This window comes from Wenyingzhuangia sp. 2_MG-2023, from assembly GCF_030548295.1.
Taxonomy (GTDB): Bacteria; Bacteroidota; Bacteroidia; order Flavobacteriales; family Flavobacteriaceae; genus Wenyingzhuangia.
The window spans coordinates 1-57,671 of sequence record NZ_JAUOSB010000015.1 but is presented as its reverse complement, the minus strand read 5'-3'; the positions used below and the strand labels follow the sequence as shown (position 1 = coordinate 57,671).

Genomic DNA, 57,671 nt, shown 5'->3' with positions numbered 1-57,671 from the left:
CACCAATGTATTTTGGTAAAGTTATTTTATGTGTGTTGCTTTTGTTGGCATCCAAACTAAAAGGCCCTTTAAAAATGACGACGGGTTTGAAACGATTGGCTTTTTGAGTTTTGGCAGCTCCTAAATCTTGATCTCCACCAATGCTAAATACTTGATTTAATTTTCCTCCAAAAGCACCAATTACATCATCATACATATCCCAAGTCTTTACACCCAACGCTTCTTTGGCATTGAAATAATTCCAAGGGTTAGGGGTTTTGAATCGGGTCAAATCTAACAAACCTTCATCTACAATTGCTACCGTATAGGTAAACGGTTTTCCGTTTTGTTCGGCTACTTTTAAAGTGAATTCCTTTTCCGGTTCTACTTCTTTAGGAGCGGTTAAAATAGGAGTTAGGTGAGTGCTAGCATCTTCTACAGAAATGTTTTTAACGCCATACATTCTAATAGGTAAATCATTTTTAGTATTGTGATGAGGTTGCAATGTAGTAATGCTAATGTACACATTGGGAGTCATGCTTTTGTCTACAGAAAATTTAAATTGAGTACTTCCTTTGCTGGTTTTAATTCGATGGTATTTCAATACTTTTGCATTGTTTTCAATGGTGATCAACGCATTTCCATTTTCAGAAGAAGGAAAATTAACTACAACCTCATCGTTTACTTGATAAGTTTCTTTGTCAGTTGTAAAAACCAACATAGCGGCTTCTTTCTGATTTCCTTTTTTTGCTTTTCCAGCCCATCCTGGCCAATCTATAAATACAGTTTCACCCGTACTATGTCCTGATTTTTGATGGGTGATTTTCACAAAATAACGTCCCCATTCTGGATATTTGATTTCAAAATTAAAATTGGTTTTTCCATTGTTCTGTGTTTTTAATATTTTGTTAAAAACGGGAGTTTTAAAGTTGGATGAACTGAATTGGGAATAGTTATTATTGTTGTTCCACCACCAACTATTTTGCATTTTATAAATGGTTACTGCTACCGTTTGATTGGCAACAGGTTTTCCGTCAACATCAACACAAACTACTTCAAAATTATGTTGTTTGTCTGTCAACAACATGTTTCTTGCCTTGTCTCCTTCTGGTCTTTTTACTCCAACATATGTATCAAAAGGAGCGTAGGTTTTACTGTATACATCGGTGCTAAAATCTCCACCATTTTCATAGACTCGGGTGGTCAAATACGCTTTTAACATTCCTGGAGCATTGTTGTTTGTGGTCGGTTTTAAGGCAAAGTTTATTTTTCCATCTGCATTCAATTTACCAGTCAATACATTGATTTGTTCTGATTCAAATTTTTTGCTTGGATCGTCAAAAACATAGCTTGGATATGTTTCAAAATGTGTGTCTTGTGGTTTTAGAGTCAAATCTGTTTCCACTTTCAATTCTTTGGCAATTGCTCCGTGCAACCATTTGGCAGCAATGTAAATTTGATTGTGATTGCTCAAAACCTCGTTTTCGGTTGTTACGTTTATTTTTAATCGGTTGGGTTTGATGGTTTCTACTTTCAAGCTTTTTAGAAAACTAGCCCCACCAATCTGGATGGTTGCATTCCATCTACCAGTAGGATCGGTATCTTGTGTTGGAATTTTAAAAGTGTAGAGGTGGTTGAGGTGTTGATTTTCTACTTTTCGGTATTTTAGCACACCGTTAGGATCTTTTACTTCTAAGGTAATAGGGTGATTTTCTGGTAATTTGTTTTTCAAATCATTCAACATAAAACCTGTAAAAATAGTATCTCCAGGTCTCCAAACTCCTCTTTCGTTGTATATAAATCCTTTGATACCTTTCAGAGGTTGTACTCCGTTGGTGTTAAAATTACTCATAGAAAGTACATTTCCATCGTTAACTTTGGTGTACGTGGTTTGTCCTTCTTTTTTAGCGGTAACAAAAAACGGAACACTTTTTAATTCCAAAAGACAAATTCCTTCTTCATTGGTAGTGGTGCTGGTTAAAAGTTGTTGTTGAAAGTTGTAAAACTGAATGTTTACATTAGCCATGGGTTCTGAACTTACCAAATTGCTCGTGGCAACAAAATAAGAATTGTCATTTCCTTTTTTAACGGTCAATCCAATGTCTGTAGCTAATATGTTTTTGCTTACTGTTTTGTTTCTGTAGTAGGAATCGGTACAAGGATCGTCTCTTTCACGCCAGTTGTAATTTCCGTAATAATTGTATTCGTTGTAGTAATTTTCATAACCGTCCCAATTGCTGTCTTCTATAGCATCATCAAAAGTTTCTTCTTCTATAGGAGTACTGTTTGTGGCAGTGTTGTTTTCGCATTTATAGGTTGCATAGCTTTTGTTAAAGTTGATTTTTATTTTATAAATGGCTCCTTTTTCTACATTGATGAGTTTGTCCAAAGCAACTCCGTAGGTTTGCCATTTGGATGTTTCGTTATTGATAGGGTGTAAGGGAATCGTCTTTTTTACCACAGGTCTTGCCACCATTTTAATATTTTGGTCTCCTTGCAAATTGTTTTGTTGTAAAAACTGCAATACGTTGGATTCAAATATTTTATAAATGGTAACGTCTACTGCCTTTAGGCTAATAGCTTCAAACTGAATGTTTAGTCCTTGTGAGTTGGGTAAAATATTTCCAGATTTAGAGAATTTCACCAAAGGTTTGGGTTCGTCAAAAGATAAAGTTCTACTTATGGTATTGTCAAATTTATAACCGTACGTATTTTTAATTCCTCTATAGATAGACACGTTGTACTCTCCTTTTAGCGTATTTGGAGGATATACTTTCACCACATTTCCTGCAATGGTGTAGGTGAGTTTGGGTTGGTTTTGAATGCTAATCAATCCTTTTAAATTTTGATTGCTAGCAAGAGGATCTGAAAAGTTGATTTCTACATACTGATCGGCATCATTTACAACTTTTACATCAATAACTTTAAAGTTGTTTTTACCAATTATGTCGATTGTTCTGGTTTCTTTTTTGTCAATGTTTAATGCAGCTCCATTGTAATTTAGGTGAATTTTAGAATCGTCTAATTCTCTGTAAATACTGTCTATTTTAAATAAGAACGTATTGGTTTCTATGTTGATTTCTTCAAACTTTATGGAGAGTTCTTTTTTGTTTTGAGTAGCGCTTAAAACCTGTTTGATTCTATCCAAAGAAGTTATATCGTTGGTTTTAACAACTCCTTCTACATATTGCCAATCTTGACTGTAAGATTGCAAGGCTTGTGTTTTTATTTCAAAGTCTTGCTTTTTGGTTTTAAAGGTAAATCCGTAGTCTTTTACGTTTTCTTTTTGATTTGGGAAAAGTTGATTCAAATGAACCGTAACGGTGTAAGTAGTATTGCTTTTTAGTTTTTCTTTTGGAGAAAAGACCAACTCTTTCTGATTGAGCAATTGTAATTCTCCATCTATTTTAGGAGAAAAAGTCAGTACTTTTTCTAAAGATGATGTATCAATTTCACTGATTTGCGCAAGCACAACGCTAATGTCTGATTTTACAGATTTTATTCCATTGGTGTGATGAAATATATAGGTACTGTAGTTAAAGCTCGCATCGTTTTTTACGGACGACTTTTTTTCAGAACAACTAGAGAAGAAAAAAAGCGTGACAATTGATAATATACTATAGACTAGTACTGACTTTTTCATTTTCATTTATTTTTTCCTAAAATAAATAAAAATGAAGTCCAAATTTACAATTCTGTGATAATTTCTTCATCTGATTTTTCTTTTACAATGTATTCAATGTAAATATATTCGTTCATAGAAAAATAACCAAAAGCTCTATTTTCTTCCTCAGTTTCATTCAGTAGATTTCCTCTGATAGTTGCAGGAGCGGTAGAAAAAGGACCGTTGCTACCACCTGCTGTTAACAATATTTTATTCAAAAAATCATTGTAACGACTGCTGATACCATAAGTACTAATTTTTAGCAAGTCTCCAGGTTCAAGTTCTTCCTCAAAATAAGTAAAATCATAGTTGTTTTCTCCTGGAACTTCACTAAACAAAGAATCATCAGCATTAGAATATTCTGGTAAAACGCTTACAATTGTTGGTGGCTCTACTTTTAGCAAAAAGAAATTGTCTACACCAATTTCATTGTCAATATTCAAATCAACTTGAATAATTCCTTCTGAATCTATATCTCTGTTCAATCCTTGTTTTATGTAATTTGGGTTTTCAATAGAAGTATAGGTGTCTTGGGCAGTATATGTTTGTCCTTCAACTTCTATTTTTAGAGTATAAGTTTCTCCTACAGTAGGTTTGTTAAAATCTGTAGCAACATAAAGTTGTTGGTTGGTGTTGTAGGCAAATGTTCCCATAGATTCATTGCTGCTATTGGTTACTGTGATGATAGCATCTGTTACTATTGGGTAATCTTGACTGTAATATGGAGTTGATTTAGTCAACTTGATGGTTTGCGTTTTGGAAGCTTCGTCATCATTTTTGTTCCAATCAATACTAGCTTCTACCACCAATCTAGGAGTAGCGTCTAAAATGTCGTCTAGAACAACTTCTTTGGTACATGAGATTGTACAAAAAGCAAAGAATATAATGTATATGTATTTTTTCATGATTGTTAGAATTTAAAGTTGAAAGTTACTGAAGGAATTATTCCGAACATGGTCAAACGTTCTGTGATGTTTCTTGTGGTTCCAGTTTCGTTATTTTCATCTTGACCAAAGCTGATAGAAGAAGCATTTTGTCTGTTGTACAAGTTGTAAACACTAAAGACCCATTCTCCTTTCCATTTTTTAGATTCGTATTTTTCAGGAACATAAGTTGCAGAAACATCTACTCTGTGATACAATGGCAATCTTTTTGAGTTTCTAGGACCGTAATTAGGAATGTTTAGACCTAAATAACCATAACTACCATCTGCATAGGTAACAGGCTGTCCTGTTTGTAGGTTGAAACTAGAGTTGAACTTCCATTTTTTAGATGCTTTGTAGTTGGCAATCACGGTTAAATCATGTGTTTTATCGTAACCTGTTGCATACCAGTTTCCGTTGTTAATTCCCACTTCATCCGCAGTTCTTCCTGTGGTTTGTTGCTCAGATCTAGACAAAGTATAACTAATCCATCCGTTAAATTTTCCTTCTTCTTTTTTAAACATTAATTCCAAACCATAAGCTCTAGCTTTACCGTTTAAGATCACAGATTCTATAGCCTCTTGTGCAACCAATTCGGCACCATCTATATAATCGATTCTGTTTTTAACGGTTTTTCCAAAAATTTCAGCAGTCAAACTATACATGTTGTTAAAATCTCTACTGTATCCAAAGGCAATTTGATCTGACAATTGAGGTTTGATGTACTCTCCACTAGGAGTCCAAATGTCTAAAGGGGTAGGAGATTGTGTGTTGGATAAAATATGAATGTATTGTGCCATTCTTTGGTAACTAGCTTTGAAAGAACTTTTGTTGTTTAGAGCGTAAGCAATGGAGAATCTAGGCTCTAAATTGTTGAATGTTTTTCTGACTTTACTTTTATCCATATCTACTTGACCAATAGGTGTTGCTTGTTCGTAAAGTTTTGTATCTTCATTATATAAGACAGGAGAACCGTTATAAACGTTGATTTCAGATTCACCCAATCTTAGAAAGTTACTCCAACGGACACCGTATCTTAAGTCTATGTTTTCGTTTAGCTGATGCTCTACATCTACATAAATAGCGTTTTCTATAGCATATTTTTTAGCTATTTGGTTGGTTTCAATTCCAGTTCCAGGTTCACTAGGTTGTATTTTTCCAGGATTGAAAACGTAATTGATGGCTTGAACTCCATAGTTGATGGCAATGTCATCATTAAAATATTGTTTTAAATCGTACTTAAGATTGTAGTTCTCCAATCCAGAATCCCATTGAAAACCAGCAACACTAATTTCCAATCCGTAATAATAGTTGCTATAAATAAGAGATAGGTTGGAAAATAATTGACTGTTAAAAATGTGATTCCAACGTAGATTGGCTACAGCATTTCCATATTCGTTTACAAAAGTAGTTCCCAAAGAAAAAATATCACGACCAAAATATCCTGACAAATACAATTTGTTTTTAGAATCTACTTCCCAGTTTACTTTGGTGTTTAAATCGTAAAAATAAGCTTTACTTTTGTTGTCTGGTTGAACAATAGGTAAGAACAAATCTGCATAAGATCTACGTCCACTAACAAAGAAAGAAGCTTTTTTCTTTTGAATAGGTCCCTCTAAAGTCAATCGAGAAGACAACAGTCCAATTCCTCCATTTCCGTGAAATTCATATTTGTTTCCGTCTTTTTGATGGATGTCTAACACCGAAGAAATTCTACCTCCAAACTTAGAAGGAATTCCACCTTTGTATAGCTTTAAATCTTTGATAGCATCTGCATTGATTACAGAAAAGAAACCAAATAGGTGAGAGGAATTGAATAGCGTAGCTTCATCTAGCAAAACCAAGTTCTGATCGGCAGCTCCTCCACGAACGTTGAATCCAGATTGTCCTTCTCCTGCATTGGTAACTCCAGGTAAGGTTACAATAGATTTTAAAACATCTACTTCTCCTAATACTGCTGGAATTTCTTTAATAGTTTGCACTTTCATTTTGTTGACACTCATTTCTGCCTTTTTTATACTGATTTTTTCAGTATATGCAGAAATAACAACTTCTTCCAAGCTTTCTGTACTTTCTTGCAAATCTATATTCAATTCTTTGTTTTCGGTCAACTGAACTTTCGTTTTGTAAAGATCGTATCCCATGTAAGAAATTTCAATAGTGTGTACTCCTTTTGTTAATGTAAACGAATAAAAACCGTATTCGTTGGTAACAGTTCCTTGACTGGAGTTTTTTTCAATGATGCTCACTCCAATCAGAGTTTCTCCAGAGTTGGCATCTTTAACAGTTCCTGTAATGGTAAACTTTTCTTGGGAAAAACTTCCAAGAGTAGTCAGAAGAAAAATAATTAGATAAATTTTTTTCATGTTGTTTTTTGTTACTTGTTTTGATATAATTTGATGGTATTTATAGATATTTAAATTGAGGCAACGTTTAGATTGTGATTACAAAGTTACAAATGAGTGTTCTGATAGAAGTATTTTTGTTATAATTTAGGACGTATGAATTTTCATTTTAAATAAAGACGTGTGATTTCTATTTTTGTTGCGTTGATTTTTGATAGGGTAAAAGTACTAGATAAAGAATGGTCAGGTCATTGATTTTTGGTAAGAAATTCATCTAATTTTTTGAGCTGTTTTTAATAGAATTATTTAATGTTTCGTAACAAATAAGATGTGATTTATATAGAAGCTATTATATTCAAATTATGTAATAAGCATCTGTTTTCTGGAGCAAAATAAAAGTAAAGTAAAGAATAAAAAAGTTGTTTTTTGACAAGTGTCGAATATCTGTTGATGAACGTTTATAAAAATATTTGTCCAAAAAAATATATGTTTCTTTGTGTTATAATTTTAAAATGAATGGAAAATAAAGCGATTACTATTCTTGGGCACACCTTATTCTGGCTTTTTAATTATTGGCTTGTTGCTATAGGTTCTGATTTTAATTGGAACGGTTTTACTGTTGCTGATGGCAGTTTAACTTATGCCTATATATATGGTCTTTTTTTCAATGCTTTCATGTTTTACATTCAAGTATTTTGGTTGTATCCTAAGTTTTATAAACCTAAAAAGAAACGCGTATTTTATGTGTTAACCATTACAAGTATAATTGGTATCAGTTTTTTAGAGTCTTATGTAGATACGATTGCTTATAAATATTTTTCCATTGACAAACCTTTTTCGTGTGGCTTAATCAGTAGTTTCTTAGTTCATATAACGTACACCACAGCAGGTTTTTATTATGCTCTTAAAATTGCATTTAAAAAATCTGAAATATTAAAACGAAAATTGATTGAAGAAACGTACAAAACGGAATTAAAATATTTAAAAGCACAACTAAACCCTCATTTTTTGTTTAACGGTATTAATAATGTATATCATTTAATTGGCAAAGATGATGATTTGGCAAAAGAGACTTTACATCAATTTTCAGATTTGCTACGTTATCAATTATACGAAAGTAATGCGCATACATTCTTGGAAAAGGAATTGGATTATATATCAAAGTATATTAAAATTGAAGAAACAAGAAGAGGAGCTGACATTCAATTAGATTATGAAATAAAATTAGAAAACCCAAAATTAAAAATAGCTCCATTGCTATTGATCCCTTTTGTAGAAAATGCTTTTAAGCATTGTAGTAATCATATGGATAGTGCAGATAATAAAATTTGTATTATACTTAAAGAAGTAGAAAAAGTAGTAACTCTAAACATTATTAATGATTTTGATAGCGACGATACTAGCATTAAAGCAGGAGGGATAGGGTTGAAAAATGTGAAAAAAAGACTATCCATATTGTACAAAGATTTATACCAACTGGAGATTCAAAAAAAAGAAAATAAGCATATCATAAACCTTTCTATAAATTTACAATAACCTGTGATGAAAAAGTTAAATTGTTTAATTGTTGATGACGAACCTATTGCCAGACAAGGTATTGCAGATTATTGTGCTAAAGTCTCTTTTTTAGAAGTGATAGCAACCTGTAAAAACGCTTTACAAGCAAATCAATATTTAAAGACTCATCAAATTGATTTGATCTTTTTAGATATCAATATGCCTCTAAAATCGGGTATAGATTGGTTAAAAGAATTAAAAAACTCACCTTCTGTGATTATGACAACAGCTTATGAAGAATATGCTTTGGAAAGCTTTACTTATAACGTTTTAGATTATTTAGTGAAACCAATTTCATTTCAACGTTTTCAGAAAGCAGTGAATAAAGTAAACGGCTATTTTTTAGATGAAGAAGAGAAAAAAGTAGTATTCTTAAAAAGTGAAAAACAACTAAATAAAATAAATGTGAATGATATTTTATTTGTGGAAGCTATGCAAAATTATGTAAAAGTAGTTACCGTTCATAAACCAATAATTGCACATATGTCATTAAAAAGTTTCATAGAACTATTACCTGAAAATGATTTTATTCAAACACATAAATCATATGTTGTTTCAAAATATAAAGTAGATAAAATTATCGAAAATCAAATTATAATTAACGATTACGTGATTCCGATAAGTGTTAGACTGAAAAGTAAAATCATGAAAATATTTTAAGAATAGGTTAAACTTAAAAAAAAATGATTTTTCACCTTATTCTGATTTAAATAAAAAAAACGCTAACGATGAGGTTAGCGTTTTTTGTTTTATAGAATTATGATAAATCAATTTCAATTTGATTTTTTAAAATATCTTCAAAGGTTTCTCGCTGTCTAATCAAATAGTCTTTTCCTTTCACAACCAAAACTTCTGCGGGTCTAAAACGTGAGTTGTAGTTGGATGCCATAGAGAAACAGTATGCTCCAGCATTGTCCATACAAATAATATCTCCTTCATTTACTTCTCCCAAGGTTCTGCTACTTGCAAACGTATCTGTTTCACAAATATATCCTACTACATTGTATTCTTTTTCTATTCCGTTTGGATTAGAAATATTAGTTACTCTGTGGTATGCATCGTACATCATAGGTCTCATTAAGTGATTCAATCCACTATCAACTCCTACAAAGTTGATGTTAGGTGTTTGTTTGATCACGTTTACTTTGGCTAAGAATTTTCCAGATTCACTCACTAAGAATTTTCCAGGTTCAAAAATCAATTTCAATTCTTTACCATATTTTTTGCAGAAAGCATTGAAACTAGCACCCAAAATAGGTCCTAATTCTTCTAAATTGGTTTCGTGATCATTGTCTTTGTAAGGAACTTTAAATCCACTACCCAAATCTACAAACTCAATAGTGTCAAAATGTTCTGCAATTCCTAACAATACTTCCATTGCTTCTACAAAAGCATCAGGATTGTAAATGTCAGAACCTGTATGCATGTGTACTCCATTTACAGGAGTTCCATTTGCTTTTATAATGGTTTTTATTTCTTCTATTTGTGTGTGAGAAATTCCAAATTTAGAATCTACGTGTCCAACAGAAATTTTAGCGTTTCCACCCGCCATAATATGTGGGTTGATACGTAAAGAAACGGGAGCATTTGGAAATGTTTTTCCAAATTTATCTAAACTAGACAAGTTGTCTAAAGTGATTTTTACACCTAGCTTGTGTGCTTCCGTAATTTCTTCAAAAGACACACCGTTAGGAGTGTAAGAAATATCAGCAACTTTGAATCCTGCGGCTAAACATAATTTAATTTCTTGTACAGACACACAATCTCCACCAGAACCTAAGTTCTTCAAAAATTTAAGAACATTGATATTGGTGTTAGACTTTACAGCATAATTCAATTTTACGTTTTTAACGGATGAAAATGCATTCATCATACGTGTGTATTGACGTTCTATTACATCAGCATTGTATACATACAACGGTGCTCCGTATTTTTCGGTTAACGAAATTAAAAATTGATTGTCCATTATTTTTTATTTTTAAATCTACTTTTATTAATATTCAAAGTCATCTTAATGACCATTGTCTGGTAACTACATCTCGACTCTGCTCGATAACCTACGGTGTTCGAGCGGAGTCGAGAACTTCTTGTCTTAAATGAATTTACAGATTCGTTTAAACTTGTTTATACTTATTAGCTGTAATTTCAGCAATGTTTACAATTACTTTTGTTGCTCGTTTCATAGATTCCAAAGGAACGTATTCATATTTACCGTGGAAGTTGTGTCCCCCTGCAAAAATATTTGGACAAGGCAATCCCATATATGACAATTGAGAACCATCGGTACCACCACGAATGGCTTTGATCAGAGGTTTTATGTTTTCTTTTTTCATAGCTTCTGCAGCAATGTCTACAATGTGCATAACAGGAGCTATTTTTTCTTTCATATTAAAATACTGATCTTTGATTTCAATAGAAAAAACAGTTTCCTTATAATTTTGGTTGAGTGAAGAGACTAAAGACTCCATACATTTTTTTCGATCTTCAAATTTTTCTAAATCATGATCTCTTACAATGTATTCAAGCGTTGTTTTTTCTACATCTCCATGAATGTCATGCAAATGGTAGAATCCTTGATAGTCTGTTGTTTTTTCAGGGATTTCATCTGCAGGCAATCCTTTTATAAAATCTTGAGCCAATAAAATAGCATTCACCATTTTATTTTTAGCATATCCAGGATGTACGTTTTTTCCCTGAACGGTAACTACTGCACTGGCAGCGTTAAAATTTTCATATTCCAATTCTCCTATCTGACTTCCGTCCAACGTATAAGCCCATTCCGCACCAAAAGCAGCCACATCAAATTTATGAGCTCCTTTACCTACTTCCTCATCGGGTGTAAAACAGATACGAATTTCTCCGTGTTCTATTTCCGGATGCTGGATCAAATATTCCATAGCGGTTACAATCTCTGTTACACCAGCTTTGTCATCGGCACCTAATAACGTAGTCCCGTCTGTGGTAATAATGGTTTGCCCTTTGTATTGTTGAATGTCATCAAAATAAGTTGCATCCAAAAGAATGTTTAACTCTTTGTTTAGTACAATATCACCACCATTGTAATTGTAATGAATTTGTGGGTTGACATTTTTTCCGCTAAAATCAGGACTGGTATCTATATGGGCTACAAATCCAATGGTAGGAACTTTGTGCATTACATTGCTTGGTAAGGTGGCGGTTAGGTAACAGTTGTTGTCTAACATCACATCACTTAGTCCTATTTCTTGTAATTCTTGTTCTAATAAACGTGCTAGTACCCATTGCTTTTCTGTACTCGGAAAAGCAGGATTGTTTGGATCTGATTGAGTATCTACAGTTATGTAGCTGATAAATCTATCTAAAATGTTTTGCATGGTATTTTTACATTTTGAAGCAAAAATAATCAAGTGTTTCCAACGAAACAGTATCAATAGAGAAAATAAACCGATTTATTAGCTATTGTTTAAGGAATCAAGTTTAATGAATTGAAAATAGATATACTTTCACATAGATTGTTGCTTAAGTTTTGATTGCCATGAATGTTAGAACTAAGTAGAAAGTAATGATCTTGAGCGGCTACATAGCATTGAATTTGGTACAATACCGCAGTGTCTGTTTTTTGAAAACTGAAGACGCTGTAGGCGGGTTGCTCTTGAAACTCAATAAATCCTTCTTTGATAACATAAGATCTTGGAAGCGATTTTATTTGTGAAATTATGTTTTTTTGAAAAGTAGAATCCAAAACAATTCTACCATCAAAACGAGTGACATCTATAAGAAAGGATGCGCTATAATTTTTAGTGGTGTCTGCAGCGTATATTCTAGATTGCTGTTGATCTACAAACAATTCTCTTTTCCAATCTTTACCAATGGATATTTCGTAATAATTTTTAGCATCTCGAATGATTTTATCGTGCTGAAACACTACATTACCATCACATTCAACAATATCTTTAAGTGTCAATTTTTGTTGACAAGCCACAAGTACGATTGTGATTGCTAACAGTAAGGCACATCGAATTCCTTTTTTCATTTTATAGCGTTTAAATATGTATATTTAATCTGAAAACGAAAATAAGTTTAATATTTCAATCATACCTATTTATTTTTTATGCGAGCATTGGTCATTTCAGGAGGAGGAAGCAAAGGAGCTTTTGCAGGAGGTGTAGCAGAGTTTTTAATGACTCAAAAAAGCAAAGAGTACGATATGCTTTTGGGAACTTCAACAGGTAGTTTGATGATTTCTCATTTGGCTTTGGGTAGAATTAAGCGTTTAAAAGATTTGTATACTTCTGTAGATCAGAATACTATTTTTAGCAATTGCCCATTTGTGGTAAAAGGTAAGAGAGGTGCCAAAACAGTTTCTATAAATCACTTAAAGGTCTTGTGGAATTTGATTAGAAAACGAAAAACATTTGGAGAAAGTAAAAACTTAAGAAAATTACTCTACACAACAATTGACGATGAGTTTTTTGCAGAATTACAAGCAACGGAAAAAGAATTGGTAGTGGCCGTTTCTAACTTGACATTAGGAAAAATTGAATACAAATCCATCAAAGAATGTGATAGAAAACAATATTGTGATTGGATTTGGGCATCTTGCAATTATGTGCCATTTATGAGTTTGTATGAAAAAGATAGTTTTCAGTATGCAGATGGAGGCTTTGGAGCTTTGGTACCCATCAAAGAAGCTATAAACAGAGGAGCTTCAGAAGTGGATGTTATTATTTTAGATACCGAGGTAAGAATGATTGCTAACATTGCTGCTAAAAACCCTTTTTCATTGATTTCGGATGTGATAGATTTTACTTTAGAACAGGTTTCTAAACACAATGTGACTATTGGTAAACTTGCAGCTCAATACAAAAATGTACAATTAAATTTGTACTATACGCCCACAATTCTTACCTCTAATTCTTTAGTTTTTGACAAAGAATTGATGACAGAGTGGTGGCAACAAGGGTATCACTATGCAAAAGAAAAGCACGAAACTACGGAAATGAGTACCTTAAAATTTGCAGATAAATAAAATTTAGAACTTACTTAAAACAATAGACACACGGGTCTTGGAGTTTTTATTTGTTCTATATATGTTAGTTTTCCTGTTTTTGTATTTCGTTGAAAAGAAACCAAATTGTTAGTATCTCTATTGGCAACAATTAAAAAACGATTGTCTGGACTTAGAGTAAAGTTTCTAGGATGCTCTCCGTGCACACCAACTTGTTCTACAAATTCTAAAGTTCCATCTTCTTTAATATGAAATACGGTAATGCTCTCATGACCGCGATTGGTCATGTATAAAAATTGTGCATCTTGGCTAATTAGTATATGAGCAGCTGTATTTTGCCCCTTAAAATTGGCTGGAAGTGTAGGGATTGTTTCTACAATTTGATAGGTGTTATTCTTGGTGTTTTTTTGAATTACGGTTACTGTTGCACTCAACTCATTTACCACATATAGAATTGCTTTTTTAGGATGAAAAGCTAAGTGCCTAGGACCGCTATTGGCAGGCATTTCTAGTTCGCTAAAAACATTAGGAACTAAGTGATTGTTTTTTATGTGAGAAAATAAAAGTTTGTTTGCTCCCAAATCAATTGCAATAATATTGTCTGAACTTGGTTCAAAATAACAAGAATGTGCAAAAGGTTTTTTTTGTCTTTTGTGTTTGCTAGGTGTAGATATTTGGTGTTTTTGACGATCTAAAAGTGAACTTAAATTTCCAGAATCATCAATTTTAAATAAGTTGATACTTCCTGAACTGTAGTTGGCAGATAGCACAAATCCATTTTGAGTATTTACATAGCAAGGACCAGCATCTGTAGTAGTACTACTAATTTCAGTAATGTTTTTTGAGTCTATTTTGTAACTTTTTAATGCTCCTTGACTCGTTGAATTGGTAGCAATTAAATATTTTTGATTTTCAGTTTTTGTTAAAAAAGTCGGACTGTCCGTTTTAGCAATGAGTGTAACCTCTCCAAATTTTCCATCAGAATCTATGGAAGATTGATAAATACCTTCGCTCGTAGGGGCTTCTTTACTAGGCATCGTCCCAATATAAAAACTAGAAATTTCTTTATGCTTGTTAAAATTGGTCGTTTTGCAAGACATTAATAATAAAGTTAAGCAACTTATCAAGATAAATTCTTTTTTCATTCTATGTTATTTGTGTGTGAAGATACGTAAGATTCATAAGAATTATTAAAAAAATATCTTTTAACAAACGCAACAATGTTGCGTTTGTTAAAATGTCCTATATTTGTAGACATAAAACAATCAAAAATGAATTTAACAACAAAATCAACCAAAATGAAATTAGAAAAACTAATTATTGCATTTGTACTTGTATTAGGAGTTTCTTGTAGTAAAAACGATCCTATCATTCCTAATGAGGAAGAGTTGATTACGACTTTAACATACACTTTAACACCAACAGATGGTGGAGATGATGTTGTTTTGATATATAAAGACTTAGATGCAGAAGGAACAAGTTTCGATGCTGAAATTACAAACGGTACTTTAGAAGCAAACAAAACATACAGTGGTGTGATTACTTTGTCAAATGAATCTGAAGACCCTGCAGAAAATATGACAGAAGAAGTGGAGGAAGAAGCAAATGATCACCAATTTTTCTTTATAGATATTCCAACAGGTTTTACAATAAGATATGATGATAGTGATAGTGATGGAAACCCAATAGGATTGAGTACAATAGTAGAAACTAAAGATACTTATGTAGGGGGGGATCTAACAATTATTTTAAAGCACGAACCTAATAAATTTGCTGAGGATATAACAATATATGATGCAACCAATGCGGGGGGAGAAACAGATATTGAAGTAACTTTTGAAATGAATTAATGCCGAAATATTTATTTTTTATCACAATTGCATTTCTGTGTACGAATCTTTTCGGTCAGAAATGCAATTTTGCACTTAGTGGTATTGTTGTAGAAAAATCTAAGGGAGAAGTTGTACCCAATACTTATGTATACATTGAAGAATTATCAATTGGAGTGATGACTAATGAGAAGGGAGAATTTAAATTTCCTTTTCTTTGTGCTGGAGATTATCACTTAAATATTGACCATGTTGGTTGTGAAACTAAACATGTATTTCTGCATTTTACAGCTTCTGAACAAATAGATGTTGTTATAGAACACTATGTACAAATGTTGGATGGTGTTCATTTGTTAGGTCATAAATCAGAGGTTACCACACAGTCTGTACAAAGTATAGGTTATCAAAACATCCAAAAAAATGCCAACGAAAACTTAGGAAATCTTTTAGAAGGATTGACAGGTGTAAGTACTTTAAAAAATGGTAGTGGTATAGCCAAACCTGTAGTACATGGTATGTACGGGAATAGGGTGATGGTTTTGAATAACGGAGTGGTACAAAGTGGTCAACAATGGGGAAATGATCATAGTCCTGAAATTGATCCCATGGTGGCAAGTAACATCAAAGTAATTAAGGGGGTAGGAGCATTAGAATATCAAGGAAGTTCTTTGGGAAGCTTTGTGTCTGTTGAGCCCAAAGAAATAAGTGATGATCCTCATTTACATGGAGCTTCAAATTCTTTTTATGAGAGTAATGGAAATGGAGTAGGACTAAACTTTACGTTAGAAAAATCTGACAAGTATTTTGATTGGAGATTGGTGGGAACGTTAAAAAAGTTTGGAGACAGAAGTGCTTCAAATTACTATTTAACCAATACCGGATCTGGAGAGGCTAATTTGGCACTACAGTTAAAAAAACAATGGAATTCAGATTGGTTGACAAAAGCATACTTAAGTTCTTTTAATACCGAATTAGGAGTGTTAAAAGGTTCTCATATAAGTACAGAAAGTGATTTGGAAAGTGCTTTAATTCAAGATATACCTTTTAATACAAAAGGTACTTTTTCTTATGAAATAGAATCACCTAGACAATTGGTCAATCACCATTTGTTAAAAGTTTTTAACCAATACAGAGTATCAGCAAACGAAACTTATGAATTTATCTATTCAGGGCAGTTAAATTTAAGACAAGAGTTTGATATAAGAACACAAGGCAAGTCGGATGTACCTGCTATGAAAATCAATCAGAACACTCATAATGTAGAAGTAAAACACCAGCACATTGTTGATCAATGGAAACTAAAACAAGGAGTACAATATACATTTACAAACAATACCAATTCTAATGGAGAGACAGGTTTAAAACCATTGATTCCAGATTATTTGTCTCATCAGTTAGGTGTTTTTGGATTGGCTACATTAAAAAAGAATAGCTGGATGTATGAACTAGGTGCTAGGTATAATTTCACCTATCAGAATTCGGCAGTTATCAAACAGATTTTAAAAACTAGTGCCACAACAGGTAATGAATATTTGCAAGATACTATTTCTAAATACAATAATTATTTTCATACAATAGGCTTATCATCTGGTATTCGTTATAGAACACAAAAAGATTTGCATTGGGCTTTTAATGTAGGGATAACCTCTAGAAATCCAGCTATCAATGAGCTGTATAGTAACGGTTTACATCAAGGAGTTGCTGCTATAGAGATAGGGAATTCAGAGTTGAAACAAGAGACTGGAGCAAAAGCAACCTTAGGTTTGGAGGGAGATGTAGCTCAAAAATTATTTTTTGAGAGTTTGGTTTACTATCAATATATAAACGATTATATTTTTTTAAACCCATTAACGGGTGATGATGGAATAGATAGTACAACAAGGGGAGTTTATAGAGTTTATGAATACGACCAGACAAATGCAGAAATTTTCGGTTTGGATGTAGCGGTAACCTATCAGTTTACAGATAATATAAAAACAAAAATGAAGTATAGTTTTTTAAGAGGAAACAATCTTTCAGAAAACATACCATTAATTAACATGCCCGCAAATAATTTACTTGCCAACATAGATTATAACCTTCCAAAATTTGGTTATTTTACAAACAATTATGTTGGTGTAGATTATAAATATGTTTGGCAACAGACACATTATAAGGATGGTCAGGATTTTATAGATCCTCCTAATGCGTATCAATTGATGGGGTTAAAAATTGGTACAACTACAAAATGGAAAAACACAAAAATTGATATTTATTCCAAAGCAACAAATGTATTGAATATAAGTTACAGAGATTATCTTAATAGATTGCGTTATTTTGCTGACGAAAATGGTAGAAGTATCACTATTGGTGTTAAGTTTTCATTTTAAATTTTAAAGGATGGATACAGAATTTGCAGAATTACTTAGAGATAGAAACTTAAAAGCAACTCCTAAAAGATTGGAATTGCTTAGTGTAGTTGCAAAATACAATTCAGCTATTCCGTATAGTGAATTACAAAAATCATTGCATCATTTTGATAGAGTTACTTTGTACAGAACCTTAAATGCGTTGCTAGATGGAGGAATTGTACATAAGGCTTCGGTTAGTAATGAAGAAGTGTATTATGCTATGTGTAAACATTATTGTTCATCAGAGGGGCACCATCACAAACACGTTCATCTCAAATGTAAAGAGTGTTTGGAAGTATCTTGTGTTGAGGCAAAAAATACAATTGTAATAGATATTCCCAATGTGGAGATTGACAATGTAGAAATAGAAGTTCAGGGAACTTGTAGCAAATGTCTATAAGAAGGTTGAATGGCAATTTACCAAAAGGAGGGAGAGTTAATATTTATAATAATACTTGTATAACTCTGAATAGATATACGATTCTTAAAAGCAAAAAACTGCCCATTTAGGGCAGTTTTAATATTGTTAAAGTTGTGAATATTTGGTGAGAAATATTAGTTCAACGCTACCAATTCAATATCAAAAATTAAATCTTGACCAGCCAATGGATGGTTAGCATCTAAGACAACTTCTTCTTCTTCTATACCTACAATCAATAACATTTGTTTTTGTCCGTCTTCACGGTTTGCTTCTAGTTGCATTCCTACTTGTGGCTCTAATTCTTCTGGAAGTTGCGTTTTTGGAATTTTAAAAACTGCTTCTTCGTTTCTAGGCCCATATGCTTCTTCAGCAGGAATTGTAATTTGTTTGTTGTCACCAATTACCATTCCGTCTACAGCTTTGTCGAATCCTGGAATCATTTGTCCAGCTCCAACTGTAAATTCTAAAGGTTCTCTTTCTCTTGAGCTATCAAATATTTGATCGTTTGTTAATTTCCCTGTGTAATGTACCTTTACAGTACTTCCTTGTTTTGCTTGAGACATCTCTCTTTTTTTTAAATTAAAGGTACAAACATAAGAATTAATAAATCACTCAAAGTATACAGCTGCCTTAATTTTTAAATTGTTATTTTAATTTTCAGTAGCTTATATAAGAAAGGGGAATCATTAAAAACAATTCCCCTTTCTCTATTAAATTAAGCTTTTTAGTTATTCTACTACAAAAGTATCAGTGGCATGTATCGGAATTCCAGAATCTGAAATTCCCTGAATTTCTATCAAATAATCACTTTTTATGTCACTGGTAAAAAATGATATTTCAGCATCACCTTTCTCTGTAATTCGGATAGTTGGTTCCCAGTGTAGTGTGGTTCTTAAATCTATTCTATTCATTTCTTCAAAACCGTTGATATGGTCGGGTTTGTAAAACTGTCTGGCAGTATAAAATCCTTCAGCTTGAAAATCTATAATTCCAGGTTTTCTTTTGATATTTCTACTTCCTACATTTCCTGAGTTGGAATATAAGGCAACTACACCACCACCTGCATTGGAAAAAGTAGCAGCATCAGAACCTGATAAAATATCAATAAACGAAATTTCATCACCATTAATGACTCTTAAAAAACTACCGTCTACTTCCAAGCCATCCAAAACTATTTTGGCAGGATTGTTACCTCTTCTCATGTAAATACTATCTCCATATGCAGAAATACCGTTCATTCTACTTACAATATCAAAGGCTGAGTAACTTCCTGGAGCTATATAGTCGTTTAAAACATCTAAACGTTGTCCCATTACGGGTTCTCCATAATCAGTAAGACTATTCATTTCATCTTCTCTTTTTTCTTGCTCAGTTTTTCTTTTGGCAACCAGTGTAACTTCGCTCAATTGAAGAATTTCTTGATCGTATTTGAATTGTTCTTCTTTGATGTATTTGGTAACTTTGATAAAGTTTTCAATTCTTCTCTCTTTTTCAATAGTATTATTGGCAGGATTAAAGAAAACATCACTTTTTAAAGTAGATTTTCTTCGTTCTTTGTCTACTAAAATAACAATGTTTCTGGATTTTCTTTTTGTAGATTTAAAATGATCCATTCGGGCTTCTAATAATACAGGAATGGAATCAAAGAAAATATATGGGCCAAATTTAAATTTACCTAAAGAGTCAGATTGTTGAATAGGTTCTTGTATAATCGTTTTTCCAAAAAATGTCAATCGAGTAGGAGAGGAATGCTCTGCGTATGGTTTTTTCAATTCTTTGGTAACACCAGAAATGTACAATCCTTTTTCAGGTGAAAATTCTAGAGTATCGGTGTTTGATTCCATAAGTTCCTGCCAAGTAAAACGTCTCCATCCTTTGGTCATCATCACCAAGTCTAACAGGTATCTTCTTTTTAACTCTTCTTTCTTTTCAAAAAAGTAGCCAGGGTTTTTGATGGTTCCTTTCAGATCAGAGTTTAGTAACAACCATGATTCAATGTTACCAGTCCGATGATTGTATGGGTACGCTTTTAAATCTCTAATTGCCATAGACAAACTACTAGGAACGCTTATTCCGTTGTTGTCTTGTACTTTTAATTTAAGAGTTACTTGTTTACGACTGTTGAATTTATTAGATGGTTTAGAAACGGTAACGTTCAAGTTTTTTTCAGGATTGTCTATAAAAACAAGCCTTTGGGCTACAGGTTTAGCATTTTTATCAAACAAAGTAATGTTGATGATTCCATTGTTCAATTCTTTGGTTGCAATTTTAATTATATGGTTGCTTTTTGTTGTTTCTTCATAATAGTTGTGTAACAATCTACCTCTTTCGTGTGCAATAAGATACGTTCCTTGCAGACCTGTTTCCATAGTAGAACCAATATTGATAATGATGTGTTGTCCGGTATTCGTTGTATTTAAAACATACCCTTTGTCTAAAGTTTTAGGCAGGGGGTAACGTACTTCATTACCATCTATTTGAATACTTGCATAATATGTTTTTCCTTTTTCAGGAATTAATAAGAAGCTACCCAACCCCATTTCTAAGGTTTTAAAAGTCAATATTTCTTGACCAGTATTGTCTTTTATAGTTCCAGTCAAACTAATTTCATGTTCATTGTCCTTTATTTCAAAAGCAACTTTGTTTTGGGTATCGTTGATCAAATAACCTCCTTCAGGATAAAAGTTTAGAGTTGGTTTTGCTAACTTTTTAGGTTTTTCATAAATCTCAGGTGTTTTTACGGGTTGTTGAGGTAAGGTTTCTGAAATACTATCTTGAATTGCTACAGCATATATTGGTATTTGTTGTTGGAAAAAATAATCATTTTCATGATTTTTCATGTATTTTGTATAAGCTCTTAAGGTATAGGTTCCCGATTTCCAATCCTTTCCAATTTTAAAATCTCCAGCAACACTTGTGTTCTGAACATATAATTTTCTATTAGCAACAATACTATCTTTATTATCTATAAGTTCTACATGAACTATTTTACTTTTTTCACTTTTTTGATGAGAAATACCGTTGACCAAGTAAGCAGTGTACCATAAATTATCTTCTGTAGAATAAAAGGGTTTGTCTGTGTGTACAAATATTTTTTCAGGATAATTATTGGTGTAATTTTCTAATTTTTTCTCCAGTACGTTCATAAAGTCTGTTTGAGAAATCACGGTAAAAGATGCTAAACATAAGAAAGCACAGAGTAAAAATGGCAGCAATTTTTTCATAGAAGTTCAGTTGTTGTGGTAATAAAATGTTAGACACTCAAAACGCTTGATAGTTTGAATTGGTGTGTAAAAAAAGAGATTTTTTTAATGTTTAGCTATTTATTATGTGAATATTTTAATAAAAATCAGTTTAATTTTTATATTAAAGAAATGAGTTTGTGATAATGTTAGACTGTTGAAGTAAATGAAAAGAATAAATTTTTGAAAAATGAGCACAAAAAAAAGAGACTGTCTTTTAAGACAGTCTCTTTTTTTTAGATAATAGAAAGTATTTTACAAATGTATCACCTCATCATAAGCAGCAGCAACAGCTTCCATTACAGCCTCAGACATTGTAGGGTGAGGATGAACTGTTTTTAAAACTTCGTGACCAGTAGTTTCTAATTTACGACCTAAAACAGCTTCAGCAATCATATCAGTAACACCTGCACCAATCATATGACATCCTAACCATTCACCATATTTAGCATCAAAAATCACTTTTACAAATCCTTCTTTGTTTCCTGCAGCAGATGCTTTTCCAGAAGCAGAGAAAGGGAATTTCCCAATTTTTAATTCGTAACCAGCTTCTTTAGCAGCTTTCTCTGTCATACCAACAGAAGCAATTTCAGGAGACGCATAGGTACATCCAGGAATGTTTCCGTAATCGATAGGTTCAGTATGTAGACCAGCAATTTTTTCAACACAAGTAATTCCTTCAGCAGAAGCAACGTGAGCCAATGCTTGACCAGGAACTACATCTCCAATTGCATAATAACCAGGAATATTTGTTTGGTAAAAATCATTTACGATGATTTTATCTCTATCCACTACAATTCCAACCTCTTCCAAACCAATATTTTCAATGTTGGTTTTAATTCCAACAGCAGATAATAAAACGTCTGCTTCTAATTTTTCTTCTCCCTTAGCTGTTTTTACAGTAGCAACAACTCCATCACCAGAAGTATCTACAGATTCTACAGCAGAATTTAACATTACTTTTATTCCAGATTTTTTTAGAGCGTTTCCAAAAGCTTTAGAAACATCTTCGTCTTCTACAGGAACTACGTTTGGCATAAATTCTACAATAGTTACATCCGTACCCATTGAGTTGTAAAAATGTGCAAATTCAACTCCAATAGCACCAGAACCAACAACAATCATTTTTTTAGGTTGCTCAGGCAAAGTCATTGCTTGTCTGTATCCAATTACCTTTTTACCATCTTGAGGTAAATTTGGCAATTCTCTAGAACGAGCACCTGTAGCTATAATAATGTGATCTGCACTGTATTCAGTTACATTTCCATCAGCATCTGTTACATCAACTTTTTTTCCAGTTTTAATTTTTCCAGAACCATTAATGATATCAATCTTGTTCTTTTTCATTAAGAATTGAACTCCCTTGCTCATTCCTTCTGCTACACCACGAGAACGTTTGATTACTGCTTCAAAATCTTTATCGATAGCTTCTGCTTTCAAACCGTAATCATCTACATGTTTTAAGTAATCATATACTTGAGCACTTTTTAACAAAGCTTTGGTCGGAATACATCCCCAGTTCAAGCAGATACCACCTAAAGATTCTCTTTCAACAACAGCGGTTTTAAAACCTAATTGTGAAGCTCTAATAGCAGTAACATAACCTCCAGGTCCACTTCCGATAACAATAATGTCGTATTTCATGTGTATATTTTTAAATCTATTGATTGTTATTTATAATATAAGCAAATGTAACAATTACAAACTATTTTACATAGCTTACAAAGTGTGAATTTTCACGTATTTATGTGGGTTTAAATCCCAAAGTTCTTTATTTTGTAAATTAAAATAATAAGAACTGTATATTGTTTTAAAGAATACAAATTGATTGATTTTCAAGGAGATCCCAAATTTCAAAATAAAAATATGACGAAGCTATTTTTTAAGTCTTTATGTTTACAAGATAAGAGAGAAACTATTTTACCTATTCATACAGATATGTTAATAATATGGTAATTAATATTCTATTGTTTTTTATTATTTATAAAGCAAATTTGCATACTGTATAACCCCTGTATAAATGATTAATATTGATAAGGATACTACAACTTTAATTGAAAAGCTTATTGATGGAGATGAAAAGGCATACTTGTCTTTGATAGAGATTTATTATAAAAAACTTTATGTATATGCTTACAGTCTAACAAATGATTATGCTTTAGCTGAAGACATTGTTCAAAATGTTTTTATGAAAATATGGGAGAACAGAAAAAAATTAAACATCAAAGAGTCTCTAAAGAGTTTTTTATACAAAGCTGTTTATAATGATTTTGTCAACAGTTTTAGAAAAAAACAATCTTCATTACTGTTGGATAAAATATATTGGGAAACAATAAACGAAATGACAGATGAAGAATATTTTCAGGAAACAGCATCTAAAATTGAATTGCTAAAAAAGGAAATTGAAAGTTTACCTAACAAGTGCAAACAAATCTTTTTATTAAGTAAAGAAGAAGGGTTGACTAATGTTGAAATCGCTTCGTATTTAGATGTTTCTATAAAATCAGTAGAAGCTCACATAACTAATGCTTACCACATACTAAGAAAAAAAATAGAAATTAAAAAAGAGGGTGGTGGTTATTAAGCTTTGTTGCAAAAGACCTAAACAAAAACCCCAACAAATATTTTAATTTGTTGGGGTTTTTATATTTAAGTAACAGAAAGTTTAGTGCAATGCAACTAAATCTCCAGCTTCATTTTTAGATGGTAAATCAGATTTTCCCATTAAGAAAATATCAACTTGACGAGCAGCTTCTCTACCTTCAGAAATAGCCCAAACAATCAAAGACTGTCCTCTACGCATATCTCCAGCAGTAAATACATTCGGAATGTTTGTTTGGTAGTTACCATATTCTGCTTTGTAGTTAGAGCGAGCATCTAATTCTATACCTAATTGTTCAGCAATAGTTGCTTCAGGACCTGTAAATCCTAATGCTAACAAAGCCAAATCACAAGGCCAAGTTTTTTCAGTACCTTCAATTTCTATCAATTGAGGACGTTGACCTGGAACCATTTTCCATTCAACATTTACTGTTTTTAAAGCAATTAGTTTACCGTTTTCGTCTTTTATAAATTCCTTTGTATTGATTAGCCAATTACGATCACATCCTTCTTTGTGAGAAGTAGATGTTTTCAATTGTAAAGGCCAGTAAGGCCAAGGAGTAGAAGGAGATCTATGTCCTGGTGGTTTAGGCATAATTTCAAAGTTAGCCACAGATTTAGCTCCTTGACGGTTAGAGGTACCCACACAGTCAGAACCAGTATCTCCACCACCAATAACAATCACATCCTTTCCTGTTGCTAAAACTTGATCTTTTACTTCTTTTCCAAAGACAACTTTTGTTTGTTGTGTTAAGAAATCCATTGCTTGTACTACACCATCAGCATCTGCACCAGGTGTTGGTAAACTTCTACGTTGTGTAGCACCACCACACAATACAATAGCATCAAAAGCTTTCAATTCATCAACAGAAACATTGACACCTACGTTGGCATTTACTTTAAAAGTAATTCCTTCGGCTTTTAAGATAGCTACACGACGGTCAATAATTCCTTTCTCCATTTTAAAGTTAGGAATACCGTAACGTAACAACCCTCCAACTTCATCATCTCTTTCAAAAACAGTTACCAAATGTCCAGCTCTGTTCAATTGTTGAGCAGTTGCCAATCCAGAAGGTCCAGAACCTACAACAGCAATCGTCTTTCCTGTTCTATTTTTAGGCTCTTGTGGTTTGATCCATCCTTCTTTAAAAGCACGTTCCACAATGTTTTTTTCAATATTCTCAATAGAGATAGGATCTTCTATGATACCTAATACACAAGATTTTTCACAAGGTGCTGGACACAAACGTCCAGTAAACTCAGGAAAATTGTTAGTAGAGTGTAATATCAAAGAAGCTTTTTGCCATTCTCCTTGGTGTACCATGTGGTTAAAATCAGGAATTAAGTTTCCTAATGGACAACCACTGTGACAAAAAGGAATACCACAATCCATACAACGTGATCCTTGCTCAGTAATTTCAGCCTCACTTAACGGGACTGTAAATTCATTATAATTATGTACACGCTCTTCAACAGCTTTGTACGATTCGTCTTTTCTTTCGAATTCTTTAAATCCAGTTACTTTTCCCATATTATGATACTGTTAATTCTTCAAACATTGGTTCTTCGTTAGCAATACGTTCTAAAGCTACTTTGTATTCTTTAGGCATTACTTTTACAAATTTAGCTAAGGTGTTTTCCCAGTCTGCTAAAATTTCTTTTCCTCTATTACTATCCGTGTAAGTAACGTGTCTTTCAATCAATCCTTTCAATTCAGCTGCATCTTCTGCCGTAATTGGATCAAAATCAACTGTTTCTTCGTTACACAAACCGTTTACAAATTTACCCTTAAGGTCATAAATATAAGCATAACCACCACTCATACCAGCAGCAAAGTTACGTCCTGTTTTTCCTAATACAACAACTCTACCTCCGGTCATGTATTCACATCCGTGATCTCCAACACCTTCTACTACTGCAGTAGCTCCAGAGTTACGAACAGCAAAACGTTCTCCTGCAATACCATTGATATAAGCTTGTCCTTGAACTGCTCCAAACAAACAAACGTTACCTACAATAATGTTTTCTTCAGCTATAAAGTCAGCTTTGGCAGGTTTTTTTACAATAATCTTACCTCCAGACAATCCTTTTCCTAGGTAATCATTTGTATTTCCTTCTACGGTATAAGTAATACCATGAGCTCCAAACACTCCCAAACTTTGTCCAGCAGAACCAGTGAAGTTTAAGTTTAAGGTATCTTCTGGCAATCCTAAATGTCCGTAAATCTTAGATATTTCATGAGATGTTATGGCACCAACTGAACGATCTGTGTTGTGAATAGGATAATTTAATGTTGTTACTTCTTTTCTGAAAATAGCAGCGTGTGCATCTTTTAGAATAGTAAAGTCAATCACATTGTCTAAATTATGATCTTGTACTTCTATATTTTTAACAGGCAATTGACTGTATCCAGCAGGCTGGTGTAAGATTGCAGACAAGTCTAATCCTTTAGCTTTGTAATGATCAATTGCGTTGTTAGGATTAATTTTTTGTGTTTGACCAACCATTTCATCCATTGTACGGAATCCTAGTTGAGCCATAATTTCTCTCAATTCGTTTGCTACGTAATAGAAAAAGTTAATTACGTGTTCTGGTGTACCTTTAAAGTTTTTACGCAATTCTTTGTCTTGAGTAGCAATACCAACAGGACAAGTATTTAAGTGACACTTACGCATCATAATACATCCTGAAGCTACTAACGGTGCTGTTGCAAAACCAAATTCTTCAGCTCCTAACAATGCAGCAATAGCAACATCACGACCTGTTTTTAATTGACCATCACATTCTACAACAATACGAGAACGCAAGTTGTTTAATACTAAAGTTTGCTGTGCTTCAGCCAAACCAAGTTCCCATGGCAAACCTGCGTGCTTTAAAGAGGTTAATGGAGAAGCTCCAGTACCACCATCATAACCAGAAATTAATACTACATCTGCTTTTGCTTTTGCAACTCCAGCAGCAATAGTTCCAACTCCTACTTCTGATACTAATTTTACGTTGATACGAGCATCACGATTTGCATTTTTCAAATCGTAAATCAATTGAGCTAAATCCTCAATAGAATAAATATCGTGGTGTGGGGGAGGAGAAATTAAACCTACAAATGGTGTAGAGTTACGAGTTTCAGCAATCCAAGGCAATACTTTGTGCCCTGGTAATTGTCCACCTTCACCTGGTTTGGCTCCTTGAGCCATTTTAATTTGAATTTCTTTTGCAGAACTTAAATAGTGAGAAGTTACACCAAAACGTCCTGATGCTACTTGCTTAATGGCAGAGTTTTTATTGTCACCATTTGCATCTGGTTGAAAACGTCTTCTGTCTTCACCACCTTCACCAGAGTTGGATTTTGCACCCAAACGGTTCATAGCAATGGCTAAATTCTCATGAGCTTCACGAGAAATAGATCCATATGACATCGCTCCTGTTTTGAAACGTTTTACGATTTCTGTCCATGGTTCAACTTCATCCAATGGAATAGGATCAAAATTGGTGAACTCAAACAATCCACGAATGGTTAACAAGTTTTTAGCTTGCTCGTTGATTGCTGTTTTGTATACGTTGTAAGAATCTTGATCGCTCAAACGCACTGCTTGCTGTAATTTAGCTACTGTGGTCGGATTAAAAATGTGTCTTTCTCCGTTACGTCTCCATCTGTAATCACCTCCAATATTCAAACCTAAACGTTTGTCAATGTAAGTATCTGGATATGCGTATTTATATCTCTCGTTGATTTCTTTTTCAATTTCGTACAATCCAATACCTTCAATTCTTGAAGCAGTATAAGGGAAGTATTTGTTTACGAACTCTGAGTTGAAACCTACAATTTCAAAAATTTGAGAACCTCTGTATGAATGTAATGTTGAGATACCAATCTTGTTCATTACTTTTAAGATTCCTTTACCAATAGCTTTGTTAAAGTTATCTACAGCTTTTTGCTCGTCTAGTTTAATAAAACCTTCTTGTACTTGCATGCGAATGATTTCATTTACCATATATGGGTTTACGGCAGAAGCACCGTATCCAAATAAAGTAGCAAAGTGATGCGGTTCACGAGGTTCCGCAGATTCAATCACAATATCAAAATAAGAACGCTTACGCAAACGGTTCATTTGGTGATGAACGAATGAACAAGCTAACAAAGAAGGAATAGGAGCACGTTCTTTAGAAGCACCTCTATCAGACAAGATGATGATGTTAACACCTGTATCTAGTGCTTTAGTGATTTGAGTAATGATTTCATCCAAACCATCCTCTAAACCATTCATTCCTTTTATTTTGTCGTACAACATTTCAATAGTTGCCGCTTTAAAACCATCAATATTGATGTTTCTAATTTTTTCTAAATCGTTGTTAGAAATAACAGGATTCTGAATTCTTAGTTTGTTACATTGTTCTGGAGTAATGTCAAAAATATTTTTGTCATTTCCTAAAGCCAAACTAATATCTGTAACCACTTCTTCACGTATACCATCCAAAGGTGGGTTGGTAACTTGCGCAAACAATTGTTTAAAATAGTTTGGTAACAATTGAGGTTTGTCAGACAAAACAGCAATTGGTGTATCTATTCCCATAGATCCTAAAGCTTCTTTGCCTTCTTGAGCCATAGGAACAATTACTTCTTGAATGTCTTCAATAGTATAATTGTACAAACGCTGACGAGTTCTTACGTCTAAAGTTTCGATTGGACAATTTTTATTGTCGTTTGGTACGTCTTTTAATCGTAAGCTATTTTTATTCAACCATTCTTTATAAGGTCTTTCAGAAACTATTTTGTTTTTAATTTCTTCATCACCAATAATTTTACCTTCGTTCATGTCCACTAAGAACATTTTTCCTGGTTCTAAACGTCCATGGCTTTCAATATCTTCTGGTTCAATGTTTACCACACCTACTTCAGATGACATGATCAATTTTCCACTCTTAGTTACGGTATAACGAGAAGGCCTTAAACCGTTACGATCTAACAATGCACCTACGTAGTCACCATCTGTAAAAGGAACAGATGCAGGACCGTCCCAAGGCTCCATAATACAAGAGTTGTATTCATAAAAAGCTTTACGCTCTTCAGACATGGTAGCATGTTTTTCCCAAGCTTCAGGAATGGTCATCATCATTACTTCTGGTAAAGAACGACCTGTAAGTGTCAACAACTCAACAGACATATCCATAGAAGCAGAATCAGATTTTCCTGGCAATATGATTGGGAATAATTTTTCCATCTGATCTCCAAAAATTCCAGAGGCCATAATTTCTTCACGTACACGCATTCTAGACACGTTTCCTCTTAAAGTATTGATTTCACCATTTTGACATAAGAATCTAAATGGTTGAGCCAATTCCCAAGCAGGCATTGTGTTGGTAGAAAAACGTTGGTGTACCAAAGCCAATCTTGTTACCAAATCTGGTTGTTGTAAATCAGTATAATAAGGACCTATATCTTCTGGCATGATAATACCCTTATAGATAAGGGTCGTATTAGACAAACTAGGAACGTAGAAATAACTAGATTCAGACATTTTAGAACCTGCAATTGCATGTTCTGTAATTTTACGAGCAGCATATAATTTTGCTCTAAAAATGTTTTCTTCCAAATCTCCTTGAGCAATAAATAACTGCTCAATGTTAGGTTCTGAAGCCAATGCAATTTCTCCCAATTGAGAAGAATCCACAGGTACTTGTCTCCAACCTAAAACAGTCAAACCTTGTTTTGTGATTTCTTTTTCAAAAATATCTTTGCAAAACTTGTGTTGATTTGAGTTTTTAGGTAAAAACACCATACCTACAGCATACTTTCGTTGCTCAGGAATTTCAAAATCACAAACTCGTTTAAAATAATCATGAGGGATATCAATCAATAAACCTGCTCCATCTCCCGTTTTTCCGTCAGCACTAACACCTCCACGGTGTTCAAGCTTTACTAAAATCTCTAGGGCATCATGAATGATTTGATTGGTTTTTTCACCTTTCAGGTTGCATATAAAACCTGCACCACAGTTTTCATGTTCGAATTCTGGTAAGTATAGTCCTTGTTTCTGTATCATATATAAAAAAATGTAGACCACAAAATTAAGCAATTATATATGAATATCAAACTAACTATAGACTTGTATAATTTTGTTTAGTGTTTTTGTGGTGTATGTTGAAAAAATGATTATCTATTGTTGTTTTTATTGTGAATTTGATAAAATTAACTAGGTGATTTTTGTGACTACAAAATATCTCATTAACAATATTTTAAAGGTGTTTTGCTTAAGTTGTTGTGGAATAGCGTGTTAGTTTATTTAGAATGAGTATGTATTGTTTTGAAAGGTCTTAGCCTGTTCTTTGATAGGAATAATTTTGTTTTTAAACATGTATTATTTATCTGTTTTTTAGTTTTTTTTTCACAAAAGAGGCTACTAGAATTATTTTAGTAGCCTCTTTTTTAATAAAATAAGATGTTTGAAATTGGTTTTGTTATTTCATGAATTTTAAAAGACCTTTTTCTGTAGTTAAGATGTATACACCAGAGGCTAACGTATTAATGTTAATATTGTTTTGTACAATACCTTTCTGTACAGTTTGTCCTGTAACATTGTAAATTTTGTAAGAAATTCCAGTGTATTGTGCTCCAAAAATAATGCTGTTATTGTTTACTTCTACACCTTTTAAGGTTGTCTTGTTTATAGATAGTGTTGTTGCATCAATATTAAATAGACTGCTAGCATAAGCATTCAAGGTTTTATCAGTTCCAGCAGCGTGACCGTATGCTAAAACTTGAAGCCTTACGTCAGTTAGACTAGTTTCTATATTGGGTACAGTAATATCAACAGTTGTTGATTGAGAGCTTGCGCTGTTGGTTACTATTTTTGTGGAAATTACTCCTTCTGGAATTGAACCATAACCACTCGTTAAGAAACGTACTCTAAGGTCTAAATTATCTCTTGTAGGATCTTTTTTAACCGCTGTATAGTCTATACCTATAGTTAGTACATCTCCTTCTGTTAATTCTCCACCAACCGAAGTGTGATAGTCTGCTACAGTTTGTCCTTCTATTGTTGTAATGGCAAGTGTTGTATTTATTTCTACACTAGGGTCTTCTGCAATTACAAATTGAGGTGCATAAGCGTTCACGTAATTTCCTCCTGATGTTGTATCATAACCACGTACCTGAAGTCTCGCAGGATCGATACCAGGTTTTACAGACGGTACTGTAATATCAAACGTAGTTGTTTGGGGGCTAGCGCTGGTTGTAACGGTTTTATCTACTAATGCTCCGGAGATTTCAGAATAGTTATTCAAGAATCTAAGAACAAGGTTTGGGTTTCCTCCGTTTTGTTCTACGTTAGTGTATTGAACGGTAACAGTTAATACAGTACTATGAGCAAATGGAGAATTGGCAGTGATGTAATCTGCGGGAGTAGATCCATTAATATCAGTGATACTTACCGATGTTTGTGCATTGACAAAAAGACAAGTAAATAATGATGCAAAAAAGAATGTAATTTTTTTCATGAATAATAGTTTTAAATGTTAGTTGTGGTAAAATTAGTTATGAAAATAGTGTGGTGTTAGAACGTATTACTCAAAAACTACATGATATGTTTTATTCAAGAGTTGTCTATATAGTTATTGTTTACTTATTTCTTTAGTATATGTTTATTGTTTGGTGGTTTTTATTAGGAATATTTCATGTTTGTTTTATTCGGTAAATGTTTTTTAAGTGACGTTTGTCAGTTTTAAAAACGTTAAAAAAACGTCAAAAAATAAAGAAATAGCTGACGAGCTAGGAATTAGTATTAAAACGGTAGAGGCTCACGTTACCAGTACTTCTAAATTTCTTAAAGAAAAGATAGAAGTATTTAAAGATATAGCGGTTTTAGAACACATTGCTTGGTTTGATGGAGAGTTGATATTTAACAAAGCTCCTTTTGAAGAAATCGTGAAAAAATTAGAAAGATCCTTTGATGTAACCATTGTCAATCATAACAAAATTTTGTCTAATCAATATTTCTCAGGTGCTATCAAAGTAGAAAAATCGAATCTAAAGAACTTGTAGAAAGTCTAATTACCCTACAGAGTAAAGATATTCAAGTAGAACAGGCGTTAGAAAGTGTAGATAAAATGATAAAAGGGCAAATTGCGAGTGTGCTTATTGAGAACACTTCTGAAGTAGGTACTCCTGTAAAAATAAACATTAGAGAACAAAGAATTTTAACACCATTAAGTAGCAGTGTGCTAGGAACTTGTTCGCAACTACTTATTCTTATAATACCAATTTAGATGTCTTTTTGGGGTTGGTTGAAGGTACGATTACGGTTGATTTTTATTACACAACTAAAAAAATAGTTTTAAAACTATTTTTTTAGTTGTGTAACTGTATAAATAGTTTATATTTGTGTAAGTGAGTGATTCATAGGTTTATATTTTAAATAAAAAGGAATAAGTATGGAAAAATTAACAAACAAAGAAGAAGAAGTAATGCATGTGATATGGACGCTAGAAAAAGCTTTTGTAAAAGATGTGTTGGCAGAAATTAAGGGAAACAAACCTCATTACAATACTTTGTCTACTATTGTTAGAAATTTAGAAGAAAAAGGATATGTAAGTTACCATGCTTATGGTAAAACACATCAATATTATCCTGTGGTAAAAAAAGAGGAGTATAGAAAGCAGTTTATGAATCAGGCTATTGATAATTATTTTAACAATTCTTATAAAAGCATGGTGTCCTTTTTTGCCAAAGAAGAAAAGATAAGTGTAGAAGAGTTGAAAGATATTATTGCCTTAATAGAAAACAAAAAATAGTTATGGAGTATCTATTAAAAGTAAGTGGGCTTATTGTTGTTTTTTATTTGATCTATAAAGTGTTTTTGCAAAAAGTCACATTTTTTGGAGCAAATAGATTTTTTTTATTTTTAGGAATTTTGATGTCTTTTACATTTCCATTAATTGTTATTCCCGTGTATCACGAAAACACTACCGAAGTTTTTTCAAATGTTCAGTTTGATGAAATTCCAGTGACAATGGAAACTAGTGTTGAGGAATCTTTTAATTTATTAGATTATTTACCATGGTTGTATGTCTTAGGTCTAATCGTTTTTTCTATTCGATTTTTTCTTAGATTGATTTCTCTGGCTAGGGTAATTAAGAAAAATGAAAGTCATAAAAAAGATGGATACATTTTTATAGAAACCACAGCTAAACTTTCTCCTTTTTCATTTTTTAAATGGATTGTTTACAATCCAAATCAACTTAATCCAACAGAATTAGCACAAATTATAACGCATGAAAAAGTACATGCCAAACAATATCATTCCATAGATATTTTACTCATGGAAATTTGTTGTGTGTTTCTTTGGTTTTATCCATTTGTATGGCTTTATAACAAAAGTCTAAAACAAAACTTAGAGTTTTTGGCCGATAAGTATGCTTTAAATCAATGTAATGATACAAAAAGTTATCAATATACTTTGTTAAAAGCGAGTATTCCGAATCCTCAAATGGCTTTGAGCAATCACTTTTACAATTCATTAATCAAAAAAAGAATCGCTATGATACAAAAATCAAAATCAAAAAAAATCAATTTATTAAAGTATGCACTAGTTGTTCCTGTGTTGGCTTTGTTTTTAATGAGCTTTAATATTGAAGAGGTTTATCTGGATAAACAAATAAATGGAATAATAAAAGGAAACGATTCTATAGGAATTGAATTGAAAAGTAAAACTAGTATTATTAAAGAATCCCATCCTTTATATATTGTAAATGGTAAAGAAGCAACCAAAGAAGACTTTGATTCTATGAACCGCAATAATATAAAATTAATTAATGTTTTAAAGGATAAAAAAGCTATAGAGAAATACGGGGAAAAAGGAAAAGAGGGGGTTGTTGAAATTACATCGAAATGGACGTTTGAGGTTTTAGGTCAGGATGGCAATATTGTGGGTGGAAAAGAGATGACAAGAACAGGAAAGGAAAGTTTAAGCCCGGATAATATTCAATCAATGAATGTTTTAAAGGATGAAAAAACTATTGAGGAATATGGAGGGAAAGAGGAGATGTTGATTGCTATGAAAAAAGAAAAGGATTCAGTACCTCCAGTTTCAAAATCTTATCCAGATATAAAAGTAGTATCCTCTACTAATGATGAAGAATCGGAATCTTTAGATATAAGAAAAAATGAAATAGAGGTAGAAGTCATATATATAGAAGCAATTCCATTATATATTATTGATGGAAATATAGCTTCAGTGGAAAAGTTTAAAAACATAAACATAAATCACATTCAATCAATGAATGTTTTAAAACGTAAAAAAGCTATGGAGGTATACGGAGAGAGAGCAAAATTTGGTGCAGTAGAAATTACAATGAAAGAAATATTTACCATGATTTTAGATAAAAGAACTTCTAACGATAAGTTAGAAGTGTATAAAAAAAGTCTAAAAAAAATGTTTGATAAAGACTTAACTTATAATGTAATAAGGAATTCTGAAAATGAAATTATAGTATGTGATATTGAAGTTTCAGGTAAAGGACATTCGTTTAAAATGTATGGAAACAAACCTATAACACCAGTAGTATTAATTTATAATAAGAAGACAAAAGAGTTTACTTCAAAAACGTATAATAATCCGAAATAAAAGTGTGGGGTATGGAATCAATGAATAAAATACCCAAAAAGAAGAGAGCTTAGGTATTCTTAATTTATTTTAAACATTAAAACAAGAGTAGGACTTGTAAGTAAAAAGTTATACATCAAATAAATTAAGCTGCTGTCATAAATAAAAAAACCTTTGTAACAATTACAAAGGTTTTTTTATGCTATAAATTTTGATGTAATTAACCGTTCATAGAAATCAAGAACTCATCATTGTTTTTAGAACCTTTGATGCGGTCTTTTATAAACTCCATTGCTTCTACAGGATTCATGTCTGCAAGGTATTTACGCAACACCCACATACGTTGTACTGTTTTTTCGTCTAACAACAAATCATCTCTACGTGTACTAGATTTGATCAAATCAATAGCAGGATAGATACGTCTGTTGGCAATGTTTCTTTCTAGTTGGAGTTCCATGTTACCAGTACCTTTGAATTCTTCAAAAATAACTTCGTCCATTTTAGAACCTGTTTCAGTCAATGCTGTAGCAATAATGGTCAAAGATCCGCCGTTTTCTATATTACGTGCAGCACCAAAGAAACGTTTTGGTTTGTGTAATGCGTTGGCATCAATACCTCCAGATAATATTTTACCAGAAGCAGGAGCTACTGTGTTGTAAGCTCTAGCCAAACGTGTAATAGAGTCTAGTAAAATAACAACATCATGACCACATTCTACCAAACGTTTTGCTTTTTCCAAAACAATGTTGGCTACTTTTACGTGTTTTTCAGCGGGCTCATCAAAAGTAGAGGCAACAACTTCACCACGAACATTACGTTGCATGTCAGTAACCTCTTCGGGTCTTTCATCTATTAGTAAGACTAGTTGATAAACTTCAGGATGGTTGGTCGCAATGGCATTGGCAATGTCTTTTAACAACATTGTTTTACCTGTTTTAGGTTGAGCCACAATCATTGCACGTTGCCCTTTACCAATAGGAGCAAACAGATCTATAATTCTTGTAGATAAGGAACTTCTTCCTCCAGACAAGTTGAATTTTTCTTCTGGAAAAAGCGGAGTAAGGTGCTCAAAAGAAACACGATCTCTAACTTCTTTAGGGTTTAATCCGTTAATTTTAGAAACTCTAATTAAAGGGAAATATTTTTCACCTTCTTTAGGAGGTCTAACAACACCTTTAACGGTATCACCTGTTTTTAATCCAAATAATTTAATTTGAGATTGAGATACATAAATATCATCAGGAGAAGACAAGTAATTGTAATCAGAAGACCTTAAAAAACCATAACCGTCAGGCATCATTTCTAAAACTCCTTCACTTTCAATAATCCCATCAAACTCGTAGTTAGGGTCTCTTAGACTCTTTCCTTTGTTGTTTTTATTGTTTCTAGGTGGTTTTCTGTGATTGTTGTTCTGAGCAGGATGATTTGGTTTTGGCTCTGAACCATTGTTGTTCGTAGCATCTTCTTGTTGCTTTCTAGGATTTCTCTTAGGAATCACTTTCTTTTCAACCACAGGACGAGCTGTAGGTTCTGGTGGAGTGGGCTTGTCAGAAGTTTTCGTGGCCTCTTTAACAATAGTTTCTGCTTTGTCAACAGTGTTCAATTCCTCTGATTTGACATTGGGAGTTGCTTTCTTCACAACTCTTGATCTAGTTTTCCTAACAGGTTTGTTTACCGGTCTTTCAACTGGAGTTTCTGTTTTTGGAGGTGCTTTTTCTTCTTTTTTTGAAGCTTCTAAAGCGGCTTGCTCATCTAGAATCTTATAAATCAAATCTTGTTTTTTCAATTGACTTGTTTTCTTCAATCCAATAGTTTTTGCAATTTCATGCAAGTCTGCAAGTGTTTTTGCTTTTAATTGAGAAATTTCGAACATGTAAAAATGTGTATGGTAAATAAATATTAAAAATCCTCTAATTTGAAAATGAATCGTTTAAAGTATGAGAGAATTGTTATGTTTGTTTGTTTGTTGAAAATTTATATAGCTTGTAAGTATTTGTGCTATAGTAGCTTAAATTCGCTGTCACAAATATAGTTTTTTTTTTTATCTGGCAAAGTCTTTTATAAATAAAAAGAATATGTAAATTTGTGACTGTTATTGGAAAAATATGATTCAAAGAATACAGACCGTTTATTTATCAATCGCTTTTATTATAGCGGGAGTGTTGACAAATTTTATTCCCTTTTTTGTGATTGAAGAAAACATCAATATGTTTTTAGTCAATACATTGTCCAATGATTCAGTTCTTTTAAAATCCGTAGGAATATTTACTATTTTATCAGCAATATTGTCTTTAGTAGCTATTTTTAGTTACAAAAAAAGACAAAATCAATTTGTTGTAAATAGGTTAAATGTTCTGATCAACTTCTATTTATTAGGTGTATTGATATATTTATCTCTAACTCTACCTGGAGAAATGAAAATTTCGGAGAAGGGTATTTTGATTTATTTTCCGATTGTCATCATCGTTTTGTTAGTCATGGCAAACAAGGCAATTAAGAAAGATGAAGATCTTGTAAAATCAGTAGATAGATTACGATAAACTTAACATCTTAGTTTATTTAGTGCGACTGAAATCCCAAAACTTAGGTTTTGGGATTTTTTTAATTTAAAAGACCCATTGTGAATTAAATATTGGATTTCAATTTTTAATTGTAATTTTGCATTCTACAAAAAATACAGTATGTTAGATAAGATAAAGATAGTGAAGCAGCGTTTTGATGAAGTATCGGATTTGATTATTCAGCCCGACATTATTACAGATCAAAAACGTTATGCAAAACTTAATAAAGAATATAAAGATTTAAGTAAGGTTGTTGAGAAAGGAAATGAGTACCAAACCTTGATGAGTAATATTGACGAAGCGAAAGAAATTATTGCCGATGGTTCTGATGCTGAAATGGTGGAAATGGCAAAAATGGAATTGGAAGAAGCAAATGAAAGAATTCCAGAACTAGAAGAGGAGATCAAATTTATGTTGATTCCTAAAGATCCAGAAGATGCTAAAAACGTAATTGTAGAAATTAGAGCGGGTACAGGAGGTGATGAAGCAAGTATTTTTGCAGGAGATTTGTACAGAATGTATACCAAGTATTGTGCTACCAGAGGTTGGAAAACCGAAGTTGAAGACATTGCAGACGGAACTTCTGGAGGTTTTAAAGAAATTATTTTTAGTGTTACGGGTGAAGATGTGTATGGAGATTTAAAGTTTGAATCTGGTGTGCACCGTGTACAACGTGTACCGCAAACAGAAACACAAGGTCGTGTACACACGTCTGCAGCAACCGTTATGGTATTGCCAGAAGCAGAAGAGTTTGATGTGCAAATTAACAATGCAGATGTGCGTGTAGATTATTTCTGTTCTTCAGGACCTGGAGGACAATCGGTAAACACAACGTATTCTGCGGTACGTTTGACACACATTCCTACAGGAATTGTAGCTCAATGTCAGGATCAAAAATCTCAACACAAAAACAAAGACAAAGCCATGAAAGTATTACGTTCTCGTATTTACGAAATGGAGTTGGCTAAAAAGTTGGAATTAGATGCTGCACAGCGTAAAACTATGGTGAGTTCTGGAGATAGATCTGCTAAAATTAGAACTTACAACTATCCACAAGGACGTGTTACTGAACACAGAATTGGATTGACATTGTACGATTTAGGAAATATTGTAAACGGAGACATTCATAAAATTATTGATGAATTAAAGTTGACAGAAAATACAGAAAAATTAAAAGAATTAGGAGAAGCTAATATTTAAGATTTTTTCAAATACAAATAAAAAACGCTCTAATTTTTAGAGCGTTTTTTTTATGCTTCAATATAAACCCAAGCTTTTTGTTTGGATGCTAAAGTGATTAAAATTCTTTGGTATTCTTTTCCTTCATAAATATCACAATTTTTTAAATCTTCATCGGTCATTTCGTAGCAAATACCGTCAATAATAGAAGTCTCATCACCGAGTTTTAAGATTGGATAGCTATTTGTTCCTAGAATGATAATTTCTTTTTTAAAACCTGTTAGTTGGTCTAATTTTCCTGGTAAGATTCGTCCGAACAACTCCATTTGAATCTCTTTGTTTTGTAACGTACCGTATGTAAATACTTTTTGCATAGTTGATAACTCTTTGTTTTTAGTTGTGATAAATTTATAGGTTTGTTTTGATTTATTTAAATTTACGAGAACAATACAAATTCACAAAATGAAGTTAGAATTAACAAGACCAATGGCTTTCTTTGATTTAGAAACGACAGGTATCAATATAGCAAAAGACAGAATTGTAGAAATTTCTATTTTAAAAGTATTTCCAAACGGAAACAAAGAGAGCAAAACATGGTTGGTAAATCCAGAAATGAAAATTCCTAAAGAATCTTCTGATATTCATGGAATTACAGATGATAAAGTAAAAGATGAACCTACGTTTAAAAAATTGTCTAACGATGTTTATCAACTGATCAAAGGATGTGATTTGGCAGGTTTCAATTCCAATCGTTTTGACATTCCATTGTTAGCAGAAGAAATGCTAAGAGCTGAAGTAGATTTTGATTTGACAAACATAAAATTTGTAGATGTTCAAACTATTTTTCACAAGAAAGAACAACGAACTTTAAGTGCAGGATATAAATTTTATTGTGGAAAAGATTTAGAAGGAGCACACTCTGCAGAAGCAGATACCAATGCAACTTATGAAATTTTATTGGCTCAGTTAGAGAAGTATGAAGATATTGGAACAGATGTTGCGGCATTAAGTGAGTATTCATCACATCAGAAAAGAGCAGATTTTGCAGGGTTTATCCAATTTAACGACAAAGATGAAGAAATCTTTACTTTTGGAAAATACAAAAATAGAACCGTTTTAGCTGTGTTAGCAGAAAATCCTGGATATTACAATTGGATCATCAATGCAGATTTTCCATTGTACACCAAAAAAGTATTGACCAGCATTCGATTGAAAAGTTTAAGCACAAAATTGAAATAACATGTACGTACCTTATACCACTTTACCCGATGATTCAAGAGTTTGGATCTATCAGTCCAATAGAAAATTAACAGAAGCAGAGCAAGAGCAAATTGTAACCATGACAACAGACTTTGTAGAAAAATGGACAAGACATGGAGAAAATGTAAGAGGAAGTTTTGAGATAAAATACGATCAATTCTTAATCATTGCTGTAGATCAGAATTTTGTTGAAGTTTCAGGTTGTTCTATAGATGCTTCGGTCAAATTGGTGCAATTGATTCAAGATCAATTTAAAATAGACATGCTGAATAAATTGGCAGTAGGTTATAAAAAAGAGCAAGGGTTGAACGTAGTTACGATGTCTGAATTTATGGATTTGGTAAAAAACAAAGAAGTAACAGAGGACACAACGGTGTTCAATAATATGATTGATACCAAAGAAGGTGTTGCTAAAAATTGGGAAGTTCCGGCAAAGTACAGCTGGCACGCTCGTTTTTTTAATTAGTCTAATCTTTTTAGTGAAGTGCTTATGATGAGGTATGCTACGGCTGTGTTTTTTTGCTTTTTTTTATCGATAAATTCTTTTGCTCAACAGTTGTTCTCTGTAAACAATCCATTGATTTCTAAAGATCAATTTGTACAAGAAATATGGGTAGACAGTGTTCTGAAATCCATGACTTTGGATGAGAAAATTGGTCAATTGTTTATGGTGCAAGCATATTCTAACAAAGATGCAAAGCACGAACAAGAAATAAACGATTTGATTGAAAAACATCATATTGGAGGATTGATTTTTATGCAAGGAACTCCAGAAAAACAGATTGAATTGTACAATCAATATCAATCTAAAAGTAGAGTTCCATTGCTTGTTGGGTTTGATGGTGAATGGGGGCTTTCCATGCGCATAAAACCCTCTTTTGCATATCCTTGGAACATGACTTTAGGAGCTGTTCAAGACAATTCGTTGATTTATAAAGTAGGACAACAAATAGGGGAGCATTGCAAGCAAGTTGGGGTGCATATCAATTTTGCTCCTGTGATAGATATCAATACAAATCCTAAGAATCCTATTATAGGAAATCGTTCTTTTGGTGAAGACAAACACAATGTTACTCAAAAATCTAGAGCTTTTATAGAGGGAATGCAGAGTGCGGGAGTGTTGGCAAATGCAAAACATTTTCCAGGGCATGGAGATACTGCTTCAGATTCTCACAAAACGTTGCCTGTTGTCAATTTTAGTTGGGAACGATTGGATAGTTTGGAATTGTATCCTTACCAGCAATTGGTGAATTCTAAATTGGCTAGTGTGATGGTGGCACATTTAGACGTACCATCATTAAAAACAGAGAATGGAAAACCAACCTCTATTTCTAAAAAAGTAGTTACAGATTTGTTGAAAAACAAAATAGGCTTTGGTGGTTTGGTTTTTACAGATGCTCTAAACATGAAAGGTGTTGCCAATTACGCACAAGCAGATCGAGTTTCTTTAGAGGCTTTTAAGGCTGGAAATGACATGTTGCTGATTCCTGTAGATGTACCAAATGGAGTGGCAATGATCAAACAAGCAATTATGAAAAAAGAATTGACAGAAGATAGATTGGACAATTCTGTTAAAAAGATACTGCAAGCAAAATATTTGGTGGGTTTAAATCACTTAAAAATATTATCATCGGATAAGGTTCAGCAAAGAATACATACAGAAAAAGACGATTTGTTGTTTAAGAATGTTGCTGAAAATGCAATCACGTTGGTTAAAAACACACAAGATTTTTTGCCCTTAACAAGGTTAGATACCTTAAAAATTGCTTCGGTTAGTTTGGGAGATAGCCAAGCAAACACATTTGTAACTACGCTTCAAAAATATACAGAGGTGATTGCCGTAAAAGATTTGACTGTTGCCAATTACCAAGCCAAGTTGAAAGATTTTAACACAATAGTTATTGGTTTTCACAAATCGGATGAACATCCTTGGAAACCGTATGAATTGTCTTCTAGTGAAATTCAACTTATTCAGAAAATTTCGGCAAAAAAGAAAGTGATTTTAACTGTTTTTGCAAGCCCATATGCTTTGTTAAAGTTGAATGGATTTAAGAACAGTTCTAATGTGGTAGTGGCCTATCAAAACAATGCAATTTTTCAATCCGTAGCTGCTCAACAAATTTTTGGAGCACTTCCATTTTTGGGAAAACTACCCGTTTCGGTTTCAGATACCTACAAAGTTGGTAGCGGAGTGCCAACAGGAGTGTTAAAACGTTTGCAATACGGTCATCCTAATGAAGTAGGAATGGATGCTGACAAATTATCTAAAATTGACTCTGTAGCGTATTCCATTATAAAAAAAAAAATGACACCTGGACTTCAGGTTTTGGTGGCTAGAAAAGGAAAAGTGATTTACGAAAAAGCATTTGGTTTTTATACCTATGATTCTGTTCAGAAAGTCACCGTAAATTCTATGTACGATTTGGCGTCTTTGACTAAGATTTTAGGTGCAATGCCTCTTTTTTTACAAGGTTTTGAAAAAGGAGATATTCGATTGGATAGTACTTTGGGAGAGCTCATTCCTGAGTTTAAAGATTCTCCAATAGAGAATTTGTTAATGATAGACATGCTAACACATCAATCAGGTTTGCAAGCATGGATTCCTTTTTATTTAAAAACATTGGACAGTGTTTCTCATCGACCTGAAAAAAAATGGTACTCCAATCAAAAAAATAAAAATTTTAGCGTAAAAGTAGCGGATAGTTTGTTTCTGAAAAACGAGTATGTTGATAGTCTTTTTCAAGTTATAAAAACAACTCCTTTAAGAGAGAAACAAGATTACAAATATTCTGATTTGACCTTTATATTATCTAGAAAAATATTTGAAAATAAGTACAAAAAGCAAATGGATTCCTTGTACTATGAAACGTTTACAAACACTTTAGGAGCTTCAAAATTAACATACAACCCTTTGCGAAAATTTATAAAAGACAGCATTGTGCCTTCAGAATTGGACAACTATTATCGTTTTCAGAAAGTACAAGGAACGGTGCATGATATGGCTGCGGCTATGTTGGGTGGTGTGAGTGGAAATGCGGGCTTGTTTGGAAATGCAAATGATGTTGCTAAAATGATGCAATTGTACTTGAACAAAGGTCTGTATGGAGGGAAAAGATACTTTAGGTCTCATACGTTTGAAGTGTTTAACAAATCGTATTTTAGAAACAGAGACAATAGAAGGGCATTGGTGTTGGACAAACCTTCTGGTGATAAAAACATATCAAATAGTTGTAATTGTACATCTGAAGCTAGTTTTGGACACAGTGGTTTTACAGGAACTTTTACCTGGGCAGATCCTGAAACGGAACTGATTTACGTGTTTTTATCTAACAGAACTTATCCAACAATGACCAATAATGAATTGGGTAGAAACGATATTAGAACCAACATTCAAGAAATGATTCAAAATGCATTGAAGAATTGAAAGAGAGTAGATTACTTAATTTCTTTTGAGAAGTTTATATACGTTTTTAGGAAATTAATGTAGTTGTTACAGAAACTGGCTGATGAAGTGTTTTGTGTACAGGACATTTGTCTGCAATTTCTAACAATCGCTTTTTCTGAGTTTCATCTAAATTTCCAATCAATTCAATTCTTTTTTCAATAAGATCTATTTTTGATTTGGGCTGGTCACATTCCTTGCAATCTTGTGCATAATCTTTGTTGTGAGAAAGATGAACAATAACCTCTTCTAGATCCCATTGTTTACGATCGGCATACATGCGCAAAGTCATGGCAGTACAAGCCCCTAGAGACGAGAGTAACAAATTATAAGGAGAAGGACCAAAATTGTTTCCACCAACATTTTCAGGTTCATCAGCAGTTAGGGAATGCCCAGCAGCAATAATGTCCGTTGTAAAACCATTATTTCCAATTCTAGCAACTACTTGTTCGGAAGTTTTGAGCTTTTTTTCTGTAGATTTATCAATATATCTTGAACCCCAGTGAGCTATAATTTGACCTGCATACAAAGAATCTTCTTTGTTAGAAAGCAAATGATCGGCACCATCTAAGGACACAAAACTCTTTGGATGCATGGCTTGAGCATAAATTTCAGAAGCATTGTGAATGCCAACAACAGTATCTTGTGGAGAGTGCAATAGTAGAAGCGGTTTTCTTAGTGTTTTTACAACTTCATGCATGTTGGTTTTGGAAATATCATCGATGAGTTGCTTAGAGATAGGAAAAGATCTTCCTCCAATAGTTACAATGGCTTTTCCGTTTGCTTCAATTTTTTCAATATCATTTTTAAAAAGATGTTGAATGTGCTGAGGAGATGATGGAGCACCAATAGTGGCAATGGCTTGAATAGAAGAAATATTTTTACCTGCAAAAATTGCAGCAGCTCCACCTAATGAATGTCCAACAATCAGTTTAGGAGCTTGTAGTTCTTGGGTCATGTATTCAGAAACATCTTCTAAGTCTTGAATGTTAGAAGTAAAATTAGTTTCAGAAAAATCTCCTTCACTTTGTCCCAATCCTGTAAAATCAAAAAGTAAAACACCAAAACCATTTTGAGTCAATGCTTTTGAAATATTTCTCACTGCGGTTAAATTTTTGTTACAGGTAAAACAATGAGCAAAAATTGCATAAGCATCAGGATGTTGATCTGCGGGCAATTCAAGTTTTGCTGAAAGAAGAATTCCTTTTGAATTTTTAAAAGAGATGTTTTTAGTTTTCATAAGTCAATTCTAATTTCAGTTTTTATGTTGAATGTATTGGTCTGCAAAGAACCTTTCTGATTACAATTTTTTTAGATTTTTTGTGATTTCAGAAGGCTCTGCTCGGTTTCTGTAATCAGTATCTAAAAAGGCATAAACAATTCTTCCTTTTTGATTTATGATATAAGTTGCAGCCAAAGGAAGCTCGTTAGAATCATCACCATTGTAAGCGTTCATGTCAAAAGCATTGTTGTAAATTTCTGCAACGTCATCGGTCAATTTGAATACCGTACCGTACTCTTTTGCCACTTCATTTCCAAGATCGCTCAGAACTTCAAATTTCAATTCATTTTTTTCTATAGTACTCAATGATTTGTCGGGCAATTCAGGAGTCAATGCGATTAAAGTAGCTCCGTAAGCTTCAAAATTTGGCAATTCTAATTGCATTTGATGCAGTGTTAAATTGCAATAAGGACACCAACCACCTCTGTACCAAGTTAAAATAACGCTTCCTTTTTTTAAAAAGTCGTACAATTCAACAGCTTCTCCTAATGCATTGTTTAATATGAAATTAGGTGCAGTATCTCCCACATTTTTAGCCTTACTTAAGATTCCGCTATTTTCAACAGCTTTTATTCCTTCTTGGTATATTTCCTTTCTAGTTTCATCTGCTTTCTGATTGAAATCTTCTTTTTTTTCATTCAAAATAGATTTAAGAGATTGTTGATTTTTGTCCATTTTTTTGTTTTTAGGATTCACCAAATTACATTTTTTTTGTTTGCAATTATTGAAGCCTAATAAGTTCAAAAATCAGACCATAATAAAGCTTTGTGTTTTTGTTTTTTACTGATTTTTCAAAAGCGAAATAGATAGGTCTTCCACCAACGAAAGAAAGTTTAGACTTGCAGTAGTGTTATCGTTTCTAGCTCTGGTTGTAGACCATGTAGTACCGTTGTCTTCTGTCCAACTCAATTTTTTATGGTCAATTTGAACACATAAAATTAACAGTTTTATTTTTTAAAAAGATGAATAGAAAGTTAAGATAAGATTGTTTTGTGAAAAGAGAAAACATGAAAAAAGCGATATCTAGAAAGTTAGATATCGCAGAGTTAAATTTATTGCAAATTTCCGTTAGTATGGTTTTTGTGATTGTTTTATTTGTCTTTTCTAATTGGGTTTTAGTGTTGATTGGTGCGCAAATACCTGCTTTTATATTGATGTTTTATTGACTGCTACAAATTTAAATTCCATCAATAAAACTTTCAAACGTGTCTTTAAAACCATAACCTTCGGACAATTCTACTTTGCTCAGTTTTTTGTATTCGGCCAATGCCCAAAGTACAAATTCTTTAAAAAACGGTACATCTTTCGGGTTCAAATCGGGTTGGTATTCTGTCAATAACGCAGCAAGTGGTTCTATATAATTCAGTTGCTGTTCGTATTCTTTGTTGGTCAAATCATTTGCCAATTCAAAGTCTGTTCCTTGTAAAAACCATTTGACAATATCATCGTAAGGAGTGGTGTCTGTTTTACGAGTCAATTTTTCTATGGTAGGAAAATAGTCATCAAACAAAGTTTTTACAGCATCTTTCAGCAAAATTTCTGCTACCGTTGCGGCTCCTTCTTGTTCTCCTTCGTACACCAATTCTATTTTTCCATTGATGGCAGGAATGATTCCCATAAAATCGCTCAAACGGATAGCAGTAGAAGATTCTCCAGAGGTCAACATTCTTAATTCAGCAGTACTCATCAAATTTTCATAGGCAGAAATACTCAAACGAGCACTAACCCCACTTTTTACGTCTACATATTCACTCTCACGAGCTTCAAAACCAATTTGTTCTAACAAGTTTTTTGCCAATTCTGGCACGTAAATAGTTTCGGACTGTGCTGCTTCTAATTTAGCTTCTTGTTGAGTAATAGTTTTGGCTATCTCAATACTGTCTGGATAATGTGTCAATATTTGTGAACCAATTCTATCTTTTAAAGGAGTAATAATACTTCCTCTATTGGTGTAGTCTTCAGGGTTGGCAGTAAAAACAAACTGCATGTCCAAATCAAAACGCAATTTAAAACCACGAATCTGAATGTCTCCTTCTTGTAGGATATTAAACAACGCAACTTGAATTCTTGCTTGTAAATCTGGCAATTCGTTGATGACAAATATACAACGGTTGGCACGTGGAATCATTCCGTAATGAATCACTCTATCATCTGCATAAGACAATTTTAAATTGGCTGCTTTGATGGGATCAATGTCACCTATAATATCAGCAACTGTAACATCTGGAGTAGCCAGTTTTTCGGCAAAACGTTCTGAACGATGCAACCAAGTAATAGGTGTTTTGTCTCCTTGTTCAGCAATCAGTTCTTTGGCAAAACGAGAAATAGGTTTTAAGGGATCGTCGTTAATTTCAGAACCTGCTACCACAGGAATGTACTCGTCCAGTAAGTTGATCATCTGACGAGCCAAACGTGTTTTTGCTTGTCCTCTTAATCCTAACAAATTGATGTTGTGTTTGGATAAAATAGCACGTTCTAATTGAGGAATTACCGTTTTTTCGTATCCGTGTACTCCTGTAAAGGTTTCTTGATTCTCTTTTTTTAGTTGAATCAAATTGCTTCTTAATTCTTCTTTGATTCCTTTGTATGTATATCCAGCAGCTTTTAAAGCTCCCAAAGTGTTGGTATTTTGTATGTCCATGTTTTCAATTTAAGTTGTCTTCTTGTAGAGAAGATTTAAAGGTGATTATCCTCTAATTCGTTTTTTTCTGTTTTGTTCGTAATCTTCAAAAATCATTTCTCCGAGTCTTTGCAATCCGGTATAAAAAGCTTTTCCTTGGTTGGCCTGTGTAAACGCTTTTACAAATTGCATTAAATAAGGATCTTGTGCAATCATAAAGGTGGTGATTGGAATGTGTAATTTACGTGCTTGACTCGCTTTGTCATAGCACTTGTTCACAATGTGTTGGTCCAAACCGTTGCTGTTTTTGTAATAACGACCGTCTGGCAAACGCAAACAACTTGGTTTTCCATCGGTTATCATAAAAATTTGTTTGTTGGTGTTTTTTTTACGTCGTAACAAATCCATTGCCAATTCCAATCCGGCTACTGTATTGGTGTGATAAGGCCCTACATTTAAATAAGGCAAATCTTGAATTGAAATTCGCCAAGCATCGTTTCCAAACACCAAAATATCCAACGTATCTTTTGGATAACGTGTGGTAATGAGTTCTGCCAAAGCCATGGCTACTTTTTTTGCTGGCGTAATTCTGTCTTCTCCGTACAAAATCATACTGTGGCTAATGTCAATCATCAAGACCGTACTCATTTGAGATTTATGACTGGTTTCGTTCACAATCAAATCTTCTTCATGCAATTGAAATCCATCAGAAATACCGTTGTTTATTTGTGCATTTTTGATGCTTTCGGTCATAGAAACATTGTCCAAACCATCACCAAATTGATAAGCTCTGGTTTCTCCCGTGGATTCATCACCAACTCCCATTTTTTTAGTGCTGTGATTTCCTGATGCCGATTTTTTGAGTTTACCAAATATTTGATTCAGCGCACGTTGACGAATGGCACGTTCTGTTTTGGCAGTAATTCCCATACCTGAATTCCCATCAGGCTGTACGCGTTCTTGAATAAACCCTCGGTCAAACAAATCATGTTTAAAATCTTCTAAAGTATATTCTGGAGTGGTTAGTTCGTAAGTTTTATCCAATTGCGCTAACCAATTTAAAGCTTCATCAACATCACCAGAAGTATGTGTAATTAGTTCTTTAAAAATATCTAAGAGCTTGTCGAAAATACTCAGTTCTGGGGTTTCGTATTTTTTAAATACAAATCCTGTATAAGTGCTATCTCTTTTGTTCATAGGTACATGTTTTTGAGTGGTAAAACTTGTTACTAAGTTAAATCAAATTCTACAGATGTATCTTTAGTCGTAAAGAAATGCAATTATTAAGAATTGGTTTAAACTTTTTACAATGCTGTAAATAATAGGGGATCAAACTTTTTTTTGACCACTACATTCTTTGGACCGAAATCACTTCTGTTGAATGAAAGTAGAACGTTTTCTATGGGTTGATAATTGTCCCAAGGCTTTGTAAACTTTGGTTTTTCATCGTTAAAATTGCTGAAAAAAGACCATTGTTTGATCAAGTGTTCTTTTTTGTCTACGTAAATTTCGTATTTATTTTGTGGTGTAACTCCTACATTTTCAAAAGTCATTTGCAAAACATCAGCAGAATGTCCGTCAGGCAATTTGTCTTTGCGAATGTATTTTAAAGTCACACCAGGATCTAACAATTTCCAAGGCATTGTTAACCAATAAGAATCATTAATCCACCATTTTTTGGCTTGATTCACAAGCTTTTTAGTTTGTTTTTCATCGGTAATAAGTTCTTTGTTTTTGAACGCTTTTCCAAGATTTGTGTTGATGTTTACCAAAACAGTAAGTCCATCTTTGGGAGCTTCTACTCGTACATCACCAGTCCACTTGTTCCAATACAATTTTCGTTTTCCAAAATCCCACTGAATATAGTGTACGTTGTTCCAATTGGTTTCTCCACCCATGTTTTCCATAACCTTATTGGCAATTTTAACAGCTTTTTGATCACTTTGAGAAAAGGCAGAATAGTTTAAGAATAATGCGATAAGAACAATTAAGTTAGATGTTATTTTCATTGAAATATAGGTGTTGTATAAGGTATTAAAGGTATTAACTTTTTTGAAATGGAATTATTTAAATTCAAAAAACTAAACGGATTTTTTGTTCAATTGTTGTGTTCTATAGTTGATATCGATTAGGGATGTTTTTTTTGTTATGTTCTTTATTTAGGGTTTTGTCATATGAATTATGAAATAGAATCTCTGTTTTGTTGTTTTTTTATCAAAAAAGGTAGCTTGAGGAACGATAATTTTAAATAACATATTATGAAAAGAATTACAATGTTACTCTTAGCTTTAAGTGCTAAAATTATGTTTTCTCAAACAGTGCCTACGTTTGGTTCCGGTTTGGATCCTAAACCCAGTGGAAAAGTATGGGTAAAAGAGGATGGTTTAACCGATGAGTTTAATGTAAACGGTTTGGATACGAGCAAATGGTCAAAGTCCACGTGGAATTACGATGTTCCTGTAGAAATGGTGGCAGACAACACTAATTCTGGAGTGTGGGGTGGCTATTTATGGATTAGAGCTACTTTGGATCAGGGAGCAGAACGTTGGTTTAGAACGGCTAGAATTATGTCTAAAGAACAAATTAGTTATCCAATGTATACGGAAAGTCGAATCAAAGCATCAAGCATTTCTGCTTTTAACACCTTTTGGTTAAACAACGGAGATAGTAATAATAGAGATGAAATTGATGTGATAGAAAACAATGCGGCTCCAACGTGTGATTGTAAACCTGATTATCCTTGGTTGATGAAATCGCATTATTGGCAAGCAAGAAACGGAACAGAATATGATGAAGCTAGTGATTTTGATAATAGAAACCTACCTGCAGGAACTCCTGGTAAAGGGGTAAAGTGGGATGCCGACTACCATGTTTTTGGTGTTTACTGGAAAGATGCCCGCAACATGGATTTTTATTTAAATGGAGTAAAAGTAGGAAGTTTGGTTTCTGATTTTGATTATACTAGAGACTTAAACATATTATGGGACTTATGGGCTAAGGATGCAAATTGGATAGGAGGTTTGCCTGCTCAAAGCGATTTAAACAACAATGCAATAAATACCATGTATGTAGACTGGGTAAGAACTTGGACTTTGGCAGATGATCCTAATTCTGTGAACTATTTTTTGATGAATAGAGAGACGGGAAGTAAGGTTAGAACGAATGGGATCAGTGAAAACACACCTTTAGAATTGGTTCCGTCTTCGTGGTCAGGAGCTCCTACACAATGGGAAAAAGTAGCCACAGACAATGGATGGTTTTATTTAAAAAATATAGCAAATGGAATGTATTTCCGTCCTACCGACGATACAGAAAACAGTGTGCTTGTACAAAAACCTACCTCTTACAATGGGAGTTATACCCAATGGAAAATGGTAGAGAGTTCAGGAGGTTATTTTTACTTACAAAACAGAGAAACAGGGGATTATTTTAGACCCGAAACAAGCGATAATTACAGTAATATCATTCAAAAAAGCACGGCCTCTAACGGTACTTGGACACAATGGGCACTGATTCCTACAGGAAATAACAGTTCGGTAATGTTAGAGCAAAACTTTGTTGTGGAAAAGCAAGCTCAAGCAAGCATGCAAATATATCCTAATCCATTAAAAGAAGAAGATTTAACCATTCGTATGGGGAATGAGGATACCACCAGCTATACCCTTGTTATTTCTGATGTTAAAGGAAGTATTGTTTTTAATAATACAGTAACGGGAACTACTGTTATTTCCAAAGAAATTCTGAAAAAAAGTGGTTTGTACTTTGTGAAAGCCGTTAATGAAAGCCAAAAGATTGTTAAAAAAATTATGGTAGAATAATAGGATGATTCTGAATAAAAAGGTTCTTTGTTTTTAGAAACAAAGAACCTTTTATATAAGGATTTAAGAGACTAAACCACTAATTTGTTCTAGCCAATAATTGGTTTTAGCACCAATTTTACCTGTACTGTATGTTTTTTTTGTTTTGTGAATCAAATCATTTACAATAGATTGAATCATTGGTTGTTGTACGTGTTCTGGGTAGGGAATGTCAAACGTTTCTTTGCTACCATCTGCATGAATAAGTAGGAGTGGAGTGTCTTTAAAACAGGCCATTTTTAGGGTTGCTTTGCTTCCGTTGATGGTCAGTTCATCTTGTCGTCCAGGAATTCCATGATTGAAAGCCCAAAAACAAGTACCCACCACATTGTTTTTAAACAACATATTTGCCACTACAACATCGTTGGATTTGTAAATTTTAGATTGATTGGCAGCGAGTCCTTGTATATGATCAATATCACCAATTAAAAATTCTAAAATATTTAATTGATGAGAACCTAAATCGTAAAAATAACCGTCTCCAGCTATTTTTGGATCCACTCTCCAATTGCGTTTATGGTAATCAGGATCTAAAACATCTAAAGGTTTGCTAGTGTTCATTTGAATGTTCAGAACTGTTCCCAAAGTTCCATAGTCAATCAATTCTTTAGCTTTTAAAAAATTGGGCAAACAAGTACGATAATAGGCAATGTAAAGTGGTAAATTTTTGGATTTAAATGCTTTTTCAATTTCTACACACTCATCATGCGTAATGGCCATGGGCTTTTCTATGTAACAAGCTTTTCCAGCTTCTGCAACTTTTAGCGCATAGGCTTTGTGATATTTAGGAGGAGTAGCAATGTAAATCGCATTTATTTCTGGGTGATTGATAACTTCATCAGCATCTGTAGTCCACATTTCTATTTTGTGTCTTTTTGCGTAATCTTTTGCTTTGTCTACATCTCTACGCATAACCGCAATGACTTTAGAGTTTGAAATTTTATACATTGCAGGTACGCTTTTTACTTCGCATACGTTTCCCACACCTATAACTCCCCAATTGACTTGTTTCATGATTTGCTAAAATTGATAGTTAAAAATAAGATTTTAATCGTTCTAAAAAAAGAGGAATTAGAATTACCTGTTGGAACTATATGTCGTGGTTTGCTTTGGTTATTTTTTAACAACAGGCTTTTGAAGTTGTTAAGGTTCTTAAAAAAAAAAAAACGGAATAGTTGATCAGTTTGCACAGAATTTTATGCACAGAATAAACAAAACAATTAATTTTACTTTTGTTGGAAAAAAACAAAACAATTTTGTTTATTTGCAATCCTTCAAACAGTGAGGTGCCAGAGTGGTAATGGAGCAGCCTGGAAAGCTGTGGTCGAGAAATCGGCCCAAGGGTTCGAATCCCTTTCTCACTGCATTTTAACAAAAAACCTCTGTTTTTACAGAGGTTTTTTTATGTCCGATATTTTCTGAATCCTCGGTATGCTTAATAGAATTAGAAAATATTTATCCGAAAAATGAATTGATAAGTGAATATAGTGTTTAATAGTTTAATTATATATTTCTTAAACAAGAGTTTCATTGTTTAGGTAATTGTTAGAGGAGTTTAAAATCAAACTAAATCTTTGTTTACATTGGCAGATGATTTAGTGTAAAATATAACAGAAGACATCAAATGGGACAAGTAAATTTGCAAAAAGATTAGAAAAAATACCGTCCGTAAAAATTGTTAAATTGAAAATAGATTAAATTCGTCTCAAGAAAAAGAAGCAGCAGCAAATGGATTATAATACAAACCTATATACTCTATTAAATTTTAATATGCTTTGTAAGGAACGTAGTGTTTGATAATTAAATTATTGAAAATCAGCTTTATTTTGAGTTGAAAAACATTAATGTCAACACTGTTGTATATATAGTTTTAACTAATGGAATAACTTATAATACTATAATTGCCATAAACAAAACTATATATTATGTATTATAAATTACTTTGCTTTCTTCTATGCTTTATTAGTTATTTTTCAAATGCACAAGAATTTCAGACTAATAATTATCTAGGATATGAAACATCTTTGAGAGAGGGTATACTTTCAAAGGTGTCAAATGTAAACAATTCACAACGTCCTAATTTGAACAAGAATAATGTGATGACCGATTCTAAGTATGAATACTTTTCTAATACCAATAACGGAGTCAATATTCCATTTGCAAGTATAAACGATGCGTCAAATGTATATGTAACGGGTACGAGTTCTAATCCAAATAAGCCAAAAGGGGATTTTGTTACAATTAAAGTGGATGAAACTGGAAATATCCTGTGGGAAGCAAAGGAAGAAACTGACTTATATAGTGTAGAATTTGGAACAGTAATCACATTAGACGCATTAGGAAACCCAATTGTAAGTGGCGTAAATTGGAATGGGGATAATATGGATATTAAAACCATAAAATATGATGCTTCTAGCGGAAACATAATTTGGCAACATACTTTTAACGGGGTAGCTAACGGATTAGATACCCCGACTGCAATAAGTTTAGATAATGCACAAAATATAGTTGTGACAGGAGTGAGCTATACTGGCCAAGGTGTGAGTTTTTTAACTTTAAAATATAATAACGATGGTGATTTATTATGGACAGCTACAGATGCTAATTACACACCCAATACATGGAATGAGCCTCTAGATATTGCTATAGACTCTAATAATAACATTCTAATTTCAGGATTTGGTTATGATTCCAATTCTATGCAAGGTTATTATTCAATCAGTTATAATTCTATGGGTATTGAAAACTGGCGTCATTTATATATATATAATGATCAAAGTACCCCAACTAATTCTATTGCTCGCGGTAATACCATTGACGCAAATGGGAATAGTTATGTTACAGGAACTTTCAATACACTTAATAATAAAATGGGGACAATAAAATACGATTTAAATGGTGATCTTGTTTGGGCAGAAACCTTTGAATATGATGGTGATTTTACTGATGCCTATCATATTTATGCTAATTCAGATGGTGATTTGTATGTTTCGGGAAGACATTTTGGAGGCTTTTCTGAAGATGGAGTGGTCTTGGTTTCATATGATGAAAATGGTGTGAATAATTGGGATTACACATCAGAGGCCATTGTAGATCCGCAAAAAATTTATTTTGAGTTTACTTCAGATTCAGAAATTTTCATTTCCTCAATTGGTATGGATCAAACAACTTTTGAACAAAGAATAGATATTTACAAGCTTAATGATACTGGTGCTTTAATTGGAGAAACAAACTATATAATTCCTTACTCACCTTTTGGAGGTATTGTAAATTTAATTAATATTGATATAACTATTGATAATGCAAATTTAGTATCAAGATCCTTTTATTCAAATAATGGAGATGTATTTGAGGTTAGTAAATTACCATTAGATGCCGATACTCCAGAGTGGTCAGAAATATTTGCTACTACTACCACTAAAATGCAAATTTTATCAACAGTTAACGATAGCAACAATAATATTTATGTATCTGGTCAATATGCTACAATTGTTAATAATGAATATTTTGAAAACTTTCAAATAGTTAAATATAATGAAACAAGGGATGTTGAATGGCAAAAAACTTTTAATCAGGATAATGGAAACCCAAGTAGCGGTATTATAGCAGATGTTGATACTTCGGGTAACATAATTGTGTACTTATTACCAAATGGTTTTGAGGATCAATCTATTCGACTTAAAAAATATGACCCACAGGGTAATTTACTTTGGGAAACAGAAAAAGATTATTTCAATCCTAATTTATATGAAATGTTTTTTGACGATTCAGAGAATATATATATAGCTGGAACTTCATTACAAGAGCAAACAGATTCAAACTCAATATTTACAATTTCAAAATTCTCATCCTCTGGTAATGAGGAATGGACAACATTTTACGAATCATCAGAAATAAGTGATAATTTATATTCATTAAATTCAGGTAATGCAGATACCAATGGAAATATATATGTTACTGGTCATATAGGTGCAGGTGATTGGTTTGATAAAAATTTTAACTTAGTTTTAATGAAACTTTCTGATGATGGTTCATTTCAATGGCTTTCTCCTATGTCTATCGAAAATAATAATACATCTGGTGTAGAAGTTATATTGAGTGACACAGATGATATCTATGTTACTGGATATAGTGTTGGAAGCTCATTTTTAAGAGAAGCCATAGTGCTTAAGTTTAATTCTGATGGTTCAAATCAATGGCTTTCTTCTTATTCTGAAGCAGATCGAACAGTTAACCCATATACAATTAAGCAATTATCTTCCGGTAATATTATAATGACTAGTTATAGTTTATCATCTTTTGATGGTAGTAATCGTCTTGCTATCGTAAATTTTGATAATGAAGGTAACCAAGTATGGTTTGCAAATTCAGAGGTAAATCGTTTTTACAGAGATATGCATATAGATGATTCTGATACTATTTACATTCTTAATCAAATGTATGAAACCACAATTCCTAAAAGAATTTTTTATTCCACAGGTTCATTTACAGCAGCTAGTCTATTGCAATTAGATGAGTTTGGAAATAGTTCAGAGGAGTTTTTTGTAGGACCCGAGTTATCATCATATAACCCTAATAGCTTAAACCCAATGAATGATGGTCGATTAATAATTGGAGGTAGCGTATCGCATGAGATGAATGTGTTTGAAGGATTGTATTTTTTTGAAACGCAACATGACGTTTTAGGTATTGATGAAGTGACATCTCCAGTTTTTAAGAGTAATTGGCTAGGACAAAACTATCCTAATCCTGTGAACACTAATACCTCAATTCCTTTTTATTTAACAGATAGTAGTAATGTCAATTTTAAAATTTATGATTGTCAAGGTCGAAGAATAATGACTATTGATGATCAATTTTACCCAGTTGGTAATAATGTTATGGATGTAAATATTTCAAATCTTCAATCTGGTTTGTATTTTTATAGTATTGAAACAGATAACTTTATATCTACGAGAAAAATGATTGTAAAATAATGCTTCATAGTATAGAGAATATTAATATTTAAAAATGTTACATAACAATAGAATCAAAATAATCATAATAGGCCTATTTGTTCTATTTCCCGTAATCGTTTTTATAATACTAAACAATGATGGAGATAGTGCCTTTTTTTCATCTATAAAAGAGTATGATACCAAATTAAAATTTAAAGAAAAAAATGAGGATGATTGTCAAAAGTTTATTAATTACGATGTTGATGCAATTAATAATTTAGCAATAAGTGAGTGGGAACAAGGGAATTACGAATTAGCATTATCTATTGGGAAATGTGCTTATAGAAGGGCTTTGCTTGAAGAAAATCGAATTGAACTTGCTAAGAATCTTAATATTCTTGGGCTCATTTATTGGCGGTTAGAAAATAATAAAGATGCTATGGAGGCCTATATAGAATCAGCTAAATTAGCAAATGAATTAAACTTGCATAAACTATTAGGATTAACTTATACCAATCAAGCGTTAATACTAAAAGAACAAGGGCAATATACCAAAGCTCTTTTATTTAATAAAAAGGCAATCGATATCTTTAATAAGAATAAACTTTATAGAGAACTTGGTATTTCATATAATAACCACGGACAAATATATAAGAATCAAGGAAAAATAAATAAAGCTGAACAAAATTATTTTAAAGCAATCGACAGTTATGAAAAACAAGAATATAAAAATGGTTTAGCAGCAACCTTTTATAATTTAGCAGACATTCATGCAAAAAAGAACAATGAGAACGATGCTATAAAATATGGGTATTTAAGTCTGAAAATTGCTAAAGAAATAAATAGCGATGTAAGAGTAAAGGATGCATATATCAAACTATCAGAAATATATGAGCAATTAAATAAATTAGATTCTACTATTTTTTATTTTAAAAAATTTAATGACCTAAACAATAAAATACTAATTACAAATCAATCTAAAATTTTAGCCAAATCGCAAGCTGAAATGTCTGCTGAAATCAAAGATTTACAAATTCATAATCTTGAAAAGAATAAAGAGCTTATCCAAAATAGATTTATAATTATTAGTATCTCTCTATATATAGTCTTCTTATTGGGGTTAATATTTATTTTGAGATATACATCGAAGATAAAATTAAAAAACAAAGAAGTTACTTTAGAGTTAAAAGCTTCAAATGAAATACTAGACATAAAGGAGCAAGAACTAAAATCTTACATATTAGACTTAACAAAAAAAAATGAGGTCATATCAAACCTCCAACATGTTATTAATAATAGTAATTTGAGTGTTTCGAAAAAAAATATGGAAATAAAAAAATTATCCCAAAAAAGAATATTAACATTTCAAGATTGGGTCATATTTAAAGAAAAATTCAAAACTATTTATCCTGTTTTTTTTTCATATATTAATGAAAATAAAATTCAATTTACCGAAGGAGAAATTCGTCTAATGGTGTTATTAAAATTAAAAATCACAAGTACTGAAATGGGGAGTATATTGGGAATTTCTCCCCAGAGTGTAAGGGTAGGCAAAATGAGGTTAAAGAAGAAATTGACATCAAATAATTTTGATTCTATTGAAAACTTTTTTTCATTCGTGAGCAATGTTGATGCTTAATTTTTTTTAATAAGTTCAGTATACTAGTTTATAATACTATAAACTCATCAGTTGTGGATTTATAAAAAAGTCGTGCTTCCGGTTAAATAGCTGTAAATACAATCAATACCTATGCACAGCTTTCAAGTAAATTACGACAAAATCCTAAAAGTATTCAAGAGTCTAGATGTTCAAGAGAATTATTCTATTCAAATATGAATTACATACGGTTTGCTCTGTGAATGTAGTGATTTCTAGTTTTGATATTTTAAAATATAAAGTCACAATTATCTAATTGTGTGTATTTTAGCCCCCAATAAATTCGGAGTGATATTTTAAATTTCAAATAGATAAATTTGAGATATGAAATACAAGAAAT

General features: G+C 32.7%; 40 protein-coding genes and 1 tRNA gene (1 of these 41 running past the window's edge). 19 read left to right on the top strand and 22 right to left on the bottom strand.

Translation table 11 applies throughout. The annotated features are described in order from the left end of the window. The 3 genes in view from Q4548_RS13455 to Q4548_RS13445 are tightly spaced (at most 44 nt apart) and all read right to left on the bottom strand, a layout consistent with a single transcriptional unit that may run on beyond the window. Positions 1-3,622: the 5' portion of an alpha-2-macroglobulin gene (locus Q4548_RS13455; protein WP_303455870.1), read on the bottom strand. 1,883 nt of this gene lie to the left of the window's left edge; only the first 3,622 of its 5,505 coding nucleotides appear in the window; it begins with the start codon at positions 3,620-3,622; its stop codon lies beyond the left edge, outside the window. 44 nt (positions 3,623-3,666) lie between these two features. Beyond that, entirely contained in the window at positions 3,667-4,548 is an 882-nt protein-coding gene (locus Q4548_RS13450; RefSeq protein ID WP_303455869.1) for a DUF4249 family protein, read from the bottom strand. A gap of 5 nt (positions 4,549-4,553) precedes the next feature. After that, positions 4,554-6,932 (bottom strand): TonB-dependent receptor, encoded by a 2,379-nt coding sequence (locus tag Q4548_RS13445; protein WP_303455867.1) that lies wholly within the window; start codon positions 6,930-6,932, stop codon positions 4,554-4,556. A gap of 495 nt (positions 6,933-7,427) precedes the next feature. Between Q4548_RS13445 and Q4548_RS13440 the strand changes: the two genes are divergently transcribed. Together Q4548_RS13440 and Q4548_RS13435 are read left to right on the top strand one after the other, a co-directional pair. Next, entirely contained in the window at positions 7,428-8,447 is a 1,020-nt protein-coding gene (locus Q4548_RS13440; RefSeq protein WP_303455865.1) for a sensor histidine kinase, read from the top strand. Positions 8,448-8,453: 6 nt separating this feature from the next. Continuing rightward, a complete protein-coding gene (locus Q4548_RS13435; protein ID WP_303455863.1) occupies positions 8,454-9,128 on the top strand; it encodes a LytTR family DNA-binding domain-containing protein in 675 nt (224 codons plus the stop codon). A gap of 97 nt (positions 9,129-9,225) precedes the next feature. Here Q4548_RS13435 and lysA read toward each other — a convergent pair whose 3' ends face one another. From lysA to Q4548_RS13420, 3 genes are all read right to left on the bottom strand, one after another. Further along, the gene (gene lysA, locus Q4548_RS13430; protein WP_303455861.1) at positions 9,226-10,434 is read right to left on the bottom strand and encodes a diaminopimelate decarboxylase; all 1,209 of its coding nucleotides are present in this window, start codon (positions 10,432-10,434) and stop codon (positions 9,226-9,228) included. A gap of 148 nt (positions 10,435-10,582) precedes the next feature. Continuing rightward, positions 10,583-11,821, bottom strand: a complete 1,239-nt coding sequence (gene pepT, locus Q4548_RS13425) for a peptidase T (protein ID WP_303455859.1) — start codon at positions 11,819-11,821, stop codon at positions 10,583-10,585. Positions 11,822-11,910: 89 nt separating this feature from the next. Next, positions 11,911-12,480: a hypothetical protein gene (locus Q4548_RS13420; RefSeq protein ID WP_303455857.1), complete on the bottom strand. Its 570-nt coding sequence runs from the start codon at positions 12,478-12,480 to the stop codon at positions 11,911-11,913. A gap of 78 nt (positions 12,481-12,558) precedes the next feature. Here Q4548_RS13420 and Q4548_RS13415 point away from each other — a divergent pair, with 78 nt between their 5' ends. Then, positions 12,559-13,476, top strand: a complete 918-nt coding sequence (locus Q4548_RS13415) for a patatin family protein (RefSeq protein ID WP_303455855.1) — start codon at positions 12,559-12,561, stop codon at positions 13,474-13,476. Between the two features lie 14 nt (positions 13,477-13,490). On the opposite strand, the gene Q4548_RS13410 is transcribed toward Q4548_RS13415, so the two are convergent. Beyond that, positions 13,491-14,600 (bottom strand): lactonase family protein, encoded by a 1,110-nt coding sequence (locus tag Q4548_RS13410; protein WP_303455853.1) that lies wholly within the window; start codon positions 14,598-14,600, stop codon positions 13,491-13,493. A 126-nt stretch (positions 14,601-14,726) separates the two neighbouring features. On the opposite strand from Q4548_RS13410, the gene Q4548_RS13405 reads away from it, so the two are divergent. The 3 genes from Q4548_RS13405 to Q4548_RS13395 are packed head-to-tail and all read left to right on the top strand — an operon-like array spanning position 14,727 to position 18,074. Beyond that, positions 14,727-15,305, top strand: coding sequence for a type 1 periplasmic binding fold superfamily protein (locus Q4548_RS13405; RefSeq protein ID WP_303455851.1), 579 nt, complete (start codon positions 14,727-14,729; stop codon positions 15,303-15,305). Continuing rightward, on the top strand, positions 15,305-17,653 hold the full coding sequence (locus tag Q4548_RS13400) for a TonB-dependent receptor plug domain-containing protein (RefSeq protein WP_303455849.1): 2,349 nt from the start codon (positions 15,305-15,307) through the stop codon (positions 17,651-17,653). Before Q4548_RS13405 ends, Q4548_RS13400 begins: the two co-directional genes overlap by 1 nt. Positions 17,654-17,663: 10 nt before the next feature. After that, positions 17,664-18,074, top strand: coding sequence for a Fur family transcriptional regulator (locus Q4548_RS13395; protein ID WP_303455847.1), 411 nt, complete (start codon positions 17,664-17,666; stop codon positions 18,072-18,074). Between the two features lie 155 nt (positions 18,075-18,229). Here the strand turns inward: Q4548_RS13395 and Q4548_RS13390 are convergent, their stop codons facing one another. From Q4548_RS13390 to lpdA, 3 genes are all read right to left on the bottom strand, one after another. Continuing rightward, on the bottom strand, positions 18,230-18,658 hold the full coding sequence (locus Q4548_RS13390; RefSeq protein WP_303455846.1) for a peptidylprolyl isomerase: 429 nt from the start codon (positions 18,656-18,658) through the stop codon (positions 18,230-18,232). A gap of 165 nt (positions 18,659-18,823) precedes the next feature. Next, on the bottom strand, positions 18,824-21,319 hold the full coding sequence (locus Q4548_RS13385; RefSeq protein ID WP_303455845.1) for a hypothetical protein: 2,496 nt from the start codon (positions 21,317-21,319) through the stop codon (positions 18,824-18,826). 273 nt (positions 21,320-21,592) lie between these two features. Continuing rightward, positions 21,593-22,981 carry a dihydrolipoyl dehydrogenase gene (gene lpdA / locus Q4548_RS13380; RefSeq protein ID WP_303455844.1) on the bottom strand — a complete coding sequence of 463 codons (1,389 nt, stop codon included), beginning with the start codon at positions 22,979-22,981 and terminating at the stop codon, positions 21,593-21,595. Positions 22,982-23,357: 376 nt separating this feature from the next. Here lpdA and Q4548_RS13375 point away from each other — a divergent pair, with 376 nt between their 5' ends. Beyond that, complete coding sequence (locus tag Q4548_RS13375) at positions 23,358-23,921, top strand: RNA polymerase sigma factor (protein WP_303455843.1); 564 nt, start codon at positions 23,358-23,360, stop codon at positions 23,919-23,921. A gap of 81 nt (positions 23,922-24,002) precedes the next feature. Here Q4548_RS13375 and Q4548_RS13370 read toward each other — a convergent pair whose 3' ends face one another. From Q4548_RS13370 to Q4548_RS13360, 3 genes are all read right to left on the bottom strand, one after another. Beyond that, a complete protein-coding gene (locus tag Q4548_RS13370) occupies positions 24,003-25,469 on the bottom strand; it encodes a glutamate synthase subunit beta (RefSeq protein WP_303455842.1) in 1,467 nt (488 codons plus the stop codon). Position 25,470: 1 nt separating this feature from the next. Continuing rightward, positions 25,471-29,979: a glutamate synthase large subunit gene (gltB, locus tag Q4548_RS13365; protein ID WP_303455841.1), complete on the bottom strand. Its 4,509-nt coding sequence runs from the start codon at positions 29,977-29,979 to the stop codon at positions 25,471-25,473. A gap of 415 nt (positions 29,980-30,394) precedes the next feature. Then, complete coding sequence (locus Q4548_RS13360; protein ID WP_303455839.1) at positions 30,395-31,432, bottom strand: T9SS type A sorting domain-containing protein; 1,038 nt, start codon at positions 31,430-31,432, stop codon at positions 30,395-30,397. 208 nt (positions 31,433-31,640) lie between these two features. Between Q4548_RS13360 and Q4548_RS13355 the strand changes: the two genes are divergently transcribed. The 3 genes from Q4548_RS13355 (at position 31,641) to Q4548_RS13345 (ending at position 34,557) form a co-directional block, all read left to right on the top strand. Next, positions 31,641-31,976, top strand: a complete 336-nt coding sequence (locus Q4548_RS13355) for a FecR domain-containing protein (RefSeq protein ID WP_303455837.1) — start codon at positions 31,641-31,643, stop codon at positions 31,974-31,976. A 389-nt stretch (positions 31,977-32,365) separates the two neighbouring features. Further along, positions 32,366-32,725, top strand: coding sequence for a BlaI/MecI/CopY family transcriptional regulator (locus tag Q4548_RS13350; protein WP_303455835.1), 360 nt, complete (start codon positions 32,366-32,368; stop codon positions 32,723-32,725). A 218-nt stretch (positions 32,726-32,943) separates the two neighbouring features. Continuing rightward, entirely contained in the window at positions 32,944-34,557 is a 1,614-nt protein-coding gene (locus Q4548_RS13345) for a M56 family metallopeptidase (RefSeq protein WP_303455833.1), read from the top strand. 199 nt (positions 34,558-34,756) lie between these two features. Here the strand turns inward: Q4548_RS13345 and rho are convergent, their stop codons facing one another. Further along, entirely contained in the window at positions 34,757-36,409 is a 1,653-nt protein-coding gene (rho, locus tag Q4548_RS13340) for a transcription termination factor Rho (RefSeq protein WP_303455831.1), read from the bottom strand. A gap of 232 nt (positions 36,410-36,641) precedes the next feature. On the opposite strand from rho, the gene Q4548_RS13335 reads away from it, so the two are divergent. Together Q4548_RS13335 and prfA are read left to right on the top strand one after the other, a co-directional pair. Then, on the top strand, positions 36,642-37,076 hold the full coding sequence (locus tag Q4548_RS13335) for a DUF4293 domain-containing protein (protein ID WP_303455829.1): 435 nt from the start codon (positions 36,642-36,644) through the stop codon (positions 37,074-37,076). A gap of 141 nt (positions 37,077-37,217) precedes the next feature. Next, positions 37,218-38,297 carry a peptide chain release factor 1 gene (prfA, locus tag Q4548_RS13330; RefSeq protein ID WP_303455828.1) on the top strand — a complete coding sequence of 360 codons (1,080 nt, stop codon included), beginning with the start codon at positions 37,218-37,220 and terminating at the stop codon, positions 38,295-38,297. 50 nt (positions 38,298-38,347) lie between these two features. Here prfA and Q4548_RS13325 read toward each other — a convergent pair whose 3' ends face one another. Continuing rightward, entirely contained in the window at positions 38,348-38,650 is a 303-nt protein-coding gene (locus Q4548_RS13325; protein WP_303455827.1) for a gamma-glutamylcyclotransferase family protein, read from the bottom strand. Positions 38,651-38,738: 88 nt separating this feature from the next. Here Q4548_RS13325 and Q4548_RS13320 point away from each other — a divergent pair, with 88 nt between their 5' ends. Genes Q4548_RS13320 through Q4548_RS13310 form a run of 3 tightly spaced genes read left to right on the top strand, consistent with a single transcriptional unit; the run spans position 38,739 to position 42,960 of the window. Beyond that, positions 38,739-39,515, top strand: coding sequence for a 3'-5' exonuclease (locus Q4548_RS13320; protein ID WP_303455826.1), 777 nt, complete (start codon positions 38,739-38,741; stop codon positions 39,513-39,515). A 1-nt stretch (position 39,516) separates the two neighbouring features. Beyond that, on the top strand, positions 39,517-40,002 hold the full coding sequence (locus Q4548_RS13315; RefSeq protein WP_303455824.1) for an ABC transporter ATPase: 486 nt from the start codon (positions 39,517-39,519) through the stop codon (positions 40,000-40,002). A 24-nt stretch (positions 40,003-40,026) separates the two neighbouring features. Then, positions 40,027-42,960 (top strand): glycoside hydrolase family 3 N-terminal domain-containing protein, encoded by a 2,934-nt coding sequence (locus Q4548_RS13310; protein WP_303455822.1) that lies wholly within the window; start codon positions 40,027-40,029, stop codon positions 42,958-42,960. 46 nt (positions 42,961-43,006) lie between these two features. Here the strand turns inward: Q4548_RS13310 and Q4548_RS13305 are convergent, their stop codons facing one another. The 6 genes from Q4548_RS13305 to Q4548_RS13280 all read right to left on the bottom strand — a co-directional run bounded on the left by Q4548_RS13305 (position 43,007) and on the right by Q4548_RS13280 (position 48,889). Then, positions 43,007-44,218 (bottom strand): bifunctional alpha/beta hydrolase/OsmC family protein, encoded by a 1,212-nt coding sequence (locus Q4548_RS13305; RefSeq protein WP_303455820.1) that lies wholly within the window; start codon positions 44,216-44,218, stop codon positions 43,007-43,009. A gap of 60 nt (positions 44,219-44,278) precedes the next feature. Beyond that, positions 44,279-44,935: a peroxiredoxin-like family protein gene (locus Q4548_RS13300; RefSeq protein ID WP_303455819.1), complete on the bottom strand. Its 657-nt coding sequence runs from the start codon at positions 44,933-44,935 to the stop codon at positions 44,279-44,281. A gap of 105 nt (positions 44,936-45,040) precedes the next feature. Beyond that, positions 45,041-45,169 (bottom strand): hypothetical protein, encoded by a 129-nt coding sequence (locus tag Q4548_RS13295; RefSeq protein WP_303455817.1) that lies wholly within the window; start codon positions 45,167-45,169, stop codon positions 45,041-45,043. Between the two features lie 268 nt (positions 45,170-45,437). Then, positions 45,438-46,901: a magnesium chelatase gene (locus Q4548_RS13290; RefSeq protein ID WP_303455816.1), complete on the bottom strand. Its 1,464-nt coding sequence runs from the start codon at positions 46,899-46,901 to the stop codon at positions 45,438-45,440. Between the two features lie 45 nt (positions 46,902-46,946). Then, positions 46,947-48,077: a VWA domain-containing protein gene (locus tag Q4548_RS13285; protein ID WP_303455814.1), complete on the bottom strand. Its 1,131-nt coding sequence runs from the start codon at positions 48,075-48,077 to the stop codon at positions 46,947-46,949. Positions 48,078-48,184: 107 nt separating this feature from the next. Beyond that, positions 48,185-48,889: a hypothetical protein gene (locus Q4548_RS13280; RefSeq protein WP_303455812.1), complete on the bottom strand. Its 705-nt coding sequence runs from the start codon at positions 48,887-48,889 to the stop codon at positions 48,185-48,187. Positions 48,890-49,138: 249 nt separating this feature from the next. On the opposite strand from Q4548_RS13280, the gene Q4548_RS13275 reads away from it, so the two are divergent. Next, a complete protein-coding gene (locus Q4548_RS13275; RefSeq protein ID WP_303455810.1) occupies positions 49,139-50,698 on the top strand; it encodes a T9SS type A sorting domain-containing protein in 1,560 nt (519 codons plus the stop codon). Between the two features lie 63 nt (positions 50,699-50,761). Here the strand turns inward: Q4548_RS13275 and Q4548_RS13270 are convergent, their stop codons facing one another. Next, positions 50,762-51,751, bottom strand: a complete 990-nt coding sequence (locus tag Q4548_RS13270) for a Gfo/Idh/MocA family protein (RefSeq protein WP_303455809.1) — start codon at positions 51,749-51,751, stop codon at positions 50,762-50,764. Between the two features lie 266 nt (positions 51,752-52,017). Here Q4548_RS13270 and Q4548_RS13265 point away from each other — a divergent pair. From Q4548_RS13265 to Q4548_RS13255, 3 genes are all read left to right on the top strand, one after another. Next, positions 52,018-52,101, top strand: a tRNA-Ser gene (locus Q4548_RS13265). A gap of 561 nt (positions 52,102-52,662) precedes the next feature. Then, positions 52,663-55,713 carry a T9SS type A sorting domain-containing protein gene (locus Q4548_RS13260; protein ID WP_303455808.1) on the top strand — a complete coding sequence of 1,017 codons (3,051 nt, stop codon included), beginning with the start codon at positions 52,663-52,665 and terminating at the stop codon, positions 55,711-55,713. A gap of 34 nt (positions 55,714-55,747) precedes the next feature. Next, on the top strand, positions 55,748-57,313 hold the full coding sequence (locus Q4548_RS13255) for a tetratricopeptide repeat protein (protein WP_303455806.1): 1,566 nt from the start codon (positions 55,748-55,750) through the stop codon (positions 57,311-57,313). Positions 57,314-57,671: the final 358 nt, after the last annotated feature.

Coding starts and splice junctions, on each gene's coding strand:
- Q4548_RS13345 (WP_303455833.1), top strand. CDS start 32,944: ATGGAAACTAGTGTTGAGGAATCTTTTAATTTATTAGATTATTTACCA.
- Q4548_RS13310 (WP_303455822.1), top strand. CDS start 40,027: ATGATGAGGTATGCTACGGCTGTGTTTTTTTGCTTTTTTTTATCGATA.
- lysA (WP_303455861.1), bottom strand. CDS start 10,434: ATGGACAATCAATTTTTAATTTCGTTAACCGAAAAATACGGAGCACCG.
- gltB (WP_303455841.1), bottom strand. CDS start 29,979: ATGATACAGAAACAAGGACTATACTTACCAGAATTCGAACATGAAAAC.
- Q4548_RS13440 (WP_303455865.1), top strand. CDS start 7,428: ATGGAAAATAAAGCGATTACTATTCTTGGGCACACCTTATTCTGGCTT.
- Q4548_RS13375 (WP_303455843.1), top strand. CDS start 23,358: ATGATTAATATTGATAAGGATACTACAACTTTAATTGAAAAGCTTATT.
- Q4548_RS13280 (WP_303455812.1), bottom strand. CDS start 48,889: ATGAAAATAACATCTAACTTAATTGTTCTTATCGCATTATTCTTAAAC.
- Q4548_RS13325 (WP_303455827.1), bottom strand. CDS start 38,650: ATGCAAAAAGTATTTACATACGGTACGTTACAAAACAAAGAGATTCAA.
- Q4548_RS13320 (WP_303455826.1), top strand. CDS start 38,739: ATGAAGTTAGAATTAACAAGACCAATGGCTTTCTTTGATTTAGAAACG.
- Q4548_RS13405 (WP_303455851.1), top strand. CDS start 14,727: ATGAATTTAACAACAAAATCAACCAAAATGAAATTAGAAAAACTAATT.
- Q4548_RS13260 (WP_303455808.1), top strand. CDS start 52,663: ATGTATTATAAATTACTTTGCTTTCTTCTATGCTTTATTAGTTATTTT.
- Q4548_RS13315 (WP_303455824.1), top strand. CDS start 39,517: ATGTACGTACCTTATACCACTTTACCCGATGATTCAAGAGTTTGGATC.
- Q4548_RS13390 (WP_303455846.1), bottom strand. CDS start 18,658: ATGTCTCAAGCAAAACAAGGAAGTACTGTAAAGGTACATTACACAGGG.
- Q4548_RS13335 (WP_303455829.1), top strand. CDS start 36,642: ATGATTCAAAGAATACAGACCGTTTATTTATCAATCGCTTTTATTATA.
- Q4548_RS13395 (WP_303455847.1), top strand. CDS start 17,664: ATGGATACAGAATTTGCAGAATTACTTAGAGATAGAAACTTAAAAGCA.
- Q4548_RS13370 (WP_303455842.1), bottom strand. CDS start 25,469: ATGGGAAAAGTAACTGGATTTAAAGAATTCGAAAGAAAAGACGAATCG.
- Q4548_RS13270 (WP_303455809.1), bottom strand. CDS start 51,751: ATGAAACAAGTCAATTGGGGAGTTATAGGTGTGGGAAACGTATGCGAA.
- Q4548_RS13275 (WP_303455810.1), top strand. CDS start 49,139: ATGAAAAGAATTACAATGTTACTCTTAGCTTTAAGTGCTAAAATTATG.
- Q4548_RS13420 (WP_303455857.1), bottom strand. CDS start 12,480: ATGAAAAAAGGAATTCGATGTGCCTTACTGTTAGCAATCACAATCGTA.
- Q4548_RS13435 (WP_303455863.1), top strand. CDS start 8,454: ATGAAAAAGTTAAATTGTTTAATTGTTGATGACGAACCTATTGCCAGA.
- Q4548_RS13305 (WP_303455820.1), bottom strand. CDS start 44,218: ATGAAAACTAAAAACATCTCTTTTAAAAATTCAAAAGGAATTCTTCTT.
- Q4548_RS13400 (WP_303455849.1), top strand. CDS start 15,305: ATGCCGAAATATTTATTTTTTATCACAATTGCATTTCTGTGTACGAAT.
- pepT (WP_303455859.1), bottom strand. CDS start 11,821: ATGCAAAACATTTTAGATAGATTTATCAGCTACATAACTGTAGATACT.
- Q4548_RS13290 (WP_303455816.1), bottom strand. CDS start 46,901: ATGGACATACAAAATACCAACACTTTGGGAGCTTTAAAAGCTGCTGGA.
- Q4548_RS13415 (WP_303455855.1), top strand. CDS start 12,559: ATGCGAGCATTGGTCATTTCAGGAGGAGGAAGCAAAGGAGCTTTTGCA.
- Q4548_RS13255 (WP_303455806.1), top strand. CDS start 55,748: ATGTTACATAACAATAGAATCAAAATAATCATAATAGGCCTATTTGTT.
- Q4548_RS13385 (WP_303455845.1), bottom strand. CDS start 21,319: ATGAAAAAATTGCTGCCATTTTTACTCTGTGCTTTCTTATGTTTAGCA.
- prfA (WP_303455828.1), top strand. CDS start 37,218: ATGTTAGATAAGATAAAGATAGTGAAGCAGCGTTTTGATGAAGTATCG.
- Q4548_RS13450 (WP_303455869.1), bottom strand. CDS start 4,548: ATGAAAAAATACATATACATTATATTCTTTGCTTTTTGTACAATCTCA.
- Q4548_RS13300 (WP_303455819.1), bottom strand. CDS start 44,935: ATGGACAAAAATCAACAATCTCTTAAATCTATTTTGAATGAAAAAAAA.
- lpdA (WP_303455844.1), bottom strand. CDS start 22,981: ATGAAATACGACATTATTGTTATCGGAAGTGGACCTGGAGGTTATGTT.
- Q4548_RS13410 (WP_303455853.1), bottom strand. CDS start 14,600: ATGAAAAAAGAATTTATCTTGATAAGTTGCTTAACTTTATTATTAATG.
- Q4548_RS13285 (WP_303455814.1), bottom strand. CDS start 48,077: ATGAACAAAAGAGATAGCACTTATACAGGATTTGTATTTAAAAAATAC.
- Q4548_RS13360 (WP_303455839.1), bottom strand. CDS start 31,432: ATGAAAAAAATTACATTCTTTTTTGCATCATTATTTACTTGTCTTTTT.
- Q4548_RS13445 (WP_303455867.1), bottom strand. CDS start 6,932: ATGAAAAAAATTTATCTAATTATTTTTCTTCTGACTACTCTTGGAAGT.
- Q4548_RS13350 (WP_303455835.1), top strand. CDS start 32,366: ATGGAAAAATTAACAAACAAAGAAGAAGAAGTAATGCATGTGATATGG.
- rho (WP_303455831.1), bottom strand. CDS start 36,409: ATGTTCGAAATTTCTCAATTAAAAGCAAAAACACTTGCAGACTTGCAT.